General features: G+C 41.0%; 40 protein-coding genes and 5 pseudogenes (2 of these 45 only partly in view). 22 read left to right on the top strand and 23 right to left on the bottom strand.

The genetic code is table 11. The features are described 5' to 3' along the window. Positions 1 to 21 carry the 3' portion of a cytochrome-c peroxidase gene (locus CDC33_RS10565; protein ID WP_439956593.1) on the top strand. 2259 nt of this gene lie to the left of the window's left edge, so the window shows 21 of its 2280 coding nt (coding positions 2260-2280); the start codon falls outside the window, past its left edge; it ends in the stop codon at positions 19 to 21. A 68-nt stretch (positions 22 to 89) separates the two neighbouring features. Here the strand turns inward: CDC33_RS10565 and CDC33_RS10560 are convergent, their stop codons facing one another. The 3 genes from CDC33_RS10560 to CDC33_RS10545 form a co-directional block, all read right to left on the bottom strand. Then, positions 90 to 1412, bottom strand: a complete 1323-nt coding sequence (locus tag CDC33_RS10560) for a serine hydrolase (RefSeq protein WP_109008442.1) — start codon at positions 1410 to 1412, stop codon at positions 90 to 92. 663 nt (positions 1413 to 2075) lie between these two features. Further along, entirely contained in the window at positions 2076 to 2321 is a 246-nt protein-coding gene (locus CDC33_RS38560; protein WP_181373960.1) for a hypothetical protein, read from the bottom strand. Positions 2322 to 2905: 584 nt separating this feature from the next. Beyond that, the gene (locus tag CDC33_RS10545) at positions 2906 to 4084 is read right to left on the bottom strand and encodes a GNAT family N-acetyltransferase (protein ID WP_109008440.1); all 1179 of its coding nucleotides are present in this window, start codon (positions 4082 to 4084) and stop codon (positions 2906 to 2908) included. Positions 4085 to 4136: 52 nt separating this feature from the next. Between CDC33_RS10545 and CDC33_RS37750 the strand changes: the two genes are divergently transcribed. The 4 genes from CDC33_RS37750 (at position 4137) to CDC33_RS10525 (ending at position 8278) form a co-directional block, all read left to right on the top strand. Then, the gene (locus CDC33_RS37750) at positions 4137 to 4430 is read left to right on the top strand and encodes a hypothetical protein (protein WP_146195798.1); all 294 of its coding nucleotides are present in this window, start codon (positions 4137 to 4139) and stop codon (positions 4428 to 4430) included. 42 nt (positions 4431 to 4472) lie between these two features. Then, positions 4473 to 4874 (top strand): hypothetical protein, encoded by a 402-nt coding sequence (locus CDC33_RS10535; RefSeq protein ID WP_181373959.1) that lies wholly within the window; start codon positions 4473 to 4475, stop codon positions 4872 to 4874. Positions 4875 to 5104: 230 nt separating this feature from the next. Beyond that, positions 5105 to 7621: a phosphoenolpyruvate--protein phosphotransferase gene (ptsP, locus tag CDC33_RS10530; protein ID WP_181374214.1), complete on the top strand. Its 2517-nt coding sequence runs from the start codon at positions 5105 to 5107 to the stop codon at positions 7619 to 7621. Between the two features lie 285 nt (positions 7622 to 7906). After that, positions 7907 to 8278, top strand: coding sequence for a hypothetical protein (locus tag CDC33_RS10525; protein ID WP_109008437.1), 372 nt, complete (start codon positions 7907 to 7909; stop codon positions 8276 to 8278). 378 nt (positions 8279 to 8656) lie between these two features. On the opposite strand, the gene CDC33_RS10515 is transcribed toward CDC33_RS10525, so the two are convergent. The 3 genes from CDC33_RS10515 to CDC33_RS10505 form a co-directional block, all read right to left on the bottom strand. Then, positions 8657 to 9046, bottom strand: coding sequence for a hypothetical protein (locus CDC33_RS10515; protein WP_109012527.1), 390 nt, complete (start codon positions 9044 to 9046; stop codon positions 8657 to 8659). Positions 9047 to 9326: 280 nt separating this feature from the next. After that, positions 9327 to 9623 (bottom strand): hypothetical protein, encoded by a 297-nt coding sequence (locus CDC33_RS10510; RefSeq protein WP_109008436.1) that lies wholly within the window; start codon positions 9621 to 9623, stop codon positions 9327 to 9329. A 239-nt stretch (positions 9624 to 9862) separates the two neighbouring features. After that, positions 9863 to 11941 (bottom strand): TonB-dependent receptor plug domain-containing protein, encoded by a 2079-nt coding sequence (locus CDC33_RS10505; protein WP_109008435.1) that lies wholly within the window; start codon positions 11939 to 11941, stop codon positions 9863 to 9865. Positions 11942 to 12268: 327 nt separating this feature from the next. Between CDC33_RS10505 and CDC33_RS10500 the strand changes: the two are divergent. Together CDC33_RS10500 and CDC33_RS10495 are read left to right on the top strand one after the other, a co-directional pair. Next, positions 12269 to 12631, top strand: a pseudogene (locus tag CDC33_RS10500) (Uma2 family endonuclease); the annotation flags it as partial. Between the two features lie 270 nt (positions 12632 to 12901). Further along, positions 12902 to 13197 (top strand): annotated as a pseudogene (locus CDC33_RS10495) (Uma2 family endonuclease); the annotation flags it as partial. 12 nt (positions 13198 to 13209) lie between these two features. Here CDC33_RS10495 and CDC33_RS10490 read toward each other — a convergent pair. The 4 genes from CDC33_RS10490 to CDC33_RS10475 form a co-directional block, all read right to left on the bottom strand. Beyond that, positions 13210 to 14133, bottom strand: a complete 924-nt coding sequence (locus CDC33_RS10490) for a tetratricopeptide repeat protein (RefSeq protein ID WP_109008434.1) — start codon at positions 14131 to 14133, stop codon at positions 13210 to 13212. Positions 14134 to 14322: 189 nt separating this feature from the next. Continuing rightward, a complete protein-coding gene (gene petJ, locus CDC33_RS10485) occupies positions 14323 to 14658 on the bottom strand; it encodes a cytochrome c6 PetJ (protein ID WP_109008433.1) in 336 nt (111 codons plus the stop codon). A gap of 432 nt (positions 14659 to 15090) precedes the next feature. After that, positions 15091 to 15597 carry a GNAT family N-acetyltransferase gene (locus CDC33_RS10480; RefSeq protein ID WP_181373957.1) on the bottom strand — a complete coding sequence of 169 codons (507 nt, stop codon included), beginning with the start codon at positions 15595 to 15597 and terminating at the stop codon, positions 15091 to 15093. Positions 15598 to 16002: 405 nt separating this feature from the next. Next, a complete protein-coding gene (locus CDC33_RS10475) occupies positions 16003 to 17175 on the bottom strand; it encodes an RpoD/SigA family RNA polymerase sigma factor (RefSeq protein ID WP_109008431.1) in 1173 nt (390 codons plus the stop codon). A gap of 799 nt (positions 17176 to 17974) precedes the next feature. Between CDC33_RS10475 and priA the strand changes: the two genes are divergently transcribed. Next, positions 17975 to 20650, top strand: a complete 2676-nt coding sequence (gene priA / locus CDC33_RS10470; protein ID WP_109008430.1) for a primosomal protein N' — start codon at positions 17975 to 17977, stop codon at positions 20648 to 20650. A gap of 205 nt (positions 20651 to 20855) precedes the next feature. Here the strand turns inward: priA and CDC33_RS10465 are convergent, their stop codons facing one another. After that, a complete protein-coding gene (locus CDC33_RS10465; protein ID WP_109008429.1) occupies positions 20856 to 22355 on the bottom strand; it encodes a lipopolysaccharide biosynthesis protein in 1500 nt (499 codons plus the stop codon). Between the two features lie 536 nt (positions 22356 to 22891). Between CDC33_RS10465 and CDC33_RS10455 the strand changes: the two genes are divergently transcribed. Further along, positions 22892 to 24157, top strand: a complete 1266-nt coding sequence (locus CDC33_RS10455; protein WP_109008427.1) for a glycosyltransferase — start codon at positions 22892 to 22894, stop codon at positions 24155 to 24157. Between the two features lie 16 nt (positions 24158 to 24173). On the opposite strand, the gene CDC33_RS10450 is transcribed toward CDC33_RS10455, so the two are convergent. Both CDC33_RS10450 and CDC33_RS10445 read right to left on the bottom strand, forming a co-directional pair. After that, positions 24174 to 24848, bottom strand: a complete 675-nt coding sequence (locus tag CDC33_RS10450; RefSeq protein WP_109008426.1) for a response regulator transcription factor — start codon at positions 24846 to 24848, stop codon at positions 24174 to 24176. Positions 24849 to 24940: 92 nt separating this feature from the next. Continuing rightward, the gene (locus tag CDC33_RS10445) at positions 24941 to 26044 is read right to left on the bottom strand and encodes a sensor histidine kinase (RefSeq protein WP_109008425.1); all 1104 of its coding nucleotides are present in this window, start codon (positions 26042 to 26044) and stop codon (positions 24941 to 24943) included. A 697-nt stretch (positions 26045 to 26741) separates the two neighbouring features. Between CDC33_RS10445 and kdpA the strand changes: the two genes are divergently transcribed. The 4 genes from kdpA (at position 26742) to CDC33_RS10425 (ending at position 33541) form a co-directional block, all read left to right on the top strand. Continuing rightward, the gene (gene kdpA, locus CDC33_RS10440; protein WP_109008424.1) at positions 26742 to 28427 is read left to right on the top strand and encodes a potassium-transporting ATPase subunit KdpA; all 1686 of its coding nucleotides are present in this window, start codon (positions 26742 to 26744) and stop codon (positions 28425 to 28427) included. 1087 nt (positions 28428 to 29514) lie between these two features. After that, complete coding sequence (kdpB, locus tag CDC33_RS10435; protein ID WP_109008423.1) at positions 29515 to 31620, top strand: potassium-transporting ATPase subunit KdpB; 2106 nt, start codon at positions 29515 to 29517, stop codon at positions 31618 to 31620. Between the two features lie 43 nt (positions 31621 to 31663). After that, on the top strand, positions 31664 to 32254 hold the full coding sequence (gene kdpC / locus CDC33_RS10430; protein WP_109008422.1) for a K(+)-transporting ATPase subunit C: 591 nt from the start codon (positions 31664 to 31666) through the stop codon (positions 32252 to 32254). 102 nt (positions 32255 to 32356) lie between these two features. Beyond that, positions 32357 to 33541, top strand: a complete 1185-nt coding sequence (locus CDC33_RS10425) for a universal stress protein (protein WP_109008421.1) — start codon at positions 32357 to 32359, stop codon at positions 33539 to 33541. A gap of 4 nt (positions 33542 to 33545) precedes the next feature. Here the strand turns inward: CDC33_RS10425 and CDC33_RS10420 are convergent. The 3 genes and pseudogenes from CDC33_RS10420 to CDC33_RS10410 form a co-directional block, all read right to left on the bottom strand. Continuing rightward, positions 33546 to 34376: pseudogene (locus CDC33_RS10420) on the bottom strand (carotenoid oxygenase family protein); the annotation flags it as partial. An 89-nt stretch (positions 34377 to 34465) separates the two neighbouring features. Beyond that, complete coding sequence (locus CDC33_RS10415) at positions 34466 to 35881, bottom strand: folate/biopterin family MFS transporter (protein WP_109008420.1); 1416 nt, start codon at positions 35879 to 35881, stop codon at positions 34466 to 34468. A gap of 329 nt (positions 35882 to 36210) precedes the next feature. Further along, the gene (locus tag CDC33_RS10410; protein WP_109008419.1) at positions 36211 to 37011 is read right to left on the bottom strand and encodes an Npun_F0296 family exosortase-dependent surface protein; all 801 of its coding nucleotides are present in this window, start codon (positions 37009 to 37011) and stop codon (positions 36211 to 36213) included. 586 nt (positions 37012 to 37597) lie between these two features. Here CDC33_RS10410 and CDC33_RS10405 point away from each other — a divergent pair. From CDC33_RS10405 to CDC33_RS10390, 4 genes are all read left to right on the top strand, one after another. Beyond that, positions 37598 to 38839 (top strand): anhydro-N-acetylmuramic acid kinase, encoded by a 1242-nt coding sequence (locus CDC33_RS10405; protein WP_109008418.1) that lies wholly within the window; start codon positions 37598 to 37600, stop codon positions 38837 to 38839. A 149-nt stretch (positions 38840 to 38988) separates the two neighbouring features. After that, positions 38989 to 39435, top strand: a complete 447-nt coding sequence (locus CDC33_RS10400) for a hypothetical protein (protein ID WP_109008417.1) — start codon at positions 38989 to 38991, stop codon at positions 39433 to 39435. A 217-nt stretch (positions 39436 to 39652) separates the two neighbouring features. Continuing rightward, positions 39653 to 40666 carry a glycosyltransferase family 2 protein gene (locus CDC33_RS10395; protein WP_109008416.1) on the top strand — a complete coding sequence of 338 codons (1014 nt, stop codon included), beginning with the start codon at positions 39653 to 39655 and terminating at the stop codon, positions 40664 to 40666. A gap of 1037 nt (positions 40667 to 41703) precedes the next feature. Further along, positions 41704 to 43257 carry a serine/threonine-protein kinase gene (locus tag CDC33_RS10390; protein ID WP_109008415.1) on the top strand — a complete coding sequence of 518 codons (1554 nt, stop codon included), beginning with the start codon at positions 41704 to 41706 and terminating at the stop codon, positions 43255 to 43257. A gap of 641 nt (positions 43258 to 43898) precedes the next feature. On the opposite strand, the gene CDC33_RS10385 is transcribed toward CDC33_RS10390, so the two are convergent. From CDC33_RS10385 to CDC33_RS10370, 4 genes are all read right to left on the bottom strand, one after another. Then, positions 43899 to 44096, bottom strand: coding sequence for an NblA/ycf18 family protein (locus tag CDC33_RS10385; protein ID WP_041565841.1), 198 nt, complete (start codon positions 44094 to 44096; stop codon positions 43899 to 43901). Between the two features lie 662 nt (positions 44097 to 44758). Next, positions 44759 to 45484, bottom strand: coding sequence for a Stp1/IreP family PP2C-type Ser/Thr phosphatase (locus CDC33_RS10380; RefSeq protein WP_109008414.1), 726 nt, complete (start codon positions 45482 to 45484; stop codon positions 44759 to 44761). A 22-nt stretch (positions 45485 to 45506) separates the two neighbouring features. Further along, on the bottom strand, positions 45507 to 47192 hold the full coding sequence (locus CDC33_RS10375; protein WP_109008413.1) for an ABC1 kinase family protein: 1686 nt from the start codon (positions 47190 to 47192) through the stop codon (positions 45507 to 45509). 241 nt (positions 47193 to 47433) lie between these two features. Then, entirely contained in the window at positions 47434 to 47760 is a 327-nt protein-coding gene (locus CDC33_RS10370; protein WP_109008412.1) for a DUF6825 family protein, read from the bottom strand. A gap of 695 nt (positions 47761 to 48455) precedes the next feature. Here CDC33_RS10370 and CDC33_RS10365 point away from each other — a divergent pair. The 3 genes from CDC33_RS10365 (at position 48456) to CDC33_RS10355 (ending at position 51211) form a co-directional block, all read left to right on the top strand. Continuing rightward, a complete protein-coding gene (locus CDC33_RS10365; protein WP_109008411.1) occupies positions 48456 to 50294 on the top strand; it encodes a serine/threonine protein kinase in 1839 nt (612 codons plus the stop codon). Between the two features lie 219 nt (positions 50295 to 50513). Next, a complete protein-coding gene (locus CDC33_RS10360) occupies positions 50514 to 50852 on the top strand; it encodes a DUF433 domain-containing protein (protein WP_109008410.1) in 339 nt (112 codons plus the stop codon). Continuing rightward, a complete protein-coding gene (locus tag CDC33_RS10355; protein WP_109008409.1) occupies positions 50849 to 51211 on the top strand; it encodes a DUF5615 family PIN-like protein in 363 nt (120 codons plus the stop codon). The genes CDC33_RS10360 and CDC33_RS10355 overlap by 4 nt, the downstream gene beginning before the upstream one ends. 167 nt (positions 51212 to 51378) lie before the next feature. Here the strand turns inward: CDC33_RS10355 and ltrA are convergent, their stop codons facing one another. Next, entirely contained in the window at positions 51379 to 53178 is a 1800-nt protein-coding gene (ltrA, locus tag CDC33_RS10350; RefSeq protein WP_219930000.1) for a group II intron reverse transcriptase/maturase, read from the bottom strand. A 688-nt stretch (positions 53179 to 53866) separates the two neighbouring features. Between ltrA and CDC33_RS10345 the strand changes: the two are divergent. Beyond that, positions 53867 to 54061, top strand: a pseudogene (locus CDC33_RS10345) (Uma2 family endonuclease); the annotation flags it as partial. Between the two features lie 151 nt (positions 54062 to 54212). Continuing rightward, positions 54213 to 54836: pseudogene (locus CDC33_RS10340) on the top strand (Uma2 family endonuclease); the annotation flags it as partial. A 21-nt stretch (positions 54837 to 54857) separates the two neighbouring features. Here the strand turns inward: CDC33_RS10340 and CDC33_RS10335 are convergent. Both CDC33_RS10335 and CDC33_RS10330 read right to left on the bottom strand, forming a co-directional pair. Then, positions 54858 to 55442, bottom strand: coding sequence for a Uma2 family endonuclease (locus CDC33_RS10335; protein ID WP_109008407.1), 585 nt, complete (start codon positions 55440 to 55442; stop codon positions 54858 to 54860). Positions 55443 to 55467: 25 nt separating this feature from the next. Next, on the bottom strand, positions 55468 to 57671 hold the 3' portion of the coding sequence (locus CDC33_RS10330; RefSeq protein ID WP_109008406.1) for a CBS domain-containing protein. It continues 535 nt past the right edge of the window; only the last 2204 of its 2739 coding nucleotides appear in the window; its start codon lies beyond the right edge, outside the window — the gene reads right to left on this strand; the stop codon is at positions 55468 to 55470.

The following is a 57671-nucleotide window of genomic DNA, read 5'->3' as shown; positions in this document are numbered from 1 at the left end:
ATACGAAATTTCTTGAACTAACAATATTTCACGAAATAGCTGATACCGATAGATATGTAGGGGCATACAGATGTATGCCCCTACATTTATTAAGGAGTGCGTAGGCGTAGCCCGCCGGAGGCATCGCCAAGTATCGGTTGTATATTGCTAACTTTGGTATTGTCTAGGTAATTGTAGACTCTTCTCGAAACTTCCCGGACAAAATCTCCAGCTTTGGGATCGTAGTTTGGTCTTTGCACCAAAACACCTGCTAAATAGCTTTTGCCGTTGGGCATTTGAATTATACCCGCATCACCAATGATAAATCTCAATGTACCAGTTTTGTGTGCGATCGTCGCTCCTTGACCAATACCAGCTGGTAGTAAACTATTGGTTTTGACATGGCGCATAATACCTAAAACTTGATTGCGGCTGTTTGGAGATAGCAAACGATTGTTATAAACTAACGCCGCCAATCTGACCAAATCTTTAGAACTAGTTGTATTTGTGCCAGCGATGTCTGGAAGTAGATTCCGAAGTGCTGTATTTTGCAATCCCCAGCTACGAAAACGTTGGCTAACTTTTGCTGCACCACCCAAACGATCTAGAATCAGATTTGTGGCGGTATTATCGCTGATTGTCATCATTAAGGTAGCAGTTTCTAGGACGCTGAATTTAGTTCCTATGGGTTTGTATTGCATAGTTCCAGATTCGCCAACCTTTAAATCGCGCCGCATCACTAATTTATCGGTGAGTTTAATTCTACCAGCGTCTATTTCTTGGAAAAGAGCCACTAATAAGGGAAATTTGATTGTACTGGCAGCCGCAAATCTTTTTTCACCATTAATATCTATATAGTTTCCTGTAGCTAAATCTAAGAAAAATATCCCAGGATTTAATGTTTTATAACTTGCTAACAAAGTGCGAATTTGAGAAGTGATACCAACCATCTCTTGCCCAAGATTCACAACTCCAGCAAATGTGGAAGCATCTGTAGATTTGATAGCGATATCTTCTCGATTTTCCCCAACAATAGGATTGTTTTGGTGGTCAAATGAATTGAATTTGAAAATCCAATGAGAAAGAGAATCTCCTTTAATTGATATGTTTTGGGAATGAACATCATAACCAGGAGCTAACTCTACGACAAAACGAGTTGTTTGAGAGTCTGGTTTGCCAAGGCGAATTTCTTTCACTGCCTTGCCAAAACTTTGTTTGACAGTATCAGAATTAAAATTAGTTCCAGGTAAGTCAATTACCAATCGGCTAGGATTATCTAATAAAAAGGCTTTTGGTTCTATTCCCGAAGTGGTAGTTAAATCTAATTGGTTTTGGCTAGAATCATAGTACCAAGACTGTAATTGTGAGGCTTTAGCTTGTCCTGCAACTAGAACCAAACTGCTTAAAGCGATCGCTAGTAGATGTGATTTCATGTTGTGATTGTGGGTGTGCAAGTTAGGAGCGACTAATCAGCTTTACTTAGATTTTTTTCTGATGATTGTGCTGAACTTCCGGAGAAAAAGTTATAAATCCCGTTGAGTTATTTTTGGGGATAATATTTGGGATTAGATAAGCACGATAAATCATCATTACTTATTTAAAGTAAATCGCTGATAGTTTTATTTGTGGTGTGAGTTGACAACAACAGAAATTGTTAATCTAGCCGAAAGACGAGGGAAGGATTAATTATGTTTCCAATTTATATTTTGTATAGAGAGAGAAAGTAAAACCCTAATACATATATATATATTTCGCGTCGGGGCGGCACTGCCCATACGTGTCAACAAAAGCCTAGAAATAGCTTAACTGTTGGCTTGGCTGACTCACCCGCCTCGAACTAAAGTTCAAGGCTAATAGCTAAAGTCTACTCAAGTAGACTAAAGATTGTTGAGTATATTTTAGTCATCTTCAGATGACTTTCGCTATTAGCAAGGAACTTCAGTTCCTTGCGGGACATGATTCTTACGTTAAGTTGACACCAATGGGCAGTGTCGTACCCCTACGGGTGTACCTCACGTAAACGAGAACTATGAGCAAATAAGCTATTTGTTAAAACTGTCCCTCGACCTAAAGCGAAAGAAGAACAGACTTGAACTTTAGATGTAGGTTGGGTTGAGCAACGCGAAAGCCAACACTCCGATCAATGTTGGGTTTCGTTCCTCAACCCAACTTACAATTTTTTTTACAACTGGGTAAAACATTAGATGAATGTGCCAAAAAGTATCGCGGGTTTTGCCAAAGGTATAAACCGAAACTAAAAACAGCCAGCAAGTCTTACTGGGGTAGTAAGCTGCTGGCTGGTCATCATCATCAGGTTCACAAGAGCAAGCGCAAATGCTCACGAATGTCAACTAGCATTGCCAATTGGGCAGTGCCAGCTATCGGAAAGCCCCGAACTAGCAGAAGTGGTACAGAAATTTGTTCTAGCAAATCGAGGTTGTAGGTTTGATGTGCAGGTGTGAGCTATTATGTATGGGTGAACAACTATTTATTACTCCCCTCACGTAGTAAGCTTAAGCTCCCTCCCCCCGTACGAACTAGGAAAATAGGAAATCTAAACTTTCCGATGCTTCCGTAATAGAAATAATCCGAACGACCCCCTACTACGTTTATAGCTTCTCCGTCTGATAGTTCCTCCATTTCGACTGGAGCTTGCAGGTTTTTTTCTTTGTCAGTTGTTAGAGCTTTGATTTTGCTGATCATATAAACTCCGAAGCGAGCTTAGACTGCATTCAGTATGTATCAACTAAAACTGGATTATAGAGGGGTGATACGAAATTACACGTTACTTTACAAAGCGAATTAAATAGCGGGGTAAATACGGATGAGTTGTCAGCTATTTGTTAAAACTGTCCCTCGACCTAAGGGGAAAAAAGAACAGACTTAAACTTTAGTTCAACACAGGGAAAGGTTCGTCAAACTCACGTTAAAAGAAATCAGCCACCCAAGGAGAGCTACCTGCAAATATTTGCGTTGCTGTTGAAATAGCTGTTTCTGTCCCATGCAGTTTTCCGGCTATTTGCAAATGGTAGGGTGTGAACAAACTTGTATATAGTGGTGCTAGTTCTCGGACATCTAGCTGCAACTCACCTTTTCCACCTTTGGTAACTTCACCGCGTCCATTGGCAACAGAAAGAATGAATTTACCATTGTTTGCATCTAACAAATTATCTTGAATTTCTAAGTGCAGTTCAGCTTGAATTCCCGATGGATAACCGCGCATCTCCAGCGCTTTGACTACATCTACTACCCGCAGCATCCAACGCATTGTATTCTTAAGTTTGGCAGTTTGCTCTGGTAGCAGCAATGTCAAGGAATCAATTGCAGAACTCCTCCATCGCACTTGGTCAATTTGGGAGCGATGACTGGCAAGAAAAGACCAGAATGTTTGTGCAGCCGCAACTGTGAGAATTACCCAATCTTTTATTCGCAGGATTGCGCCATCTTCTGTTGAATGTTGGCTAAAAAGAATGTAGCCTTCGGGCTTCTCTTTTGTACCAATAAAATATGCGTAAAATGTTTCTTTATCATTTGGCTGGATTAAGCGCTCCCAGATTGCGGGATGTCGGTCTAAATATCCATGCGTTAATCTCGCCTGCTGCTGATATAGTTCGTGAAAGACTTGATGATTGATTGGCACTATTGGTTGCAAAGGTAGGGGTTGCTCTCGCACTTGGATACTTTTAGTCGGAACTTCCCAATTACACCAGCTACCCCCCTGCTCATACCCGACTTTTCGATACAAGCTTTGAACTGCTGGATAAAGAGCAGAGAGCGGTATACCTCTAGCATAAAGTTCTTTTAGGGTGTGCTGCATAAGAGCGATCGCACCTCCCGAACCGCGATACTCTGGAGCAATGCCCACTACCGCAATTCCTGTCATTGGTACACGCACACCACCCCACCACTGGCCCATATCCAGAGTTGCCAATCCACCAACTAATTGTTCTGACTCACGAATAATGCGGAAGTTTTTTATGCCAAGCAGATTAATGTAAGCTTCCTCGCCACCAAGTCCACTGATGAAACACTGCTCGAAAATACTCCCAAGCTGCTGAATATCCTGGGGATGAGCAAGAGTGCTGTATTCAAATTTAGGCGTCATCTCTTATACCATTAATAATACAAAAGCAAAACTATACTACAACTAAGGTTGCTTGAAATTTGACCTTCTAAGGTTCAACTTTGACCTTCTGAGGCTCAACTTTGACCTTCTGAGGCTCGACGTTGACCTTCTGAGGCTCAACTTTGACCTTCTGAGGCTCAACTTTGACCTTCTGAGGCTCAACTTTGACCTTCTGAGGCTCAACTTTGACCTTCTGAGGCTCGACGTTGACCTTCTGAGGCTCGACGTTGACCTTCTGAGGCTCGACGTTGACCTTCTGAGGCTCAACTTTGACCTTCTGAGGCTCAAACTTGGACTTCAAAACCTGAGTAATATCAAAATCTAGATTATAATTCCTGAGAAATATTTTTGCCTCAACAAAATACCAATGAATGTTGTCATCAATTTATTCAATTCCCATTCTGGAAATATTATTGTTCCACAACTATCTAATCTGCAAGAAAATCCTGCTTTCCAACACCTACCTCATTATCTGGGATTTCGGAAGAAAACCAAAAATCAGGTTGCACCAAAAATCTTGATCAATCAGCCAGTGAATAAAGTACTTGCAAAAAAAGATCAGCCTTATTTAATATTGTGGCGGGATAATCTTAACGGCGATGTCTCGATTAAGTTGTACGATGGAAACAAACTTATCCAAAACATTTCTTCCCGTACCGCTAGCGATGGAGTTTATGAGTGGACACCACGTATTTCTGTAAAAGAAGGCTATTTAATTCGGATTTCTAGCTGGAAAGACCGGAATATTTTCGGGCAGTTGGAATTGTAATATAGCGCTTTTCGTTTGTATGCAATACACTCTTACCTCTCTCCTAAGAGGAGAGAGGCTTTGAATTTTACTTCCCAACGCTAGTAGGGAAGGGGCTGGGGGTTAGGTCTGTATTGGAATCAACTAAGAAGGGCTATAAAGATAAGCGCTATTTTTAGCGGTACGGAATGGGAAAATGAAAGGGATAACTAGCTAAACGCAAACCTCTTAATAAGTTTGGCGGTGTGGCAGTGATCGGAATTGTCCTCGTTTCTCACAGTAAACAACTAGCTTTGGGTGTGCGGGAACTCGCCGCACAGATGGTTCAGGGCGAAGTCTCTATCGCTGTTGCAGCAGGTATTGAAGATCCGGAAAATCCACTGGGTACAGATACCATTCAGGTTTATGAAGCGATCGCTTCTGTTTTTTCTGATGATGGTGTCCTGGTATTAATGGATTTGGGTAGTGCTTTGCTGAGTGCAGAAATGGCAATAGAGTTTTTGCCAGAAGCACAGCAGCAAAAAGTGTATTTGTGTGAAGCGCCTTTAGTAGAAGGTGCGATCGCTGCTGTAGTCGCTGCGGCGGCTGGTAGAGATATTCACCAAGTCATGGCGGAAGCACGCGGCGCACTCTTAGCAAAAGCAACTCAATTGGGTGTAGTTAGTAGACCGTTATCACTTGTCCACAATACCCCAACAACAACTAATGTAGAATCATCAACGCGAGAAATCCGGCTGATTGTGAGCAATCGCTTAGGATTACACGCCCGTCCCGCAGCGCAGTTTGTGACAACCGCAGCCCGGTTTCAATCGCAAATTTTGGTGCGGAATTTAACGAGAAATACTGAGCTTGTTAGGGGTGACAGTATTAACCAAGTTACAACTTTAGGGGTGCGTCAAGGACACGAATTGCTGATTACTGCCATCGGTTCTGATGCAGATGAAGCACTGACAGCATTACAAGGATTATTCGCAAATAATTTTGGTGAAGATAATGTTGCTTTGAATTCTCCACCAGCATTGCACCATGAAGTTACACCAGCAATTCACGGCGAACTTTTGGGAATTGCAGCTTCTGCTGGAGTAGCGATCGCACCTGTTGTTCATTATCAACCCACACACTTTTCGATTACGGAATACCACGTAGACGATCCTGAGCCAGAGTGGCAACGAGTACAAGCAGCAATTCACACCGCCAAACAAGAAATTCAAGCAGTTTTCTCCCAAGCTTCTCTGCAAATTGGTGACGCTGAAGCCGCTATCTTCGATGCCCAACTACTATTTTTAGAAGATCCAGTATTGTTGGAAGCGGTAAAAGAGCGCATTTTTGAACACCATATAAATGCTGAAGCTGCTTGGCAAGCCGTAGTCGATGAAGTAGCGACTTCCTACCGCACACTTGAGGATTCTTATCTGCAAGAACGAGTTGACGATGTTGTGGATGTCGGGCAAAGGGTACTGCGATTATTAGCTGGAAATGCCCCTGCTAACCTGCATCTTGAGGAACCAGCAATTTTGGTGGCTACTGATTTAACTCCTTCAGATACCGCGAGACTAGACCCGACAAAGATATTGGGTATTTGTACAACTTCAGGTAGTGCCACATCTCACAGCGCAATTATTGCCCGGACATTGGGTATTCCCGCAGTTTTGGGAGTAGATGCCCAGGTGTTGCACTTGGCAGATGGTACACTAATGGCACTTGATGGTGAAAGTGGCAAAGCTTGGGTAGAACCAGAATCACATATCCTAGATTTACTGGCAGCAAAGCGAGAAGCTTGGCAAACTGCCCAACAAGAAGCACGAGCGACAGCACATCAGCCAGCAATTACTCGTGATGGTCGGCAAGTTAGCGTTTTCGCCAATATTGGTAGTATAAATGATGTGCAAGTTGCGGTGGCTAGCGGTGCAGAAGGTGTAGGACTACTCCGCACAGAGTTTCTTTATCTAGATAGGACAAGCGCCCCCACTGAAGAAGAACAACTTGAAGTGTATCAGGCGATCGCCCAAGTTTTAGATAATCGTCCGCTAATTATTCGTACCTTAGATGTAGGTGGTGATAAGCCACTTCCTTATCTGAGAGTTGGTTTACCAGAAGCTAACCCTTTCTTAGGTTGGCGGGGAATTCGTTTCTGTTTGGATCATTTGGATTTGTTCAAAACTCAGTTACGGGCAATTTTGAGAGCCAGTGTAGGACACCAAATTAAGATCATGTTGCCAATGATTGCTAGTGTAACTGAGGTACGCGCAGCTAAAGTAATTTTGGGTGAAGTGCAGGCTGAACTAAATCAAGCTGGTATTTCTTTTGATGCAGCGATAAAAGTAGGAATTATGGTAGAGGTTCCGGCAGCAGTTGCGATCGCAGATCAGTTAGCTGCTGAAGTAGACTTCTTTAGTATAGGGACTAACGACTTGAGTCAGTACGTTATGGCTAGCGATCGCACTAATCCCCGCGTGGCAAATTTAGTTGATGCGCTACATCCAGCAGTGTTGAGAATGGTACAGCAAACGATCCAAGCTGCTCATGCGGCGGGAATAACGGTTGGATTATGTGGAGAATTAGCAGCAGATACTTTAGCAACACCAATTTTATTAGGTTTAAGGCTGGATGAGTTGAGCGTGAATCCTCAAAGTATACCTGGAGTGAAACAGGCGATCGCTAGGTTTAGTATAGGGGAGAGTGAAGCGATCGTGGCATCAGCATTACAACAAGATTCCGCAGAGCATGTTAGAGAACTAATCTCAACTTCAGTTATTCCTCCGGCGTAAATACTTATATATTCTTTGTTGCCTGTATGTTTAATTTTTTAATCAAATCATAATATACTTCATCATTACTTTAAATATAAAAATAATTTTTATAAACGTTATATATATGTTTGTAACTGTTGTCACATATCAATTTTAATTCTTAAAGTTTTCTATACTAGTAGCTTTTTTCATAAAGTTTATGTAAATTCCCTAAATAGTTTTTTAAAGATTACATGTATATATTAATATGCATACTGTAACATAACCGAAAAGACAAAAAAATTGTCTTTAAAAGTAAAAACAATGGTATTGAGTTTCAAAAGTGTAAAAAAATTGTCAGTTGCTGTTATTGGATCAGCATTAGCAGCTGCTTTTATTGGGTTAGAAGCTAAGTCGGCAAATGCTGCACTGTTTATCGATCAAGAACAGTCTAGCAGTAATGTAAACATGGCATATTTTTCGCAGTCAGACTTAGCACAATCATTCAAACCAACGGCTAATAATGTTGCAGGTGCTGCTATCAAACTTACAAAGGGTATTGGAACAGTTGGTGACGTTAAAATATCCTTGTTGAATTGCTGGAGGAGAGGTTTTAGGAACTGGTATAGCACTCGAACAGTTTCCCGATGCGTGGACAGAAGTATTCTGGAACCCCGTAGCTGTTACACCCAATAAGACTTTATTCCTCGTATTTGAGTCGCCCAGTAATCTAGCGATCGCTGGTGATACTAACAATCCTTATCCAAATGGTCAAGTATATGCAAACAGAGGATTTAAATCATTCCCATATTATGATTACACATTCCGCACATACTATGATGATAGTTTTGGAATTCAATCCGTTCCTGAACCAACCTCTGTCTTAGGTCTAATGACTTTTATTGCTTTCATTGGTGTTTCAGCCACCAAGGGCAAAAAGCAACAGAGTGCTTTGTATAAAGGCTAAAATCGAATGGGACTAAGTAGGTGGGCAAGAATATTTCCAACTATGTCAATAAAATTAGACTTCATCATAGATGTAGATGGAATTTTTCTCGCTAACTTACTTAACTATTAAAATCTTATTCCCAGTTGCCCGTTAAACCCACGAATAGAATTGTAACCAGCACCAACAAAAACGTTATCAGTAGCGCCTACCTGAACCCCACCTGAAACTGCGACACCTTTATCTTCTGAATAAAGTCCAACTCCTACATAGGGTGAAATTACAGGCAAGCTGATAAATTTTAAAACATCTACTCCTGTAGCACCATCAGGGCCAGTTCCTAGTTCAACTCCAAAATTTAAAGCCCTAGCTCCTACAGCATAAGTTACATCACCATCTTTTCCACCGACTGAAACCCAAGGTTGCGGTATCAGTTGAGCTGATGCTTGACTTGGGGCAAATAAAGCTAGCAAACATATAGATGTAAGTAATGTTTTAGCAATAATCGCTATTTTCACGTTATCTTCTTCCACTAACTGGTGTATTTTAATTGTCTTCTTACAACTGCCCTTACTTCAACCAAAGTTTGGGTATGATGGCTAGTCGTGACGGATTGAACTTCATTTGAGTGCCCGATGAGTTCAAGCATTATTTTATTCATGTAATATTAGTTACAGCAGGAAAGGCGATCGCTCAACAAGCAAATGCGATCGCTTTATGAAATATCAAGCTCCCATCTGAAACACTTATTTGCATCGCGCATATTTTACATATTTTTTGATACTCGCGGCAGCAACCCTACTCAAAAGTGGATACATCTCGCAGCAAACTAGGAATTTCCCCTTGAGATAAAGGAAACTCCAGCAAGGTTTCTCTAAGACCCAAATATCCAGATTCAGCGAACGACAAAAGCATTCGTGAAAGCGCTAGCCAAACCTCCGGTTCGTATTCCCAATCCCGATAACGCGTAGCCTTACCAGCAATTGAACGTAGCGCCCAGAAATAAGAGTTTCTCACCACCGAACCACCCTTCTTAAACTCTGGTAAATCTTCGTGGTGGATAAGAAGTATTTTATTTTCAATTCTGGCTCTCATGTCAATTTTAGATTAAAAGTAAATCTTAAGTAGGGTACATTAAGGCTTTAGCCTAACGCACCATATTGTACGGCGGTGCGTCGTCTTTATCTTTTCTCTGTGTTCTCTGCGCCTCTGTGGTTCAATCAATAACTTTTAAACCGCAGAGTCACAGAGAAGCCAGTGCGTCCTTGCGGTTCCCCAACCTACGCAGTTTATGATTTCTAATAATCTAGAAATTACCTTGCAAAATCTCCTTGTTAAAAATTGGCACTTAAACCCACACGAAAAGTGAATCCAGGGCTATAGATGCGATTAACTCGCTCATATTGCTCACCGAGTAGATTTTCTAAATAGACTGTCAATCCTAAATTGGTAGTTAAAGGTATACGACCGGTCAAATCTAAATTCACGAAAGATGGTGCAAAATCTGTAGGCTTGTCAGTAGAGTTAGCGAAGATGGATCTACGAGCGCCGCTATTGTAAGTAACATATAAGTTAGCCTGCCATCCTGCATTGTCATAACCTACACCAGTTTGAAGTACAGAGTAGGGAATTAAACCTAACTGTAAACCTCTCTCTGTACCTGTTTTTATTTGAGCATCTGTATAAGTATAGTTGAGGAAAGTTGACCAGCCTGAAGCAATTCTTAATTGCAAAGCAGCTTCTAAACCATTGGTATCTACTAATCCAATGTTTTCCCATCTTCCGGCGATGACTCCTAAGCGATCGCCTATACTACTACCAAAGTAAGTAAACTGTCCAATTAGATTTTGAGAAAAATTTACATCTACTCCTGCACTCCAAGTAGAGCCAGTTTCCGGGCTTAAATCAGGATTAGGTCTCCAACCATGAACCGTATCATAAACATACAACTGATCTAACCCAGGATTGCGTTGTGCCCCTGCCCAACTTCCACGCACTGCTACTATTGGTGTGACAGCATAACGTAACCCAACACTAGGATTGAGGTAATTTCCAAATTGGCTATCAAAGGTTTGCCTTAGCCCTAAATCTATCAGAAAATTATCGCTAATATTCCAAGTATTGACAGCAAATAAAGCTGTATTGAACAAACTCCGATCTTCCTTTTCGTTTTCGGCAATCCTATTAGGATCTGTACTCAAAACATCACCGATTAAATCGGTATTTTTCAAATCTAATCCCCAACGCAACTTATTATTGGAAGTAATTTTCCACTCATGATCGACTCTGGCTGTGAGTTGTTGTGTATCTAAAGACCCTCTACGATAAAATGATGCTCCTGTAGGGCCATAAGTGCTAAAATAATCTTGGTTATAACCAATTGAAGTTGTAAGATTAGAGCTTTCCCCATTACCTAGTCGAGTTTTCCAAGATAAGCCGACATTTAAACCATCGTGGTCTAATCTATCTCTTTGGAGAGGGAACCCAAAATAAATTAAACCGCGACGACTGCTGAGTGCAGTAACATCTAAATTCAAAGAATTTTTCTTATCTAAATCTACTCCAATGCTACCAAAGTAGGTACTTGTAGCTGTGTCTGCATTGAATAAAAATCCTTGTTCATCACGATTAGCAGCACCTACAGGGACGCGGTAACGGTTATCTGTAAAAAATCTTTCAAAGCTAAAGTTATATTTGACATTATTAGATGAACCACCATAAGTTACTTGTTGATTATTTAAACTTAATGAGCCGAATTCTGCACTAGCGCTCAATTTAGGTTTGCCATAACCTTCCTTGGTGATAATATTCACAACTCCTCCAAAGGCTGAAGAACCATATAAAGCGGAGGCTGTGCCGCTATATAATTCCACTCGTTCAATAGCCTCTACAGGAATGCTATTTAAGTCAGTTCCACCATGATAAGTGTTGACATTATTGTTAATTGGTCTGCCATTAATCAAAAATACAGACTGATTAATTGAAGCTCCCCGGTAGTATGTACCTGTGTGAATATCTGCACCATGACCTACATCATTGATCGCAAAACCAGGCATTCTTTTTAAAATATCGGCTAAACTTGTAGCGCCCTGCTTTTGAATTTCTTCTTTATCAATTACGTAAGTTGGAGTAGATTGAGGTAGGTTATCTGGTTCTGCAATTACTTCTATAGAAATGTCTGCATCATCGCTCGGAATTTGCTCTGTTTCTGGATTAACTTCATTCGGTGCAGATTGTTGAGTTAATAATTCGGCATTAGTAACGGGTAGCTCAATTTCACTCAAACTTGGAATATTTAAAATAACTTCGGTATCAGTATTTCTCTGGTTAATTTCACTTTCAGCAGCAAAGCCAGGAGACGCTATCAGTAAACTCGGTAAAGCAACTGTTAGCAACAAAAAATCCTTTTTCACGTTCTCTTTCACACCAACTAAAAACAGCCACCACGTAGTATTGTTGCTGTAATAGTAAAATCATGTCAAAAGACACGCTGTCATATTTCCCCGCCTTATATTCCCGATTTCTCTGAGAGTTCGGATAATTTTGTTGTTCAAAAATGATTAAGTAGGGCTATAGCAATTTTTAATTGCGTGAATTATGTCTAATTTTTATGGATACAATTTTATAGTTTTAAAAACAATTTTTACTTGCAAGTCTAATGAGAAAACGCAGAGCTTCATTTACTGCTTCTGAATTGGGAAAACTGGAAGCTTTGCAAACACAATAGAAGACAATAAATTATGGTTCAAACTTTACGCAAACTAGTTACATTCGATGAATTCGTTGCTAAATATCCTGACAACACTGGAAAACGTTATGAATTACATGATGGAGTAATAGTCGAAATGTCCCAACCAACAGGCGACCATGAAGAGGTAGTTGGATTTTTAGCCTTTGAAGTTACTAGAGAGTGTATCCGTTTAAATCTTCCCTACTTCATACCTAAAACAGCATTAGTCAAACCGCCTGAAAATGAATCTGCTTACTCACCAGATGTGCTGATATTAAATCGCCCCAATTTAGTAAACGAACCTCTGTGGAAAAAAGAATCTACTGTAAGCCAAGCGGAATCAATACCTTTAGTAGTTGAGGTATTCAGTAGTGCTGAGTACTGAGTGCTGAGTGCTGAGTATAACCCCATAGTTAAAACTAGGGGATTGAAAACAAGGACGTATTTTTTCTTGCACTACGTGTCTCAAAAAAAATATTTTTATTTTTTTCATAAATAAATTGTAAGGATTCAGACCCTATATGCTGAGTGCAATTAATTTTACTTTTTACTCAGCACTCGTTACTCGGCACTCAGCACTGTTTTGGTGAGTCAGTGCGTTGCGCGGGTTCCCCGCGTTGAAGCAACTGACGAACCCGTAAGGGTGAGTAGTAATTGGCGTGATGATTATTTAAAAAAAGCTGCTGACTATGAAGCTGTAGCATTCCAGAATACTGGATTGTAGACTATGCTGCTTTAGGCGGTAGGCGATTTATTGGCAACCCCAAACAACCAACTGTTTCCCTCTACACCTTAATTGATGGAGAATACCAAGTCAGCCAGTTTCGAGGTAGCGATGCCTGCGGCAACCCCTCCGGGGAACGCATTATCTCACCTTTGTTCCCCGAATTAAATCTAACCCCCGAACAGATTTTTCAAGCTGGTGGATACCCTGTATAACTCTTATCACTATTAGAAAAGAGCGATTTCCGTTACAGACGAAATTTGTTGTCGCAAACTCTTCAGTAAATCTAGAGTTTTTTCGTAAGCAACTTTTTTCCCTTGGTTTTCAAAGTACTTAGATGCTTTTTGTAAATCAGACAATGCTCCTAAATGATATCCTAAGCGATAGTTAGCTACTCCTCGATTAACATAAGCTTGGGCATTACTGGGGTTAAGTCTGATGACTTGAGAAAAATCACGCACTGCACCAAAGTTATCTCCATTTCGTCCGCAAGCACAAGCCCGGTTAAAGTACGCTCTATAATCGTTAGCATTGAGATGAATTGCTAGATTAAAGTCGAGCATAGCTGCTTGGGTATCTTGCAAGGCAAAATGCGCTAAACCTCTGTCATTATAGATATCTGCAAGTATTAAGTTGCTGATTCGGGGAATTTGAGTTAAAGCCAAATTAAAGTCAAGAATTGCTTCCGAGTCTTTCCCATCCCCAGCACGGGCTAGCCCTCGGTTGTAGTAAGCTCGAAAATCGGATGGTTTAAGTGCAACGGCTCGATTAAGATCGACAATAGCACCTGGATAATCCCCTTGTCTGTAATGTGCTACTCCCCGGTTTAGATAAGCCTCAAAGTTATCGGGTGCAAAATTTATGGCTTGAGTACAATCTGTAACAGCTTGATGGTAATCTTGTAATTGGAGATAAGCCAGACAGCGATCGCTATAAGCTACAGCAAAATCTTTCTCAACGTCAATTGCCTGGTTAAAATTCTCTATTGCTTCCTGGTAATTACCCCGCCGCATCTTATCTACACCCAATTTTAATAAATCACCTGCTGTAATTGGGGTAATTAAAACAGGTGCTGAATGTGCAGGTAAAGTCAGAAAATTAAGCGGGAAAGCAATAACTACACTGAGAAATAATCGCCACAAATAACTCATAATACCAAATGAGGATAGGGAGTATTCTTTGATATTCTTGGAACAGTCTTTTTGTAAAAACCTTAATCCAAAATTCAAAATCTAAAATCCAAAATTGGTATATGCATCCTATTTAAGAATTTCGGCAATCTTAAAATTAGCGGGACAAAAAGCCCCGCAAATTCTTAATTATTGAAGTTAGCTTTTAGTCTACTTCCAGTCCTTATCTGCTTGTGAAAGCACATAAGCTGTTACATCTTCAATCTGGTTAGCTTTTAAACGACTACCGAAAGCAGGCATAGCATTTTTACCTTTTGTAACTTGGGCGATAATCGCTTCTGCTGAGTACATACCATACTTTTCTAAAGCTTCCTTCTTCAGGTTCTTCGGAGCTTGAACCAGATTTTTACCTCCCGCATGACAAGAGGCACAATTAGCACTAAATACTTTAGCTCCACTAACAGCATCTGCTGCCAAAGCTGGACTACTGAAGGCAAAGGTGAAGATTGCTATGCCTAACAGCATCACTGTAATAATTTTCTTCATTTCGTGTTCTCTCTCCAATGACAGCTTATTCGCTACGATATCCTCCATAATTGTCAGTTGATGCGCTGCTATAGTCAAATGACAAGCTGTCAAACTTCGCTATCAAGTTTTTTGATACTGCACTAAACCCTCTTAACTTTTTCTTTCTTTCTTTCTTTGTGTTCTTTGCGTCCTTTGTGGTTCGTTTTTCTTTCTTGTATTTAAGTATGGTTTAAACTATCCAAATAAATATAGACGCAAAGCGGCTTGCCGCAGGTTACTACAGAGACACAGAGAACACAGAGGAATAAGGAAAAGAGAGTTTTTCCGCTACTTTTTTGAGTATTTTTTATTTGGAAGTCCCTTCAAAATTAAGGACTAAAGTCCTTATTACAAACTGCTTACCGCTATTATTAGGAATTACGTTAGCAAGGTAAGAGCATCATTCTCATATCAATTGTGAATTATTTGAACAGCCCCTAACTGAGTAAGCGCGTCTCCTGTAACACGACAAATTCGCCAATCATCTAATATAGATGCTCCCATACTACGATAGAATTCTTGGGCTGATTCGTTCCAATCCAGCACACTCCACTCTAAGCGCCCACAATCACGTTCTACAGCTATCTGAGCTAATTTAGTTAAGAGAGCCTTACCAATACCTTGCCTACGATATTCTGGTAAAACAAATAAGTCTTCCAGATAAATTCCTGGCTTAGTCAGAAATGTTGAATAATTATGAAAAAATAGAGCAAAACCAACAGCTTGGCCCGCAGATTCTGCTAAAATCGCTTCTATATATTTGTGCGCTCCAAATAAATGCTCTTTAAGTTCCAGAGCATTGCCAGTGACAGCATGAGATAATTTTTCATACTCAGCCAGCCCCTGAATTAATTTAAACAGTACGCTGTAATCAGTTGGTTCAGCAAAACGCACAATTAAATTGCTATGCAAAGTCATTGGTCTATAGTCTATAGTTCATAGTCCATAGTCTATAGGCAACTGTGCAAGTTTTTTGGACTAATGATTAAAGAAAAGCCGAAAAAAGGTACAAAACACCCTAGCTCTCCTTCATTCATTAGGCATGTGGATTTAATAAAGAGCAACTTTTGTAAGGTGTGTTACAGGCATTTGTCTTAACGCACCTAAAATCTAGGATGGTGCGTTATGCTACGCGATAACAGAACGCCAGTTGCTACAACGGATAGCGTAGCGTTAGCGAGTCAGACGCTCCTGCGTCGCTAACGCTGCGCTATCGAGCGTCGGGAACCTCCGCAACGCACTGGCTCCCCTACTAGATTTAAAGTTTTGCACTTTATTTGATCCATGTTTGTTAATGAAGCTAATCTATCTTTGTAGATGTAATTAAATCAACCAACCTTTTAAACGTTTGGCTATGTGGGGACGGCGCAATTTTCGCATGGCTTTGCTTTGAATTTGTCGCACTCGCTCACGAGAAAGATTGAACATGTTGCCAACTTCTTCTAAAGTACAGGGTTCGCTGGTTGTCAAACCATATCGCAGAGAAATTACATCTTTTTCCCGTGGCGTTAACACATCACCCAAGACTTCCCAAATCTCCTGACGCATCATGTTTTCATTCATTTTTGCTTCTGGAGACAGGTTATCTTCATCTTCTAGCAAATCCATCAATTCCGTGTCTTCTTCTTTACCAACACGGTGGTTGAGCGAAAGTGCTTGACGGCGTAGCTGTTGTAGCTGGCGTAGTTGTTGCACACTAATTTCTAAAGTTTCTGCCATTTCTCCTTCAGTAGGATTGCGACAAAGCTTTTGCTTGAGTTCTCGTTGTGCTTTTTTCAGCTTGTTAAGCTTTTCAACAATATGAATAGGTAGCCGGATTGTCCGCGCATCGTTAGCTATAGCTCTAGTAATCGCTTGTCTAATCCACCAATAGGCGTAAGTAGAAAACTTATAGCCTTTATCTGGATCAAACTTTTCTGTAGCGCGATTTAAACCCATTGCTCCTTCTTGAATTAAATCCAGGAAAGGCACTCCCCGATTCAGGTATCGTTTAGCAATAGAAACTACCAATCTCAGATTCGAGCGAATCATTTTGCGTTTCGCTACTCTACCTTGATACAAGCGATTTTCTAATTGCTTTTCCGTCATTTCTAGCTCGGAAGCCACCTCTACCTTGCTAGGTTCCTGTCCCAGTTTTAATTCTAAGGCTGCTTGTAATTCTCTAACTTCTTCTAAAAACCTAACTCGCCGTGCTAACTCTACCTCTTCATCAGCTTTTAGAAGCGGATAACGCGCCATCTCTTTAAAAAACGCGCCGACGGCATCATCATGCTCGGTTTTATTGTATCCCGAAGGACGGGCGGCAGCCATATCATCCCCGTCGCGTTCGTCTGATTCCAGATTTTCTACTACAATTGAAGGCTCTTCATCTGCCACTGCTTCTAAAATATCGAGTAATGGTTCTTCAATATCAGCAGTATTCTCCAGTATTTCCATTTCTCCTAATTCAACAATATTCATAGTTTCCTTTAGGGATTGTTGCTTTGTTTGGTACATAATTTAGTTACAGCTACTCGTTTGAGGCTTGGTAGTTTTCCCTAAGGGACGAATGCACCCGTTTATATAGCGAAATTCAGGCTTATGCTAATTTTTCTTCAGGAATGAAAATCGGCATTTACCTAACACATATACGTTACAGTTAGATACAACCTATAACTAAACTGGCCTTCGCACCCAACAAAACTTTCTTCTCAGGCTCCTAACAGATTATATTCTTCATTTTTTTCTTAATTACCAAATATGTCAAACCCCCTCAAACTTTCTCAACCTTAACAAACATAGAATTCTCAGCTAACCATCCAAATATCTTAAACTTTCATATATTTTTATAAATATTTTTAATGTTTATCCTTTGGAAATCACTCGATAAATCAAGAACTTGGTGCTGTAGTTATGCATTCCTGATTTAAATTTACCCCGACGAGAGAAATTATAATAATGGCAGCTTAATTTCAAGATATTCTTATTTGTATAAAAGCATCTCATATACAGAAAGGGTTGAATATCTATCGATAGGCGGAAAAAGGCTACTCCCTATTTAGTAGATGGAGCAACTGTTGTAGGAAGGGCTGACATGCTTTTATTTGTATAGTGGGTACCAAATATTTATTGCATGTACAGTTGATACGAATTTGTCTAGTAGATTACATAAGAGGAAACTTATCAAGTATTATGAAGGATAACAGTATTGGGAAATACCATTTAAGTCTAACAAAATAAAAAATTAGACTTAATTAAGCTAGGTTATTTTTGACCAGCTATATGAGGGGAATATCTAATTATAAATTCAGAAACTATGTATATTAATGACGTAAAATTATCTCCTTTATTAGTATCTGAACCTAGTCAATCATACCAGTCAGGTATAACTGTTAATAGGTGGGTTGAAGTATTGGTAGACTGTCCAGGAAGTACAGGACTATTTACTTATCGATTGCCAGCCCAGTTAGAAATAAAACCAGGGGATATTTTGAGCGTGCCATTTGGGGCACAACAATTAGGAGCGATCGCTATTCGGTTACTGGCACAACCAAATGTCGATTTACCACCAGAAAAAATCCGGGAAGTAGAAGATATAGTCAGCGTTGGATTTTTCCCAAGTGCTTATTGGGAATTACTCAATCGAGTCGCTGCATATTACTATACGCCCCTAATTCAAGTAATCCGGGTTGCTCTACCGCCAGGGTTACTGGGGCGATCGCAGCGTCGTATCCGCCTTGTTGGAGGCAGGGGGGCAGGGGGCAGGGAGCAGGGAGCAGGGAGCAGGGAGCTGGGGGCAGGGGGAAGTAGTTATTTGCTGGCATCTTCTGATCCTTTAGCTTTTTTGACTCCTACTGCGCGGCAAGTTTGGGAACTTTTACAAACGCAACCGACGGGAGACTACAGTTTTGTTTACTTGCAACAAAAAGTTAAATCTGCCTATCGGGGAATTCGGGAATTGCTGCGATTTGGTTTAGTAGAAAGTTACTTAGAACCACCGCGACTAACTCGACCAAAGTTGCAAAAAGCAGTCACGCTTACAGGTACAATTGACCACGAATTAACTACTCGCCAAAGAGAGATTTTGGAAGTGCTGCGGCGGCATAATGGCGAGTTATGGCAAAATGAACTACTACAAATTTGTAATGCTAGTTCTTCTATCCTCAAGACGTTGACACAAAAGGGTTACATCGTCATCGAAGAACGGGAAGTATTGCGAAGGGAACAAGGCCCAGCATTAGCTCAAGATCAACCAAAGTCATTAAATACAGCCCAAGCTAGCGCCTTAGAAACAATCCAAACACTAGATGGGTTTGCTGAAGTTTTATTGCATGGGGTGACAGGTTCAGGAAAAACAGAAGTATATTTGCAAGCGATCGCTCCTTTACTCAACCAAGGCAAATCCGCCCTTGTTTTAGTCCCAGAAATTGGACTCACACCTCAGCTAACCGATCGTTTTCGCGCCCGTTTTGGTAATAAAGTCAGCGTTTATCACAGCGCCCTCTCCGATGGTGAACGTTACGACACTTGGCGACAAATGCTCACAGGAGAACCTCAAGTTGTCATTGGTACGCGCAGTGCAGTTTTCGCCCCTTTGCCCAACCTGGGTTTAATTATTTTAGATGAAGAACACGATAGCAGCTTTAAGCAAGACTCACCCATACCCACCTACCACGCCCGTACCGTCGCTCAGTGGCGAGCCGAATTAGAAAATTGCCCCTTGGTGTTGGGTTCCGCTACGCCCTCGTTGGAGAGTTGGGTAAGGGTGGGGAGGCAGGGGGCAGGGGTAGCAGGGGAGCAGGGGGAGCAGGGGGGCAGGGGGGCAGGGGGGCAGGGGGACAGGGGAGCAGAGGGAGAATTTATAACTCATAACTCCTCACTCCTAACTCCTAACTCTTCACTCAACACTCATTATTTAAGTTTGCCCGAACGGATCAACTCACGCCCTCTACCGCCGGTGGAAATAGTAGATATGCGGCAAGAGTTGCAGCAGGGAAATCGTTCTATATTTAGTAGATCGTTGCAAGAAGCTTTGCAAGAATTGCAAGAGAGAAAACAACAGGGAATTTTATTTATTCATCGGCGGGGACACAGTACTTTTGTATCTTGCCGTAGTTGTGGATATGTGTTGGAATGTCCCTACTGTGATGTGTCGTTAGCGTATCACCACACCGAAGAAAAAGCGCCGGAATTATTGCGCTGCCATTATTGTAACTATGCGCGATCGCACCCCAAATTTTGCCCTGATTGTAGTTCCCCTTATCTAAAATTTTTCGGTAGCGGTACTCAACGAGTAACGCAAGAACTAGCGCGACAGTTCCCAGAATTACGCTTGATTCGTTTTGATAGCGATACCACTCGTAACAAAGGCTCACACCGTACCCTACTCACCCAATTTGCCAACGGCGAAGCAGATTTATTAGTAGGTACGCAAATGCTCACCAAAGGATTGGATTTACCCCAAGTGACGCTTGTGGGCGTTGTCGCCGCCGATGGATTGTTAAATTTATCAGATTATCGCGCCAGTGAACGGGCATTTCAAACGTTAACTCAAGTAGCTGGACGTGCTGGTAGAGGCGATGATCCGGGGAGGGTAATTGTACAAACTTATACTACAGAACATCAGGTAATTGCAGCAGTGCGATCGCACGATTATCACTCTTTCTCGCAAGCTGAATTAGAACAACGCCAAGCGCTCAATTATCCTCCTTATGGGCGGTTAATTTTATTGCGCTTAAGTAGTCTCGATCCCATTCAAGTGCAAAATACCGCCCAAATAATTGCCACAACCTTGAGTACAGAAGAAGAAATTGAGGTATTAGGCCCAGCACCAGCAAGTATTTTGCGGGTAGCTAATCGTTATCGTTGGCAGATATTGATTAAATTTGCCCCCGATGCATTACCACAATTGCCAGATTGGGAAGAAGTGCGATCGCTTTGTCCTTCATCTGTGAGTTTAACTATTGATGTAGATCCATTAAATATTATGTGATTTTATCGGGGTAAAATATTGAGAAATCTTATTTATCTAAATAAACAGGATATGCTTAGACTATAACGTTTGCTAGTCACTTCACGAGTGCTGAGTGCAATTATTGCTTTTTTACTCAGCACTCACAACTAGGTACTCAGCACTGTTTCCATGAGGTACATCATAGTCCCCTCCTCACTTCTTCTTACTCAAGTCTCTTAAAATATTATTTTTTTAATTCCTTTAATAAGTTTAAATAATAATTTTTCATCTTAAATATATAAAACAATAACCAAAAATATACTACACTCATTACAACAGAATAGATAATTACTGTTGCCCATAATGGTAGACTATTTCCAATACTAATTTTTATGCCTAATACTACTAGACTTGCTACTACAGATGATGTGAATATTTCTTTGATTACTTGCAAGACATCAAGAATAGTGATTGATGTGCCTCGTGTTGCGAAATATATGCAAGGAACTGCCTGTAAAAGCATCGCTATGGCATAAGACAAAGCAACTCCAAATGCTTGATGTGGCAAACCGATAAAAAATGATATTACGAGCCAGGAAGAAGAGAATAAACCCCATTTGAACATATAATCACTTCTGCCTCTAGCTATATATAGCCAACCTGTAGTATTGCAAATAGGTTGAACTAATGCGGATATGCTTAACAATCGAAAGATTGTGCTAGCATCCCGCCATTGGGAACCAAGAAGAAATACAATGATCTCTTCTGAAGCCACTATCATAAAAGTAATAGTTGGCATGGTAAGAAAAGCAATCATTGAAATAGCTTTAAGGTAATAGTGGCGAAATTTTTGTGGTTCGTGTTGCAATCTACTCAGACCTGGAATCGCTACCGCAGTAATTGGTGCATTAATCTGATTAATTGGCAGAAGTAACAATTGATAGGCTTTAGCGTATAAACCTAATTGTTGAGCGCCCCAGAATTTTCCGATAAGAACATTATCAAGATTTCGCGCAAAGTAATTAATAGTTGAGAAACCAGTAAGATGTCCTCCAAAAGCCAGCATTGAGCCTATTCCTGATTGCCAAGCAGGTGCGCTAGGACGCCAAGTGCAGGCTATCCAGAGTCCGATAGTGTTGACTAATCCTGAAACAAGTGGTAAAATCACCAGTGACCAGTAGCCAAGTCCACATAAGGCTGCACTTATTGCAGCTATGACCCCAAATAACATAGCGATAACATCATTGAACATCAATGCCTTGTAGTGCATCTGACGATTGAGCAAGGCATTGTGCTGAACACCTAACCCGCTAAATATGAATCCAGATAGCAGCGCCAGAGTAATCCAAATCAAACGGGGTTCGTGATAAAACCAAGCAATTCCTGGTGCGAGTGCTAAAGCAACGAGTGAAGTAAATACACTAAGTGCTACGTTCAGCCAAAATAAGGTACTGACTTGCTCATGATTAATCTCTTCCTTTTGAACGGTTGCCATCGACAACCCCAAGTCTTTGAATAGACTGACAAACCCAATAACCGCAGTTACCATACCTATCAATCCGTAATCCTGTGGTGTCAGTAATCTAGCTAACACTACGTTAGATATTAAGTTCAAGCTAAACTTAAAAGCTTGGGCACCCATAGTCACTACACCACCACGAACAGAACGACCTTTAAGGTCTCCTTTGAGGTGCTCTGTATTAAAATAATTGTCCTGTTTTTTATTAGAAGAGAAATTTTTCATAAATCTGCTAAAGTAGTGCCTGGCTTCAACTTATTTTTATTTCAAAAACTATATTATTTAAAGTGTATTATTTAATCTGACTTTTTACGAAATATGGAAAAGGCGATTTTAACTTTTTGTTGACATGATGCATTTGCCCTGGTGTACTTTCATAAGTAAAGCTAATACAATAAGTAGTCGCTACTAGATTTTTCAATAAAATTTTTTGCTGTGGTTGTTTAAAACCGATAATCCATCTCGTCACATTTGCACCATAAATTTGTCATAGATATGTCACCTTTATCTGCAAGTATCAATATCAGTAAACCACAAAGTTTTGAAAACGAACGTAAAAATAGGGGTTTCAGTTAATCAAGCTAAAGTAAAACGAATATTAAAAAACCTGGAAATGACATGGAAAAGATTTAAAGCAGGATTAGCAGGAGAGCCATTTCTATTGGAATATCATACAAGCAAAATAGAAATAACTATAGAAATAACTAGATCATCTTATAAGCTACAAACAAATATTTTGGAAAATTTCAGGTAAGTCTATTATGAAAATAGCCTTCATAGTTAGCCAGTTTCCAGTTTTATCAGAAACTTTTATCTTGAATCAGATAATAGACCTATTGGAGCGTGGGTATGAAGTTGATATTTATGCTGAACGAATTGCTGATACTGTCAAAATACACTCAAATGTAGTAAAGTATAATATTTTGGAGCATACATTCTATTTAGGAGAACCTAAGAATTACCTTTGGAGAATTGTCAAGGCGTTTAGTTTATTAATTTCTCACTTAATCAAAAGGAATAATTGGCAAAACTTCCTGCTTCTATTAAGTACCCTTAATATTTTCCAGTATCGGAAAATGTCTACATCATTAACCTTATTCTATGCAACTATTCCCCTTTTAGAGAAACATCCAGTATATGACATTATTCATTGTCATTTTGCTCCTAATGGTATCAAAGCTCTAATATTGCGAGAACTAGGTGTAATTAAAGGAGGAGTAATTACAACTTTTCATGGTTATGATGTAAATAAAAATTATATGAGAAAATATGTGGAAAAGTATAAACATATTCTTGAACTTGGAGATATGTACATTGTTAATACAACTTTTACAGGTAACCAGGCTATAGAGTTAGGTTGCTCACCAAATAAGATTTTTAGGCTTCCTGTAGGTATTGAGATATCACAGTATAATTTCCAAAAAAAAGTACTTCGCTCTAAGGAAACTATAAAAATTATCACAGTTGCAAGATTAGTTGAGAAAAAAGGTATTGAATATTCAATTAGGGCAGTAGCCAAGGTGTTAAAAAAATATTCCAATATTGAATATAAAATAGTTGGTGAGGGTGAACTTCGTAAATCACTAGAAAAGCTAACCAGCCAACTTAAAATTACAAATGAAGTTAAATTTTTAGGATGGAAGACACAAGATGAAATCCGCCAAATTTATGCTGATTCTCACATTTTTATTCTGTCAAGTGTAATTGCCTCTGATGGAGATAAAGAGGGACAAGCGCTAGTTTTACAAGAGGCGCAAGCTATGGGATTACCAGTATTATCTACATTGCACAATGGGATTCCTGATGGTGTGCTGGATGGGAAATCAGGTTTTTTAGTTCCTGAAAAGGATGTGAACGCTTTAGCTGACAAATTGAGTTATTTAGTCGAGCATCCAGAAACTTGGTCAATTATGGGTTTAGCAGGTCGGTCATTTGTGGAAAAAAACTACGATATTAGTATGTTAAATGACAAATTAATTGAAATTTATAAAATGATATCCAATCAGAATCTTCTAAGATATAAGTAAGTCGGCGGGAAAATTTCTAATTAATCAACAATTCTGGTGCTACTAATCCTTTTTGGATCGCTAAAACTGCGGCTTGAGTGCGATCGCGTACTTCTAGTTTCTGTAAAATAGTATGGACATGAACCCGCACTGTACCAGGGGCAATGTAGAGAACTTCAGCAATTTCTTGATTGCTTTTGCCAGTTGCTACGAGTGCCAAAATTTCTTGCTCCCGCTTGGTTAGGGGATTTTCTAAGGATTCCTCAGTTTTTGCAGGCAGCACCACAGTAGAATTGCCCTCAAAAGCTGCTCTAATTTCTGTTGTTGCCGTTTGATCCCACCAAGAAGCCCCTGCTGCAACCGATCGCACTGCTAATATTAGAGACTCAGCCAGAATACCTTTGAGGCAGTAACCTTGGGCCCCGGCGGCAATTAACCGCGAAATCAGGGGTTTTTCAGAACGAGAGGTTAAAACAAGAATTGGTAAATTTGGGTGCTTCTGCTTGATTTGGCGACAAGCCTCTATTCCGCCAATCCCCGGTAAACCTATATCCAGCAAGACCAAATCCAGGGGATAGCGATTTGCTAATTCTACAGCTTGTTCCCCATCTTCTGCCTCTGCAACAATCTCCAAAGTGGTTTCTTGTTGCAACCGCATCCGCAGACCAAGGCGAAACAATTCATCATCTTCAACGAGTAAGATTTTTGTCATTTGTCATTGGTCATTTGTCATTTGTCATTTGTCATTGGTCAGGAGTTATTATTCTCCCCTGCTTCCCTTGCTCCCACTGCTCCCCCTGCCCCTCATCTCCCCGGTGGTGGACAAGCAGGGAGGCGGAAACCAAAAAGTGCGCCTCGTGGTGAGCGATTCTCTGCCCAAATTGTACCCCCATGAGCGGTAATAATTTGCCTGGTTAAATAAAGCCCTAGTCCAGATCCACAGACGTGGCGATCGCTATGTCCTTGATAAAATCTTTCAAACAAGTAGGGTAACTCTTCTTCGGTAATGCCGGAACCAGTATCAAGTATTTTGACTACTTGATCGCTAGAATAACTTTCAAGTACTACTTCTACTTTACCGCCACGAGGGGTATGGTTTATACCATTACTCAGGAGATTGGTAAAGACTCGCCCCAGTTGCAAAGGATCGCCGTTTACCCAAAGAAAGCTGCGAAAATCTGATTCGCCATAGTGGAGAGAAATATAAACCTGGCGTGTTTTGGCTAGTTCAGTCAGGGTGGCGATTACCTCCTGTGCCACAGTTGCCAAATTAACAGGTGATAACTGTAGTTTCAGCCCTTCGGCATCATTGCGGTATACATCTAAAAGCGTTTGGACTAATTGCAGTGTACTCCGATGACTACGAGCCATTGTTTGTAAGACTTTTGCTTGCATTGGCGTGATTTCACCAAATTGCTCATTTTGCAAATATTTCAGCGTTTCAATTGCTCCTAATAGGGGTGTTTTCAAATCATGGGTTAGGGTGGAAACAAAATCTTCACGCATGGTAGCTAGTTGTTCTTGGGAGCGTAATTGTGCTTGCGTATAAGCGATCGCTTCTTCATTGCGGTGGTTGCGGTCGCTTAACCAACCCGTTACCACCAACGCCAAAACTGCAATCAGCCTATTTGCCAACGTTGGAGAATTAATCATTTCTCCTCCGGGAACAAACAAATTCAATAATGTTAATCCTGTAGCTGCAAAAGTGATTCCCAACACAGCACCCCGATTCAATCGTGAATCTGCTAACAAAATAGTTCCTGTGTAGAGATAGCCAAATACGTACTCAGGTGGTGTTAAATATTCCAAGCTGATCACGATCGCAAAGGCGATCGCTATTAGCCCATAAGTCTCCCTACGCTCGTTTATAGCTTCTTTCGTAGCCACTAATCGATTTAATATCTTCATTTCTCATTTACTAAAAAATCGTTATCCTACAATCTTTACAATTATTTAATTCAGCGATTATGATTTATCTGCAATCTATATCTGCAAATGTTAACTTGACCATTAACCCAAAAATTCTGATTGTCCAGATGTAAAAACCGCGACTGCGGACTAATAGGGCTATTTCGTTCTAGACATAAACCGCCCAGAACTAAACCTCTCTTATAGCTAAAGTCCGTTCAAACGGGCTATAACCTTTTTTCAGTCGTCTAAAGACGACTTTCGCTATTAGACTCAGAATTCATTCTGAGTTGGGCTAGGTGAGAATGAAATAGCTTTGGGTAACTGAAGATTGGGGGCTAAGTAGTTAACCAAAAACGATGGAGTATTTATCACAACCTCCCCAAACCGTAATCCCTTTACTAAAATTCTCTGGAATATTTATATTCTTTGAAAGTAGCAAACTTCGATAATGTATTGTATAAACAAATAATCCTAACTAGCAAGATAGATGAATTAATCATAAAAAATTAAATATTCTTAACAAGAAAATTAATAAATATCTGGATAGTAATAACTGAAAATACTAAATCTAGATTTAAAAATGACGGTGACATGAGATATCACCAAATCTCTCGAAATCAAATACCTCAACAGTTAATCTGTTATTTCTAAAAATTGGCTTGCTAGCACTTAAATTTAATTGAGCGCGAAATATATGGGACAAGGTTTTTTGCAAATTGGCTTAACGCTGTGTATTGTCATAGCAATCACTCCGTTACTGGGTAAATACATAGCGCGTGTCTTCTTGGGAGAAAGAACACTGCTTGATTTTTTAATGAACCCGATAGAGCGAAGTATGTTCGTACTAGCAGGTGTCCGCAGGAAAGATGATATGACGGGTTTGCAGTATATCCGGGCAGTAATTTTTAGTAATTTGCTCATGGGTATTTCAGTGTATTTCCTGATATATTTTCAGAGACTCTTGCCCTGGAATCCTAACGGCTTCGGTGCTATCAAATGGGATGTATTATTACACACAACCATTTCCTTTGTGACCAATACCGACCAGCAACACTATGTCGGTGAGACAACTTTAAGCTATTTTAGCCAGGTAGCGGCTTTAGGCTTTTTGATGTTCACCTCCGCAGCCACCGGGTTAGCCGTGGGAATTGCTTTTATTCGCGGGTTGACGGGTAGAAAGTTGGGAAACTTTTACGTCGATCTTGTGCGTGGAATTACGCGAATTTTGCTGCCGATTTCGATTATTGGAGCGATCGCCTTACTTGTAACAGGTGTACCACAAACATTAAAAGAGACTTTAGTTCTGAGAACCTTAGAAGGTGGAACGCAATATATTGCCAGAGGCCCGGTAGCATCCTTTGAAATGATCAAACTTTTGGGCGACAACGGCGGAGGCTTTTTTGGCGTAAACTCAGCCCATCCTTTTGAAAATCCTAATGGTGCTTCTAACTTGATAGAAATGATCGCCATGATTTCTATACCAGCAGCCTTGATTTACACTTACGGTATATTTGCTAACAACATCAAGCAAGCTTGGCTACTTTTCTGGATGGTGTTTGTGATTTTTGTAGTTCTGGTGGGAGTAGCAGCCGTAGGAGAACTGCAAGGTAATCCCCTTGTTAATAACGCCTTTGGATTAGAACAGCCCAATTTAGAGGGGAAAGAAGTTCGATTTGGCTGGGCACAAACGGCATTTTGGGCAGTTATGACTACCGCTACTATGTCTGGTGCTGTGAATGGAATGCACGATTCTTTAATGCCGCAAGGAATATTCTCGACACTCTTCAACTTATTTATTCAAGTTATCTGGGGTGGCCAGGGAACTGGAACAGCTTATCTATTTATTTACTTAATTCTCACAGTATTCTTAACCGGACTAATGGCAGGGCGCACCCCAGAATTTTTAGGACGCAAAATTGAAAAGCGAGAAATCGTCCTGGCTGGCGTCGTGCTGTTGATTCACCCAATTCTAATTTTGATTCCCAGTGCGATCGCCTTGGCTTATCCCATCTCTCTATCTGGAATTAGCAACAGTGGCTATCACGGTATTTCTCAAGTAGTTTATGAATATGCCTCAGCAGCAGCAAATAATGGCTCCGGCTTAGAAGGGTTGAAGGATAACAGCATCTGGTGGAACTTGAGTACAATAGTTAGCTTAATTGGAGGACGCTACATTCCGATAATTGCCATCCTCTTGTTAGCTGACGGCATGTCTGGCAAACAACCAGTTCCTGAAACCCCTGGTACTTTAAGAACGGATTCTCTAGTATTTACTGGTATCACTGCTGGAGTGACATTGGTTTTGGGAGTATTGACTTTCTTTCCCGTTCTGGCTTTAGGCCCCATAGCCGAGGGTATGAAATTAGCATCTGGCAGTTAGAAAATTTATGAGTTATGAGTTATAAGTTTGGAATATAACGAGAATACTAAAAAATAAATTATGCCGTTTCGTAGGGCGTGTTAGCGATGTCTACGACGGGCTACGCCTACGCGTAACGCATTCTACAGATTGGATCTGTTTTTTATTGGAAGTTCTTAATAACTCCCAATACTTCTCAGTTAAGAAGATTTCTAGGTTAGGTTTCTTTCAACCCAACAAAGCCCTAAAAATCTTGGTTTACCCTGCGGGATCTTGCTACGTTCCTCAACCCAACTCAATACTTTTCGGATAAGCCTAACAATCTCTCTTTTGGTCTGGGAAAAGGTTACTGAGTTTGGGGGAAAGGTGAATTCAAACTTTTCCCTTTCCCTTTTCCCCCTTAACCGAAAAGTATTGCAACCCAACCTACCGTGCTTTTTTAAACTTAACCGAGCAGTATTGTAATAATTCCTAACTCTAGCCCTGTCAAGGTGATATGTAGCTTAAATTTCATATTCATTCAAACAAAATCTTCACTTGTTCTTTTAGAATTTTGAAAATTCCGAGTTCAGAGGCTCAACTTCCGAGTTCAAAGGCTCAAGTGCCGAGTTCAGAAGCTAGTTATGAAAACAAAACTCACCTTGAGGCGTTGCTGATTCCATGTATGAAAATGATTTTGCATAATACCAAAATCCTTGTAGAGACGAAGAAAAGCTACGTCTCTACATCCAGATTCATACTTCAATTCAGCAACGCCCACCTTGATAGCGCTACTCCTATAGGATTACTATTTGATTTTTGAACGAAATTAGGTGTTGTAGAGTGTGTTAGAACGGAGTTCGTAACGCACTATTATCAAGGGTTTGATGCCGTACTCTCTGTGCTAACACATCCTACGGATATTTTCATAAATCAAACCGGATTCCTATACTCCTAACTCCTAACTCTTGTACAGACGCGATTAATCGCGTCTCTACTCCTAACTCTTGTACAGACGCAATTAATCGCGTCTCTACTCCTAACTCTTGTACAGACGCAATTAATCGCGTCTCTATTTCTAACTCTTGTACAAACGCGATTAATCGCGTCTCTATTTCTAACTTTATTCATAAATCAAGTGGCAACTAACTTCAAAGCTAGACGGCCAAATCCTCGTTCTGGCGATCGCCGCCAAGGACGTAAAAAGGCCAAAACAAGTAATAAGTGGCTGTACTTAAGGGCAATGAAAGATGCTTTTGTCAAGCTCAACCCTAAGTATGCAATCAAAAATCCAGTGATGTTTGTGGTTTGGGTAGGGACAATCATCATCCTATTGCTAACAATTGATCCCAACCTATTTGGCCCAGCCCTCCAAAAGAACCCGCAAGTTTTCAACGGCTTGTTATCGGGGATTTTATTCTTTACAGTTTGGTTTGCCAATTTTGCCGAAGCAATTGCCCAAGGGCGGGGTAAAGCCCAAGCCAATGCCTTGCGATTAACAAGATCAAAGACGATCGCTAAAAAAATTGCTGCCGACGGCACAATTAATGAAGTTTCATCCACCAGCCTTAAACAGGGCGATAACATCTACGTCATTGCTGGCGATATCATTCCCGCCGATGGCGAGGTAATCATGGGTGTCGCCTCAGTGGATGAATCGGCAATTACTGGAGAATCCGCACCAGTATTAAAAGAATCAGGTTCCGACGTTGCCAGTTCCGTCACTGGTGGAACGCGGATTATCTCAGATGAGCTAATTATTCGCATCACTAATGACCCAGGTAAAGGCTTTATTGACCGGATGATTGCCTTAGTAGAAGGGGCAGAACGCAGCAAAACACCTAATGAAATTGCCTTGACAGTATTGCTTGCAGTTCTTAGCTTAATGTTTTTGTTAGTCGTGGTAACTCTGCCTGCACTTGCTTACTATGTCAACAGTCCAGTCAGCGTGCCAATTTTGATTGCCCTATTAGTAGCATTAATTCCTACAACCATTGGCGGCTTACTAAGTACCATCGGCATTGCTGGGATGGATCGAGTTGCCCAATTTAACGTTATTGCCACTTCAGGACGAGCAGTCGAAGCTTGTGGAGATGTCAACACTTTAGTTCTCGATAAAACAGGTACAATTACCCTCGGCAACCGTTTGGCGGAAGAGTTTATTCCCATCAACGGTCATTCAATGTCAGAAATTGCTAATGTTGCCTGGGCGGCTAGTGTCTTTGACAATACGCCAGAAGGTAAATCTATTGTGCGACTGGCAGAAAAGTTAGGCGCAAGGTTTGATTTCGACTTCAACCAGGCAGAAGCAGTTGATTTTTCTGCCAAAACACGGATGAGTGGTACAAACTTGCCTGGTGGGTATGAGGCGAGAAAGGGAGCAGTAGAAGCCATCAAAGGATTTGTTCGTTCCCGCAACGGACGCGATACACCAGAATTGGATGCTACCTACGAACGAGTTTCTCGCTTGGGAGGTACACCTCTAGCAGTTAGCCTAGATAACGAAATCTATGGGGTTATTTATCTCAAAGATATAGTTAAACCTGGTATCCGCGATCGCTTTCTTGCACTGCGACGGATGGGAGTGGATACCATTATGGTAACTGGAGACAACCAGATTACAGCTTCTGTCATTGCCAAAGAAGCTGGAGTTGATGACTTCATCGCCGAAGCCACACCAGAAGACAAAATCAGTGTCATTAAGAAAGAACAAACAGCAGGTAAATTAGTTGCCATGACAGGAGATGGAACTAATGATGCCCTAGCATTAGCCCAAGCGAACGTCGGCATTGCAATGAATACAGGTACGCAAGCTGCCAAAGAAGCCGCCAACATGGTAGATTTGGACTCCGATCCCACAAAACTGATCGATATAATTAGCATTGGCAAACAACTATTGATTACTCGCGGGGCATTGACGATATTTTCTATCGCTAATGATATTGCTAAATACTTTGCGATTATCCCAGTGATATTTGTCACGGCTAATTTGCAAAGCTTGAATATTATGAATTTAACTAGCCCTAATTCTGCTGTTTTATCAGCACTGATTTATAATGCTTTGATTATTCCCGCTTTGATTCCGTTGGCATTGAAAGGTGTACGGTTTAGGCCGTTGACAGCGAATCAGCTACTACAACGCAATATCTTAATTTATGGTTTAGGTGGGCTGATTGCGCCGTTTATCGCCATTAAATTAATAGATTTACTGATTACAATTGTGGGCTTGGCTTAAAGACAGTAAAAAATAAAATATTAGCAGCAATTGGAAAAATTTTATGGCTATTATTCGAGAAACTATCAGAGCAATTTTCATAACTCTAATGCTTTGGTTGTTGACTGCAATCATCTATCCTCTGATAATCCTTGTAGTCGGGCAAGTTTTTTTACCCGGCCAAGCTAATGGCAGCATCCAGCTGAATCAAAATTATGAACCAATTGGTTCGACTTTGATTGGTCAGTTGTTCACGTCTGATCAATATTTCCATTCTCGTCCCAGTACTGTTAGATATAGCCAAGGCAAAAAAGCCAAGCCAACTGGCATCTCTGGAGCCAGCAATCTTGCTGCTAGCAATCCAGAACTACTCAACCGGATTTTAGAACAGGCAAATCAATTGCGAGACGAAAATATTCAACCGATTGCTGATATGATTTATACCTCTGGTTCTGGTTTAGATCCGCATATTTCCTTGAAAGCAGCACGGGAGCAATTGCCGCGAGTTGCTAGTGCGCGAGGAGTAAAAGAAGATGAGATCCTACCTTTAATTAATAGGCATACTGATGGCAGATTTTTATGGATTTTTGGCGAACCGGGAGTTAATGTTCTCCGATTGAATTATGCTCTTGACTTGCAAGATTTTAGTCGTTAATAAAATCAGTAAATTTGTCATTTGTCATTTATCATTGGGCATCGATTATTTTCCTTGTCCCTTCATCTCCCCCAATCCCTATTCCCTATTTCCTATTTTCAAATGTCAGATAAAAGTAATACTGGTTCAACTGGCACTGTACCTTTGAATTCTGCAAGTTATTCGCTTTATCCAGGACGGCGGCGGGGTAAGCATAAAATATTTATTGGCATGGCTCCTGGAGTCGGCAAAACCTACCGGATGCTGGAAGAAGGACAAGCGCTTAAACAGGAAGGAATAGATGTCGTTGTTGGACTTTTAGAAACCCACGGACGCAAGGACACAGCTGAGAAGGCAGAGGGACTGGAAATTATACCTCGTAAGGAATATCCTCACGGTGAGTTGACGCTAACGGATATGGATACAGATGCGATTTTAAAGCGATGTCTGGCGACAAGCCGCTTTGCGTCTACGCCCCAATTAGTCCTAATCGATGAACTTGCTCATACCAACGTCCCTGGTTCTCCACGCGAAAAACGTTACGAAGATGTAGAAGTAGTTTTGGCAGCAGGTATTGATGTCTACTCCACAATGAATGTCCAACATTTGGAAAGTCTCAATGACTTAGTAGCTAGAATTACAGGCGTGGTAGTCCGTGAGCGTGTTCCTGACAGGATTCTGGATGAAGCAGATGAAATAGTGGTAATAGATGTCACGCCGGAAACATTGCAAGAACGGTTATTAGAAGGCAAGATTTACGCACCAGAAAAAATCCAACAATCCCTCGATAATTTTTTCCAACGCCGTAACCTGATTGCTTTGCGGGAATTGGCTTTGCGGGAAGTAGCAGACAACGTAGAAGAAAATGCAATCGCTACTACCCCCAATGGGCAATTTTGTAATATTCACGAGCGGGTTTTGGTGTGTATATCTACATATCCCAACTCAGTGCAGCTGTTACGCCGGGGTGCGAGGCTGGCTAACTACATGAATGCGCCGCTTTATACCTTGTTCGTTGCCGATCCAGAACGCTTCCTTACTAAGGAAGAAAGCTTACACATTCACACTTGTGAGAAACTCTGTAATGAATTTGAAGGTACTTTTATTCGTGTTACCAGCAGTAATGTAGCGAATGCGATCGCTCAAGTCGCCGAAAAATATCGGATCACCCAAATTGTAATCGGAGAGAGTCAGCGATCGCGTTGGCAAATGCTCCTCAAAGGATCTTTGACGCAAAAATTAGTGCGCTTGCTCAAAAATATAGATTTGCATATCATTGCTAGCGAAAAAATGGTTTCACCCAAATAGGCGATCAAATTTCCCCAAAAACCTCAGAAGTAAAGCTTCCATGCAAACCATAGGGGATATGATGCTTGAGATGTAGGCGAGCAATTACTCCTTTAGAGAAATCACTAGCATCCAAAATTACCAAATCTGAACGGTGATGGGCAACATCATAAACCAAAGCTAATACCCAACCATCATCTTCCTTAAGAGAACCTGGGCGCGGGACAAAAATCGGTTCACCGACAAAACCACGGGGTGCAGCACTCCAAATTTGTCTTTCAAGAGACTCTAAATCAATTTTCAACAATGCTTGTAAGGGAGCATTACCAGTTTCTGCATGAGCCGCACCTATATATAAATATCGATAAGGGCGTCCCACATTCGCCGGATGTATAGTGGGAAATTCACAACATCGGCTCTCAATCAATTCCCGCCCGACTGTCCCATCCTTTAGATTCAGATTAAATCGCCAAAGTTGCCCAGGTGAAGAAGCTTCAAAATCAACTTGTCGAAAATCGCTTTTGGGTTCCACTTCGGGTAAATCTTGGTAGCAAATGGAGTCAATCAAAACTTCGTCTCCTACCTCAAAAGCATTAACATGGTGGAAGACAAAACCAGACTGAGTTTCCAAAAATTTTATCTCTTCTTGCCCTTCTTTGGGGAAGCGGGGAATAATTATGATTTGAGTTGGCTGATGTGGTTGAAATTTGATACATTCTCCCGCCGCACGTATTCCCAAAGCGAAAGGTATGGGATTAAAAGTGACAGGATTTTGAAAGAAGATGCAGTAATTGGGAGTAATCACAAAATCGTGAATGAAACAGAAACCTGGAACACTATGAGCGTGCTGCCTGATACGCTAATAGTTTTTTCGCAGCTTTACTACGCCAGTTGCTACCACGGCAAGGCAGCGCAATGGCTTGAATTTGCGTTAAATTTATTCCACTATTCGATTATTTTCGACTCTGGTTCTCTCAGTACCAACTCAGACATCAAATCTGGCAAAAACGCTTGTTCCCCATCTTTGGATGTCTCAGTTTCTTCCTCAGCAGCCGGTAGCCAGTTGATAAATGGTAGGGGTAACAGCGTGCTGAGATTAGTAATTAGCACCAATAGCCAAAGTGATTCAAAGTTTGTTGCAGTGATGCCCAGCCAATAGGTGATTAATGCCCCGAATGCATGGGAAACCGTTCCTGCTGAATTAAACACCGACATTAACAAGGCAAATAATGTTGCTTCCACACCAGGGGGACAAAGCCTTGCTGTTAGCACCATCACTTGCATAAAGGCAATTTTCCCCATCACAGTGAGAATCAGGCTATCACCCAAACTAAACCAGTGATCATCTATACCTAATCGCCTGTTTGTGTGAGTCACTAACAACAGCATCGTCATCCCCAAAATTGACGAAAGGACGGTACTCCAAGCAAAAATCACCCGAAAAGGGATGCTTTTGAGGAAACGTTGAAAAATCCAAACGCCTGCTAAAGAAGCGAAACTTGTCACCAAATGCACCCGCCCCAGAAATTCTGGTTCAAAGTGGAGTTCGTTGGTAGCGAAGTAGAAAAAGGCTGAGTCAGCATTTGGGGTAGCTTGCCAGATGAAGATAAACGCAGTTGGTAGCCAAATACTTTTTTGGCTAATGGCTTGGCGTAGCTGGCTCAGTTGATGTTTGATTGGTAAAGGGTTGGTCTGATTGATATCTTCAGCATCTTTACTAACAGGGGACTCAGCAATTAACCAAGCTACCCCTGAGACGATGAGAGGGAATAAGGCGGTTATTCCAAAGACAGTACGGGTAGTAAAGTATTGAAGCAGCAGACCACTAAAGTATGCTGTTATCAAACCTCCGATCGCAGAAGCACCCCAGCACAAAGATTGTAATGAACCGGCTTTTGCTTGGGATTCGCCTCTAGCTCGTTCCACAACCAGCGAGTCAACTATGACATCACTCATGGCGACACTAAGAGAACCAAGAGCGATCGCTAATGTAGCTGCCCAGCTAGTATGAACTATTGTGGCCAGACTCGCCCAAGATGCAGTTCCCAGTATTCCCGATAAAATCAAATAAGGACGCCGCCGATAGCCAAATATAGGCAAGCCATCAGAGATGAAACCAAACACCGGCTTGATCATCCAAGGTAGGAAGACAATTCCCAACAGCGCCGACACCTCGACGGGACTCAGCAGCAGTTCATCTTTGAGGAAAAAGCTCACGGCTAGACGCGATAATCCTAAAATTCCTTGGACAAAATAAACGGTGAGAATTGCAATTAACTCTGCATTAGGTTCATTACCCAAGAAGATTTTTTGTGTTAATGAGTCTTTGACCTTGGCCAAGCCAGATGATTGAAGCACCATTCGATAAATATTTTTTAAGTTTTATCTACTTTTCTATCATATCGATTCTTTAGAAGTGGGCTTTGTTTATGTGTCCGTAAATTCCGCAAATTCCATTTTTCATTGCTCAATTTGACACCGATAAGCATTGTACCCTTACCAAGGTATTTGTATAACAATCCGAAATCAAAGGATTAGGGCGAACCTACCGGAAGTAAGTTCGCCCTAACTTGTATTTAATATTCAATTGTGTCGGAAGTTTTGAAATCCTGCTGTAAGCAGGCTATGCGAAGGTGGGGCCTAGTTTTGTAGCCAAGTCAGAAGGGAGGCTTCCTGGCTTGGGCATCTACTTATAACAATTGCAAAGCTGACTTTTTCTTGACTTGACGAGTCAGAACTGAAGTAGCACCCACAAAACCAATCACAAAAACTCCTAATACAGAAGAAGACTCAGGAACGGCTTTAACAACTACATTACCGGTAATACTCTTGTAGTCAGTAGCGACTGTGTGATTATCTGATTCAAAACCTGTGCCGCCGACATTGGTGAATTGAACCTGATCAAAAGTTCCGTCAACATCATAGAAGTTGATAAACGCATAGGGTTCTCCAGAATTTTGACCTTTGTATGGCGAATTAGGATTACTGTAATAGCTGGCTTTATTTGGTAGCTTGGCGATATAACTAACCACATCAGCAGTGGTCATAGTTTGTACAACTTTACCTTGTGAAAGAAATGTCATTACGTTATTAGCGTCTCCCGCAGACCACCAAAGTCCAAAGTACTTTTGTGCGGTTGTCAAATTAAGGGTGGAAACTGTTTCCTTACTACCTCTACCCGTGTTTACATCAAAATATTTGCCTGTTCCATTAGCGCCACCATATTGGTCTACATTCTCGATCAGAGTATTCTTATAGCTACCAATAGTTGTTCCTGAATCAGTCCATGTAAAGCCTGTTGCAGTGTAACCTTGTGTTAGTGCATCAAAATCTTGTACACGAGCATTAACAAGATTTGAGGAATTTGCAGTTTGTAAGGTTGGGTCTTCTATTGATATCGTAAAAGACGTAGCCATTACAGGACGGGTAACAGTAGCCAAAGACAAAACGACACTAGAAGCGATCGCGGACTTAATTAAAAGACTTTTCATTTTACAAATCCCTCTTGTTTTTAAAATCTTTCGTGTTCATGCCTCATTGTGCGATGTGGTTCTAAATTCCAACATCAGAGGGATTACTACTTTTTTTATTTGATTTTACTTAGATGACAATGTAAATTATTGGACTGAATTTAAATAAAAATACTGATACTAGATTCTGTAATATTTATCGCTTTATGTAGAAAGCACGAAGTTATCAGTGGTAAATTATAAACAAACTTTATTTATAAAAAGTGCCATTTTGTGATTCGCAGGCAGTTCATATTTTTAGGGTTCTAGGTAAAGAAGGCATGAGGCATTATGTTATGCCAATTTCTTGAAAACCTGTGCATATCCCTTGGCTGAATAGTTTTTCAACCTTACGCTCAAGATTATCTTGGTTTTTATTTAAAGTAATAAATTTAATTCTTCTTTCTGGTTCAAAGAAATACCACTTTCTTTGACGGGTAGCTGTCGGTTGCCTCTCAACCCTTCGCTAACAATTTGTCTTTCTCCAGTCAACTATGCCACCTAAGCTTTTTTGACATAGGTAGTAACATGAATTAAACTACCTCTTGCAACAAAAGAGTCTTGATCAATGCATCCAACTGAAGAAGCTGCTGTCTCTACTCGCGTTATCGGTTTAATTAGTGGCACATCTGTAGATGGTATAGACGCTGCGTTGGTAGAGATTTCCGGTACAGAATTGGATCTCAAAATTGAGTTGTTAGCCGGAGCAACATATCCTTATCCAATCGAACTCAGAGAAAGAATCTTGGCAGTTGGTGCAGGCGTTGCCATCTCAATGGCAGAATTGGCAGAAATAGATGATGCGATCGCTCAAGTCTTTGCCCAAGCCGCCCAAAATATTCAAATTGGTCATCAGCCAGCCACTCTCATTGGCTCCCACGGTCAAACAGTTTATCACCGACCACCTGCGGATAGGAGAATAGGAAACACAACCACTCCCAACTCCCCACTCCTTAGTACAGACGCGATTAATCGCGTCTCTGCTCACTCCCTACTAGGTTACAGTCTCCAACTAGGGCGAGGTGAATTAATTACCTATATTACGGGCATTACAACGGTGAGCAACTTTCGGGTTGCTGATATTGCTATTGGTGGTCATGGTGCGCCTCTCGTGCCTAGAGTAGATGCCTATTTACTCAGTCATCCTGAAGAAGGGCGGTGTATTCAAAACATTGGTGGTATTGGTAATGTTGCTTATATTCCGCCTCGGCATGGTGACTGGCTCTCAAAAATTCGCGCTTGGGATACTGGCCCAGGAAATAGTCTGTTGGATCTGGCGGTGGAGCATTTAAGCGCTGGTGATAAAACTTACGATGAAAATGGCAATTGGGCAGCGAGTGGTACTCCTTGCGATCCATTGGTAGAAGAATGGCTCAACCAAGACTATTTTCATCTGCCGCCGCCTAAATCCACTGGTCGAGAGTTATTTGGTGTAGCTTACCTGCATGAGTGTTTAAAAGATGCCCAAGCATACCAACTCAGTGCTGCCGAGTTACTGGCAACTCTCACCGAATTTACAGCTGCTTCAATTGTTCATAGTTACCGAACTTTTTTGCCGGAAATGCCACAAAGAGTACTATTATGTGGCGGTGGTAGTCGCAATCTTTATTTGAAACGTCGATTAGAGTTGTTGTTACCATCAATACCAGTCTTGACTACAGATGAAGTTGGTTTAAGTGCAGATTTTAAAGAAGCGATCGCCTTTGCAGTTTTAGCTTACTGGCGACATTTGGGTATTCCTGGCAACCTACCTACTGCGACTGGGGCACCTCAAGAAGTGCTTTTGGGAGAAATTCACCAAAGTCAGTAATCAGTACTGAGACAGGAACGATAAACAAGATCAAAAATTTCTTCATTCTCCACTGGCTCAACACCCCGCTATCGCTAAGGCAACTTAGCACTGCTATAACTGTAGTCTTGGCGGCACTCGATCAAGACAGGGAATAGGGAATATAGAAGGTGGCTCATACTTTTTTATTGGAACCAGGACGCTGGACAATGCAAGGAAATTGGTTGGAACGTAATGGTATGCCAATCAGTGTCAAGGGTATGACCTTGGTAGCTTGGAATCGAGATAACTGGTTTACTATGGCTACAAAACTGATATTTCCTGGTAGCGATCGCTCAGAAATCTCTCTACAATACAAGGGGCGGCTGCATGAGGGAGAGCGTCAGTATACTTTTTTACTCCAGCATAATACTTTGGGGCAGATTGAAGGTGAAGGGTGGATTGGTTTAGATACAATTGTGCAGCGTTACTGGGTAATAGGCGATCGTCAGCGTCGTAGTGGCTTTGAAACCCTGCACCGAATTTCGGAAGATAAATATTACCTCAGTAGTGGCATTATGGCTGGCCATTTTTTAACTAACACAATGGAAGTTAGCCTAGAGCGTCAGTCAACCTAAAGGTAGCGCTGCTGTCCGTCTAGGCTGGAAGCTTGGCGCTCAAACAATCCCAATCTACTGCTTCTGCTTCTTCAAAGTCCGATATCTCATCCCTGACCTCAAGGAATTATCGTTTATTCTCACTGACCTACTGAGTTGTATACTAAATAAGAAATTATCAAATTATCTTTAGACTTTTAGTATTTTTACCGAACCGTGTAGTCTGGAGTCCAGTTTCATGAATCCTAAAGTCTCTGTAATTATCCCTGCTTACAATACTGAAGCTTATCTTGCCAAGGCAATAGAGTCAGTCTTAGAGCAAACGCTCACAGATATTGAAGTTATCATAGTCGATGATGCTTCAACTGATAAAACTGTAGAAGTCGCTAAAAGTTTTACTGACCCACGTATCAAAGTAATAGTTAATCAACAAAACCTTGGGGCTGCTGCTGCGCGTAATCGTGCCCTTAAAGCAGCCCAAGGAGAATGGATTGCTGTACTTGATTCAGATGATTGGTATGCTCCTGAAAGATTGGAAAAACTTGTATCATTGGCAAACGAAAGAAATGCAGACATGATTGCTGACGATCTTTATTTAATCAACGATGGCGAAACATCTCCTTGGAGTACATTGATTCAAGAAAGTGAAGAAAGTATAGATAAAATTTTCCAAATTGATATCGTTTATTTTGTAGAAACTGATGTCTATGGACAACCAGGATTGCATCTTGGTATAAGTAAGCCTTTATTCAAACGAGAATTTCTGGTTAAGCACGGCATCGAGTACGATGATGCCATCAGGATGGGTCAAGATTTTTGGATTGATATGAAATGCTTAATCAAAGGAGCACGGTTTTTCCTTGAGCCAAAACCCTATTATTACTACCGCTCACGCCCCGGCTCTCTTGTACATAAAAGCCAATTATCACGTCTAAATCAATATTTGAATGCTAGTAATTCTTTCATGCAACAAGAAGCTGTGAAAAAAAATCCCGCTTTAATGCGTGCTATGTCTTATAATAATTCGGTCTATAAAAAACATCTAGCTTACCTTCAAGTTGTAGAGCCTCTCAAGGAAGGAAAATGGTTAAAAGCATTGACAGAAATGGCTAAAAATCCGTACTTCTTTTATGATTTTATTTCCCGATTGAACAATATTATAGAACGTCGAATTCAATACTATGTAATGGGTAATAAATCAGTTTTTGACATTTCTTATAACATACAGAGAGAACGAAAAACTAGCAATTAGTAGTCTCATATTTGTCTCAGTAAATAATTCCTTCTTACGTAGTCTGAATCAGCCTGAAGGTCAAAAACTTGCTAAGGTAATAAGTATTTTTAATTATCCCTACTTACAAAATAAACGCAGAGGACAGCCTTGCTGGAGGTAGGAGGAAAGTACTAAATTAAGCAAAACTTTAGTTGTAGGCCATTGCTTACTGAAATAACCTGAGTCTGACGAACCTTTCCCTACCTTGAATTTTAGTTTAAGTCGTCCCTATCTCGGTGGGATAGGGACGGTTTTGGGTAGTAAAACTTCTTAGAGGTCTTTTGAGCTAGCCTAATTAGGCAGACACTATATGAGCCGTCGAATTCACGTACAAAACAACAGTCATAAATCCTAATAAGCTAGAGCATTATTTACAAGGTATAAGGGTTTGGAGCTTATAAAATCTGCCCAGCACGGCTTCATGTCGTCTCTGAAGACTTTATTGATATTCAAAACTCCAGACTCATTACTGAGTTATTAGAACTTTGTGGTGAGTGTGGTACTACCTAATTAAATTTTTTGGTAGATCCTAGAGTTATCTATTTAGTCAAAATTGGGCAAACTAAAATTACACCACAATGAAAGTGTAAAATGGTACAAAACGTCATTACAAATCTACCCTTTCTACTTGTTTGATCTTACATGTTGCACCAGTTGTAATAACCGCATCGGTTGCAAACAGCTAGATCATGCTTTCAATCTTCTAAAAGAGGACTGAAAAAAGCTAGTACAGCAAGCGCGGGAATAAATATATCATTCCAAATGGCGCAAGAGCTTAAAATACAATTTTTTTGACTTTAATGAGAGCCAATTGCTACCCTACGGGAATGCTAAAAGCATAGATTGCTTCCCCGTAGGGGTATAAGTTGGCACCGCAAGAGCGCAATGGCTCCTTTTGACTTCCGCCTTGCAGTATCAGCCTGGAAAGTCATTTATAGGCGCAATAATCAAATATTCAGTTTGAATGCACTTTTTTTTCTAAACACTTACAACCTGCTTTTGGATTCAGATTCTCTATGTCAGACCCCAACATTGGTCGCTTACTCAGCAAACGCTACCAACTCCAGGAGTTAATCGGTACTGGAGCAATGGGTCGGGTTTATCGTGCTAAAGATACTTTGTTGGGAGGTGTACCGGTTGCGGTTAAGTTTCTGGCGCTATCAATCCAAAATGAAAAGATGCGATTGCAAGACCGCTTTGAGCGAGAAGCAAAAACCTGTGCTTTACTAGGGCAAAAAAGCATTCACATTGTCCGAGTCATGGACTATGGCGTAGATGACAATAACACCCCTTTCTACGTCATGGAATATCTACAAGGACAAAGCCTAAACAATATTATTCGCAAACAAGGGCTGCCTTTACCAAGATTTTTGAGTATGGCGCGTCAACTCAGCCTGGGGTTACAGTGCGCTCATGATGGCATCCCAGTTGAGGGCCATATTTGCCCAATTATTCACCGCGATATTAAGCCAAGCAATATGCTGGTGATTCAAGATCCCAGTTTTGGAGAATTGGTCAAGGTTCTAGATTTTGGTATTGCTAAATTATTACAGTCAGATGGCGACCATACAAAATTCTATTTGGGAACATTGGCTTATTCTTCTCCCGAACAGATGGAGGGTAAGGAATTAGACAATCGTTCTGATATTTATAGTTTGGGCGTCATGATGTTTGAGATGCTCACAGGTAAAATGCCACTGACGCCACCAACTCACTCTTTTGGAGCATGGTATAAAACACATCACTATCAAAAACCACGTTCTTTTGCTGAGGTTGCGCCCGGATTAGAATTACCAAAAGAAATCGAAAATTTGGTAATGAGTTGTCTAGCTAAAGTACCACGCGATCGCCCCCAAAATATCACTGAAATCCTTAAGGTTTTAGCATCTCTAGAAAAGCCTGAGCATACACGCAAAATTAAGCAAGACATCCAGGCGCTAGTTCCTGCGACTAGAGTCAGCAATGAGCTTGAACAAAAGGCGAAAGGCGATTCGCGGGTATCCTCGGCAAACGATGAAATCGCTCGTGTCATTTCCTGGCCCCAAAATAAACCACTAGCCGATATTGTGTTTCCCCAGCCCATTAATAACAATGGGGAGCTTTTACCTGCTCTGTGGGTGATGCTACCGCAAGAGGAAATTCAAAAGCGCTTACTCTGTACCCGCTATAACCAATTTCTTTTTATCTCTATTCCTCATCCCATGCTGCTATGGATTACTGTCATCTACAACCGCAAACATGGTGCTAAATGGTTACCTTACTACCTTGATCTCAAAACCAGTCTTGGTCAAGAAATTGCCCGGTTACTACAGCAGACAGGTTATTATCGTCTCTTGTTCTTTGCACGAGAAACACCCAATCGCTGTACCCATATTCTACATTCCAGCATCGCTTCTGCCCAACGCCAACGACTGCAAGAGTGGCTCGCAATGAGCAACACATTGATCTCTTCTGCCGACTCGCAAATTAGTAAAAGCTTACTCAAAAGTGAGTATGAAAAGATTAAGCCTCAAATTCTCCTAAAACTGCAAAGTATTGATACAGATTCTCCATACGATCTTTCCAACTAGGAACAATTTCTCGAACAGAATTCAGGAGTCAGAAGTCAGAATTAAGAATAAATTTTGATAGAAATTGCGGATAGCGACGCGGAAAGCGAGTCCGCGATAGCAAAGCGGTAGCGAGTATTCGAGCGTCGCGTCTTGATTCTGACCGGAGCTAACGGAAATGTCTCCGGCTTTGCTCCTGAATTCCTCAATTATATTACATGTATTCTATGTAACCAAGAAGTGGTTTCTGGAAGAATGTAAACTTTTATAAACAAAATATGTATAAAGATGTAAGTTCTAGTTATATGTATAAAGAGTGAAAAAACTAGCTGCTAAATCACGGCTATTTAAATTCTCTCTCAATCTTTCTGTGTATATATTCCGGGAGATTGTAAATTTACGCAGGTTAATTCTCACACTAGACGAACCAAAAGGAAGTCTGTCTAAAGCCAAAAGTAGATTTGTACTACAAAATTAAAGTAAGTTTAGACTCTAGCAGATGTATCGTCGAAAAGTTTACTCCTTGTTAGTTTTTGGAATTTAATTTTTGTCCAACATTTAGAGAATTGTTTATCGAAGTTGACGCCCCGACATCCCCAGCTCTTTTCCTCCTTGGAACCAAGCAAGAGAAGGAGGTCGCCCACTGCGACAGTAGAACGACTCTATGCCATAGTGGAACCTGAATCTAAGCCCCACTGGTGCTTAAGAAGCTCTTGATAAGTTGCCTCGCGCACGACCATTTGCTCATAGAGCTTTACTAAAAAGTCTTTAGCTTGATCGTGGCTCATATTTTGTACCTGAGTTGCAAATGAGCAGATGCTAAATTGCTGTTCCAAGGAGAGTTTCATTGGTTGGTTCATAATTAACTCCGAAAAAACAAAGAATAAAGGTGATATCGGTTACAGAAGTCCAAATTGGATGATATTTGGACTGATATCTGTCCAACATTTGTTCCTCCGTATTACGAAAGATAACAAGTGTTTGACACATTGCCCACATCCAAAGTGTGGAACTTTTCTGCTTTGATATCTTGCACCTAATCCTAGTGATATACTACCCAAGTCAGCCAAGCCATATTCCGGAAAATATTCTCTGTTGGTCTTGGATAAATATAACTACCTCTTGACTCCTTTTTGCTTTGCATAAATCTCCTTTGAGGAGATGAGCAAATTTTGTCCTAAATCCTACATAGTTATCCTTGTTTGAGAAAAACTAAGATGCTGTCTCCTCCCAATATGGAAGAAGCTTCAGAGGGTTGGGACTTTCAGGAGGTTGGAGAGTGGATGGTAATAAGCGTGAATTATAGTTGCTTTACCTTATTACGTGCAAGATGTAAATCTACCAATTTATGCAAATTTAGCCTCTTTTAAGTCACTTTAGAGGCTAAAAATATTTGTATCAAATTGTAAAAAGTAAAAATGCTCATGCTGAACAAATTGCTGAGTATATCTACCAAATTTGTCATTTGTCCTTTGTCCAATAGCTAGTAACTCTTGACTAATGACCAATGACCAATAACTATTTAGTCGAGTGAGACGATGACAACTGTGATGTTATCGTGCCCTCCGTGGTCTTTGGCAGCCTCAACTAGAGAGATGGCAGCTTTATCAAGCCAAGGGCTGTCTTGGAGGCAGCTAGCAATCTTCTGTTCGACAAGTTCTTCTGTGAGACCATCACTACATAACAGCAAGCGATCGCCAGCTTTGACATCTAGTGGTTGTACATCAATTTGATGCAAGTCTTCACGCCCTAAACAACGCGATAATACATGACGAAAAGGATGCGATCGTGCTTCATCTGAGGTGATGTCACCGATTTTGATTGCTCGTGCTACCCAAGTGTGGTCTTCTGTGACTTGTTCTAAGTGCGATTCTCGCAAGCGATACAGCCGCGAATCACCAACATGAGCGCACCAGGGCATCTCTGGGGCGCGAAAAATTACCGCTACAACCGTTGTACCCATGTCGGCGCGTTCGGGATGATTTTGCTGATCGTGCAAAATCGCTTCATTGGCACCCCACAAAGCTTGCTCTAGTAATTCTTGAGAAGATTTAGAAGATTCCCAATTTGCCAGTAAATACGCCTGAATTTCTCCAGTGGCAATGCGACTTGCTTCCTCACCTCCTGCGTGACCACCCATTCCATCGGCGACAACGAAAAATCGCCCCTCTGGGTCGATATAATAAGCATCCTGATTATTAGAACGAATAAGTCCCGGATCGCTAAAACCCGTGAAATTAAGTTTCATAAATTATTTTTGCAACCAACAATTAATACATACGATCGTAACGGTCAAGGCGTAAAAGTAGTCTGATCAGGATCACTGAAAGCCCTGCTGCAACTAAACCAGGCGCTAGTGCCCACCATGCATAATTGGTAACCACTAAGATCGTAGCTGAAAGGGTGAAAGCACTGATTAACAGAGCATAGCTTATTGAGAGCTGAATACTGCTCTGTCGGCGCAATAGGCGTTCAGTTTCGATAGACCGAACGCGCAGGCGCATGTCTCCCCGTTCTAGCTTCTCTAAGGTATCCTCTAATCTACGTGGTAGACCAAACGCGGTACTACTTACTTGAGCTGCTTGACGACTTAATTCGTTAATAAAACTATTCCCCTCAGAACCATTCATATCGGTCATAAGCTGCATTGCATACGGTTTGGCAACTTCCATAAAGTTAAACTCTGGATCTAAACCTTTGCCTACCCCTTCTAAGGTAGAAAAGGCTCGCATCACAAAAGTGAAGGTTGCTGGAAATCTAAATGGCTGATTATAAGCTATTTCATAAAGGTCGTCACTAATTGCTGCCACTGATTGGTTTTCAAATGGCTTATCCATGAAATGATCCAGCATGTACTGGACGGAACGTCGGACTGGGCCCATGTCATCGGTTGGGGCGATCGCGCCTAAATCGATTAGAGATTGAACAACGCGATCGCCATCTTTTTGGGCTATGCCAAACAGTGTTTGCATTAGTCCTTCGCGGACATTTGACTTAATCCGCCCCATCATGCCGAAATCGTAGAATATCAAAGCACCAGTTGCACTAATGGCAATATTGCCTGGGTGAGGATCGGCGTGGAAAAAGCCACTGTTGAGAAGTTGTAGTAAATAGGCTTGAGCGCCTTGACGAGCGATCGCCTTTCGATCTAAACCTGCTGCTTCTAAAGCTTCGTATTGGCTAATTTTAATTCCAGGGAGATATTCTAAAGTCAACACTCTGGATGAGGCGTAACGCCAGTATACTTTTGGGACGTTCACCCAATCATATCCGCGAAAGTTCCGGCGAAAAGTATCAGCGTTACGACCTTCGTTGAGATAATCAATTTCTTCCCAAAGAATGCGACAACATTCTTCATAAATACCTAACCAATCTCGTCCCCGTCCCCATTTGGGATGGTTTTGAAAATAGCGGGTAATTCCTTTAAGAATTTGTAAATCTATTTCAAATAACTTCTTTAGTCCAGGACGTTGTACCTTGACAACAACCGATTCTCCACTATGCAGCACAGCTTTATGTACTTGCCCTAAGCTAGCAGCAGCCAAAGGAATCGGTTCAAAATTATGGAAGAGTTCAGGAATTTTTTTGCCTAGTTCTTTCTCAATGGTTGCTTCTACTTGCTCATAGCTAAATGCCGGTACTTTGTCTTGTAACTTGGCTAGTTCTTCTACATATTCAACTGGAAATATATCAGCACGGGTAGAAAACAATTGCCCTACTTTGATGAAGGTTGGGCCTAAATCTAGCAGGGTATTGCGAATCCACACCGCTTGGGTTTTGCGTCTTGTGGCTTGCTTTGCCTCAGTCACACCACCCGGATAACTCCAAGATTTGTTGTATCGCCAAAGTTTGAACAATAAGGTCAAAACAAAAGACCAAATGTCCACAAAACGCCGTCTGCTAGAGTATTTTTCCCGATTCCAACGGTATGCTTTATCTGAATAACCTTGTTCCATATACTTTGTTTACCGTTGGTTTGCAACCGAATTCCTTGAAAGAAAAGACACCTGATTCCTAAACTGTTTTTTAAATGTCCTTTGTCCTTTGTCATTTGTCATTTGCACATAATAATTTTTGACCAATACAACTCTTGGAGAGGCTGCGTCCTATGCGTAGCTGTGCCGCAGGCTTTACGGCAAAGCTTAGTACAAGTGACGAATGACCAATGACTAATGACTAATAACCAATAACTAAAATTTATGCAGAAGTTCTACGATAATGTTGCAATTCTGTTCGTAACAGGGCAATTTCTGCTCGTAATTCATCAATATCTGCTTGTAAGTCACCGGAATCAGAACTGCCTTGTCCAGTACCTGTGCTACTTTGGCCACCATTAGCAGCTTCTGCTGCCCGATTTGCACGCTCTAGAACTTCGTCTGTAAACTGGCGCAGCTGCTCTCTAGCTTCTGCATCAAATTTGCCCAGATCGCTCAAAGCATCGGTCAAGGCGACCTCTAAACGCTCATTAACTACTTCAGCTACTGCTCTGCCTACGAAAAAGGCTTGCACAAGGGGGTTACTCATAAATTTTTGTTACGTTGATCCGCAAGAGAATTATAACTTGCCTGTATGCTTTACGGCTTCTGCTGCGGAGTTATAGATTTGGGTGACGTGATGTGCTACTTCAGCCCTGGCGAATAGAAGATACTGTTGGTCGATTTACTTTCTTGTTAAATCCCCCATCCCTAAAATCCTGGTTTTGCGTTGCTTTCCCGCCCTGCAATAAATTACTTGCTCATAGCTAAAGTGCGTTGAAACGCACTGAAATTAAGATGGATTGGGGCTGATGGGCTGATGGGTTAGACCCCCTATCAATTCGCCAACAGTCTCATAGAATTGATTCATAAAATTGCCTTTACTAGACTCGATTTACCAGAACCGTTTGCGCCGATATAGCGGTATGCGATCGCTAGATGATACGTTAAGATTTTTAACCGCAGAGGCACAGAGAATGCAGAGGAAGACTTTTAGGGGCAATTTTGATATAAATTTCCTCCACCTATAACTCAATACCGTTCAGTTAAGCCGAAAAACCTTGCTAGAGACGCGAAATTTCGCGTCTCTACAGGTCTAAAATCAGTACCAAAAATCCTTAACTGAACTGTATTGACCTATAACTAATGTTAAAAAGGTTGATTAATTGAATCACCCCTGCTAATTTAAGTGTATTTGCGTAATACACAGCAAATTTGGCATATTTTACTTGTTGCCCTTGAACTATGAGCTATCCAGATTTCAGCGAACACGGCTATCAAGTTTTGCGAGAATTGGGACGTAATCGGGAAGGAGGAAGGATTACTTGGCTAGCATCAAAAGTTGATACAGGGGAACAAGTAGTAATAAAGCAGTTTTGCTTTGCTCAAGCTGGTTCTAGTTGGTCGGGGTTTAGAGCTTGCGAAAAAGAAATTCAATTTTTACAGAAACTTAATCATCCTGGTATTCCCCAGTATCTCAGTTCTTTTGAGCGACCTGATGGCTTTTGTCTAGTTCAAGAATATATCAATGCCCCATCTTTAGCAGAAACCCGCAGCTTTGCACCAGAGGAAATTAAACAAATTGCAGTTAAAGCTTTAGAAATTCTTGTATATCTGCAAAATCGGATTGCGCCGATAATTCATCGAGATATTAAACCGGAAAATATTTTGGTAGATGAGCAACTCAATGTCTATATAATTGACTTTGGTTTTGCTCGTGTTGGTAGCCAGGAAGTTGCAGCCAGTAGTGTATTTAGAGGTACTCCTGGCTTTATTCCACCTGAGCAAATGTTTAAACCAACAGACGCTACAGACTTGTATGCTTTGGGTGCAACCTTGATTTGCTTACTGACAGGAATCCAATCAACAAGAATAGACCAATTGCAAGATCAAGATGATCCATATTTAATCAAGTTTTACCATCTTTTACCTCGGTTGAGTCTACGGTTTCTGGGTTGGTTGGAAAAGATGGTACAACCGATACAGAAAAACCGTTTCGCTAATGCAAAATCAGCTTTAGAAGCACTCAAGCCACTTGATGTTATTCGTGTAGCGGGAAATGCACAATCAGCTTTAGAAGCACTCAAGTCACTTGATGTTATCCGTGTAGCGGGAGTTGATTTCAGTGAAACAGTGCTGAACTTCAAAGCGAACCGATTAGGAGAAAAGCTAACGCCAAGCATTACTATTGAGAACCCCATATCAGATACTTTACTGGAAGGTAGATGGGAAGTTGCACCTCATCCTCAAGACCCACCCCATACGCCAGATGATCATGCTTGGATTTCGGTGACACCTGCTCAGTTTAGCGGGAATCATACTCGGTTTCAAGTTCATGTGGATACGAGTAAATTGATGGCAGATAAGCAGTATAAACGTCAACTGATACTGCACAGTAATGCTTATCCAGCAAATCATACTTTAACGGTAAAGGTGCAGACGGCTGCTTTACCAATTGAAAAGCGAGAAGTACCCTATGTTTGGCTTACTGGAGTGTTATTAATTAGTGCGATCGCACCTATATCTATGGCTTGGTTGATAGCTGTCGCTGGTTTATCTTTAACTATGACTTGGTTGATAGCTGTCGCTGGTTTATCTTTAACTATGACTTGGTTGATAGCTGTCGCTGGTTTATGGAGAGTGATTATGGCGGTAGTGGAGGCAGTAATTGGACTAGGAATTGGACTAATGATTGGAAGTTTCGGGGGGACACTAATTGCGTACTTGACTGATTTTATTGCAATGGTATTTGGTGCTAATCATAATATTTACGCGAACATAGAAATAATTGGGGTAGTAATTGGGGGTGTTGTGGGGTTTGCGTTTGGGGCTTTTGCGGGTTGGAAAAGGCATAATGACTATAGAGAATGGGACTGGTCTAAAGTTATATTGTATTTACTCACAGCAGGATTAGGAACCAGCTTCGGAATTTTTTGTATAGTCAGATTTGTCAATCCTTACATCCTATTTGCACTAACAGGAACCGGATTACCCTTGGTAAGCATATTGCTGTATTCACTCCCAAAAAGACGTAGGTTAATTACTAAATATCGCCAGTCTGAGGAATCTTTAATCAAATCCTAATAAAATAGATCCCCGACTTCTTTGAAAAGTTAGGTATCTCGTCTTGTTTGTGAGGAAAATAAGATTGCCCTCTATTTTCTTCTGCATAACTTAAGAATGCGAAGCTTTTTTTGGCAAAGCGTTAATGTAGTGTGGTAAGCGATCGCTATGCCGTCAAGCTTATCGCTTGAACAAAAAGATTACTATATATAATAACTAACTATGAATATAGGTTAATCTATGTCTACCAAACATATTGTAGAGTATTTCAACTTTCTCTCTTCTGAAGACATTAGACTGAAAGATTCAAGAATTGGGATTGAAACAATTCTTTATGAATACATTGATTGTGGACGTTCTCCAGAAGAAATTGCCCAAATTTATCAAACAATATCTTTAGAACAAGTATATGCAACAATTCTTTATTATCTGCAAAACAAAGAAACTGTCAGTGCTTACATCAAAAACTGGATAGAACACGGTCATAGAATGCGAGAACAACAGAGGCTTAATCCCCCGCCAGTGTCAGAAAAACTGCGCCAACTCCGAATTGAAAGACAAGCTAAACAGCAAGCATGACACTGCAATATCTGATTGATGAAAATGTCAATCCTATATATCCAAATCAAATTAGGCTAAGAGAACCTAATATTGCGATTAAAGTGGTAGGAGAATCAGGAACTCCACCAAAAAGTACACTCGATCCAGAAATTCTGTGTTGGTGTGAGGATAATAATTTTATATTAGTGACAAATAATCGAACTTCTATGCCAGTACATTTAGCTGACCATATTGCTGTTAATCGTCACGTACCAGGAATTTTTATCCTCAATCCAAATTTAAGTATTGGTGAAAATATAGAAGAACTCATAATAGTTGCTTTGGCATCAGAAGACGATGAATATCAAGACAGAATAGTTTATTTACCCTTACCCTAAAAATAGGATACTTTTACAGTCAGCGACGCATAGCCATTTACAACACTTTTAAAATCAACCCAGAATTGACACTAGTAAACTCAACGAGGTTGTCACCAACCCCGTTGGTCTTCAAAACCGGACGTGAGACTTTCACCTCATCCGGCTCCTCAATGAATCGGCGCTTATCATGCGTACTTCACAACTGAACCATCTACAGTTGTCTTTTCATCGTGGCAGTGTCTGTGTAATATCTGGAGATTTTTATAATCGTCTTTACCTCCCAAACTTTTGGGGATTTTGTGGTCAATCTCCAGTACATCTTCCTCTCGAAAGTACATTCGGCAGTGGGTACACTTCCCTTTTTGTTTCTTTAAGAGTGTTGCTACTCTCGTAGTCGTTTCTGGGTGTTCTCCCATTCTTGAACTCCAGTAAATTAGGTTGCCATCATAAGGACTAGCTTCGCCTTTAACTTTCACATGCCGAATAATTTTTGTTTCCGCGTGTGACCGTAACCGCAACGGGTTTTTACCCTCTTGCCTGGTTGCGAATACCCAATTATCACCACCTATGGTTTGCCAATATTTCTTTGTTACCCATCCCCTGGATTTCTTGGGGTGGCGGTGTTGCGCCCAAGCCTTTAGCTTTGGATACATGAGATTATCTAGGTCAGCAAAGATAACCTTGCTTACTGATGTTGAATAGTAGTTAGACCATCCTGTTATTACCGGATTTAGTCGGCTGATTAACGCCATTTGTGGCGCTGCTTTATGGTCATCGATGATACTTGCTATTCGGTCGTAATGTATCTTTTGCTTTTCCTTGCTTGGGGTGATGATTGTCTTGAAGCCTTGTTTTGAGTGGTATTTACCCACTTTCCACTGTCTTATGTTAAAACCAAGGAAGTTAAAACCTGGTTTTTCTGACCCATACTTATTTAAAGTGTGGGTTAGACGTGTTTTAGAAAGCTTCAATTCCAGACCCATGTCTATTAACCATTCAGAGATTATCTCCCTGCATCTTTGGACAACGGTTATGTCTTTGTGGAGAATCACAAAGTCATCGGCATATCGGATAACTTGAGGGCTTCTGAACTTTGTACCTTTTTTGTGATACCAAGTTTCCCTCATGGTTTGAGACATTTCTGGGAATGCCTTATTTATCCGTTCTTCCATCCCGTGAAGGGCGATGTTAGCTAGTAGCGGAGAGATTACCCCACCCTGTGGCGTACCCTCAGATGTTGGAAACAACTGCTTACCATCCATTACCCCCGCTTTTAACCATGCTCGAATTTGTCGGCGGATGGTGGGAGATGTATTTAATTTTCTTAGCAGTGCTTCATGGTCGATGCGGTCGAAGCATTTTGCAATGTCGGCATCAAGCACAAATTTACTTTTCTGCACAATTGCTTGGAATATTGCCTCTCTTGCATCATGACATGAGCGCCCAGGTCTGAACCCGTATGAGTTAGGCTCAAATCGTGCTTCCCATTCCGGCTCTAATGCCAGTTTGAACAGCGCTTGCAAGGCTCGGTCGTTCATTACGGGAATACCCAAAGGTCGTTTCTCATCCGTTCCTGGTTTGGGAATCCAAACCCGTCGTGTCGGTTTCACCTTTGACTTAGGTTTTATTTTTGTAACCAGTATCAAACGAGCTTCTGGGGATAGTGATTTAACACCGTCCACCCCTGCTGTCTTTTTGCCCTGGTTATCTTGTGTAACCCGACGAACCGATAGACACTTTGCTGCCCAGGAATTCATCAACGTCCTCTGGAGTCTGCGAAATGCTTTGACATCACCACGACGAGATGCTTTGTAAATTCGTTTTTGCAACTTAAAAACACGTCTTTCCAACTTACGCCAGTTGATGTGTTTCCATTCCACCATCGATTCATTACTCAAAACCGTTCTAATTGGGTTAGTCTTCAGGGGAAGAAAACCGTTTTTGTTAGGTTTAGGAGCAATTTGTCGTGTATTAGACTTTTGCATTGCTACTCATAACTTTACACTCCAAATCACCGTAAGTCCGTCAGCATATCTCTGTCATTACAACAGAGCGTTCGCTTCTGACTAAATCTTTACTCTCGTTGCATACGGTTAGCACCTACTCGGTTATCGACCTTACTGAGAGCAAACGAAAAATTACTTCGTTCCGAATAACCATTGTTAGAACCTTTAGAATGATGCTATCCACCGGGTTTATTAGGAGTGCAACTGGTCAGGCGAGGAACTGCCAGCCCTTTATCCCTTACCTTTTGGCTCCAACGCATTAAGCCTTATTTCGCTGGTTCTTTATTACGATGGTTCGGCGCATCTTTGCTTTTGCTATTCATGGGTTCATGCTCGAAAGGGAACCAGCTTAGGCTGCCAGTTGTTCCTCCTTTTCATCCCGCTTTACGGATTGATGGCTAGTCGCTACCGTAGGGATGATGCTGTTACCGTTGCACCTACGGAGAGGGACTTCTCCTTAATTTCTTTTGGAGTCACCCTCATGGTTATTCAGTTATCATCTGAGAGAGATTAAAGTGCGAACTCAACCCAATGGGGTTATCTCTCAAATGTCACTCATCCCTGAATATTTCTATTCATTTCGAGTGAACGAATCGCACCCCTGCTCTAAAGAGACAGGGCTTTCAAACTTCCCAGTTTTTCTTGTAATTAATGCCGGATTGATTCTATGACCATCAGCCAAGAATCAGAATCTACTGAAGACATTTCGCAAGATGTGATATTTCCACCAGGTGATTTATATAGTGACGAACCTCCCTGGGAAACAGAACTGCACATGCGACAAATAATCTTACTTTTGGAATGCCTGAAATGGCTGTGGCGAGACAGAAATGATTTTTATGCGACGGGAAACCTAACTATCTATAGGATTACTATTTGATTTTTGAACGAAATTAAGTATTGTAGAGTGTGTTAGAACGGAGTTCGTAACGCACTATGAACACGAGTTTGATGCCGTACTCTCCGTGCTAACACATCCTACGTATATTTTCAGAAATCAAACCGGATTCCTATATTACTGTACGCAACAATTAAAATCAAGACACCTTAGTAGCCCAGACTTTTTTGTAGTATTAGAAACAAAACGTAAAATGTGGAAAAGTTGGGTAGTCTGGGAAGAAGATGGCAAATATCCCCATGTAGTCGTAGAAATTATGTCGGAATCAACAGCCCAAACAGACAAAGGTATAAAGAAAAAAATTTATCAAGATACTTTTCGCGCACCGGATTATTTTTGGTTTGACCCATATACATTAGAATTTGCGGGATTTCATTTAGTAGATGGAAAATATCAACCTTTACAAGCGAATGCACAAGGGCATTTGTGGAGTAAACAATTAGGATTATACTTGGGAATTCATCAGGGATTATTACGTTGGTTTACACCAGATGAACAATTAGTACCGACGCTAGAAGAAACTATCGTACAGGCACAAGAAACCGCCGCACAAGCACAAGAAATCGCCGCACAAGCGCAAGAAAAAGCAGCACAAGCGCAAGAAAAAATAGCACAAATACAAAAAAATGCCGGACAACTAGTACTAACACTTGAAGAAATAACACAACAGGCACAACAAAAATCAGAACGCTTGGCAGCAAAACTGCGAGAGTTAAATATTAATCCAGATACAATTTAGATTACTGCGATCGCATTATAATTATTCTTCTATTTCAAAATTAACTCCTTGATAAATATCGTTGAAGGAAATTTGAAAACCTATTGATTTTAGTGATAATACAGCATCTACTGATTCGTATTCAGTTAATACCCATTGCCCTTCAGCATTTTTATTAAACTGCTCAACAAGATATTCATATTGATTAATCATAATATATTCTTTGAGTGTCGCAATAGAACGATAAAATCTAAATTTATTAGTTCGATCGTGATTCTCTGTCGATTTAGATAATACTTCCACAATCATTATGGGATTGGTGACTGTAGTAGTGCCAGTTCCCTCATATATTGGTTCTCCCTGAATAACCATGACATCAGGATAAGTGTAGATACGATAACGTTGTATCCACAATTTGACATCGCCCATGTAAATTTTGTAATTTTTACCCCGCATTGTAAATTTAAAATTGCCGTAAAAATTACCTGCAATTTCATTGTGATTAGTTGTACCACCAGCCATAGGAATTATTTCCCCGTCTCTATATTCATTTTTGCATTCTGATGTCTCCTCTAGTTGTAAATATTCCTCTGGACTATAGGATTTTTTCGGTGTTTGTGTTTGCATAAAAACTAGATGTGTGAAATATAAATTAATGAGGATAATGCTTGGCTAAAAACTCCCTAGCTTCAGTCTTATCTTTAATTACTCTATCCAAGGTAGCAGCAAGCATATCATCTAATATTTGCCGATACTGTGGCCCTGGTTTGTAACCAAGTTCCTTTAAATCATTGCCATTCAATAGTGGCTGCACATTAGCCAAAACAGTTAAATATTCCCAAATTTGATGTCTAAGCGATCGCGGACTTGGCAAAGCAATTAAAATCAGCATAGGTAAATCGTACTGTCGCAGCAACTGCACTACTTGACTGGGACTTTCACACTTAGGCAAAGATTCCATTACCTCAGTTTGGGCAGAAGCCAAATTTTGCAAGCGTTTAATGCTATCCTCTTGCAGTTGCAGATTCTTTGCGACTTTCGCGCGATATTCTGGTGCTAGATGGGCGATTAACGCTTCTAAGCGCATTTCCCAATGGATGAGAGTTTGTTCAGCATCAAATCGCCGCAAGCAGCGTTCTAGCAAACGTAATTGTCGCAGGAGTTTTGCATCTAAGTTGAGGGTAGGATGGATACATTGCAATGCTCCTAAATTATCGAGTAAGTGCAAAGCTGATTTCCAGTAAGGGGCTTGTAGGATGTGTTTTAATTCTGTTTTTAGTCTAGTTTGCAGGGCTGGAGTTTTGCTATTCTCTTGAGCAGTGCGATCGTAAACACCACTGTTGATGGCATAACGGATAAACTCTTCAGTTTGCGGTTCAATTTGAAATCCGAAGCGCACAGCAAAGCGCACGCCACGATAAATTCGGGTAGGATCTTCAATAAAGCTGTTGGGGTGTAAAACCCGAATTTTCTTGGCTTTTAAATCTAGTAATCCGCCAAAAAAATCGAGTAATTCACCAGCACGGGGAGTAGTGAGGCGCAAAGCAAGGGCATTGATGCTAAAATCTCGACGATACAAGTCTTGACGAATAGAACTAGCCTCAACTTCTGGATTTGCTGCTGGATAAGGATAGAATTCTGTTCTAGCGGTAGCAATATCTACCCATAGAGAATCTAATTCTGGGTCTTTGTGCCATAACAAAGCAGCAGTTTGAAAAGCCCCGTGGATTTCTAAGCGAGCCGCAGGATAAAGTTGTTGGAGTGCTTTTGCTAGTTCCACACCAGCACCAACATCTGCTGATTTGTGAAAGCCATCAACCACAAGATCAATATCTTTAATCATCAAAGTGCCCGATGCTGCTTCAGCTAGCAGTAAATCCCGCACCGCGCCTCCGACAAGATAAAGATGCCAACCACATTTTTCTGCCTCTTGTGATGCTGTTGTGAGTAATTTCCATAGTTGCGGAGCAAGGCGATTTTGCAACTCAGTGCTGAGAGGAATTTTGAATTTTGTTAGCGCAGCGTTAGCGAGTCCGTGAGCGTCATTTTGAATTTTGAATTTTTGCTCGTCTTCGTCTTCATCCCTTTCTTGATGTAATTCCCGCAAGACATCAGTACGAGTAACCAGACCAACTAACTGCTCATTCTCCAATACTGGTAAGCGTCCGATATCATAAGTCACCATCAGCGACTCAATTTGTGGCAGTGTTGTATCTGGTGCGATCGTTTTAAGATTTGTGGTCATATAGCCTTTGACTGGCGCATGACTAAATCCGTGGTGCAGGGCAACATCAAGATCCCGGCGTGAAATAATACCTACTAGTTGCCCTTGGGCATCGACTACAGATAAACCAGAGTGTCCATAACGTAATAAAATGCGCTGGGCTTCGGCAATTGTGGTTTCAGGCAGAATTGTGCGAACAGGAGATGACATCAAGTCCCTAGCGGTGAGGGGATGGGGAATTTGTGCTTTTACCCCATCCAGGAGTTGTTTTAATATTGCCTCTGAATCAACTCCTCTTAGATTTAGTGATGCGGCTTGTGAATGACCGCCGCCACCTAGAAGTTGGAATAATACGTTAAGATTCGTTTTGGGAATTTGCGATCGCCCAATCACAGTTAACCGTGAATCACTTTCATCCAAAGCATATTCATTAGCCAACAGTAGGGCATCAATTTCGGTTAATTCCACAAGTTCCGATGCCAAACTCGATAACCCAGGCACAAAATTTTTAGTTCTTAGAGTTACCCAAGCAACCGTATATCCATGTAGACAAAGATATTCTAAATTTTCCAGCGATTCGGTTAATAACTGCTGCAATTGCACAGACAAACCAGGGTCACGGTAGGTGGAAA

Origin of the sequence: Nostoc commune NIES-4072 (assembly GCF_003113895.1) — a bacterium.
Classification (GTDB): Bacteria; Cyanobacteriota; Cyanobacteriia; order Cyanobacteriales; family Nostocaceae; genus Nostoc; species Nostoc commune.
The sequence above is the reverse complement of the archived record's forward strand: the minus strand, read 5'-3'. Positions and strand labels throughout refer to the sequence as shown.

Coding starts and splice junctions, on each gene's coding strand:
- CDC33_RS10560 (WP_109008442.1), bottom strand. CDS start 1,412: ATGAAATCACATCTACTAGCGATCGCTTTAAGCAGTTTGGTTCTAGTT.
- CDC33_RS10545 (WP_109008440.1), bottom strand. CDS start 4,084: ATGACGCCTAAATTTGAATACAGCACTCTTGCTCATCCCCAGGATATT.
- CDC33_RS10535 (WP_181373959.1), top strand. CDS start 4,473: ATGAATGTTGTCATCAATTTATTCAATTCCCATTCTGGAAATATTATT.
- CDC33_RS10525 (WP_109008437.1), top strand. CDS start 7,907: ATGGTATTGAGTTTCAAAAGTGTAAAAAAATTGTCAGTTGCTGTTATT.
- CDC33_RS10510 (WP_109008436.1), bottom strand. CDS start 9,623: ATGAGAGCCAGAATTGAAAATAAAATACTTCTTATCCACCACGAAGAT.
- CDC33_RS10490 (WP_109008434.1), bottom strand. CDS start 14,133: ATGAGTTATTTGTGGCGATTATTTCTCAGTGTAGTTATTGCTTTCCCG.
- petJ (WP_109008433.1), bottom strand. CDS start 14,658: ATGAAGAAAATTATTACAGTGATGCTGTTAGGCATAGCAATCTTCACC.
- CDC33_RS10480 (WP_181373957.1), bottom strand. CDS start 15,597: ATGACTTTGCATAGCAATTTAATTGTGCGTTTTGCTGAACCAACTGAT.
- CDC33_RS10475 (WP_109008431.1), bottom strand. CDS start 17,175: ATGTACCAAACAAAGCAACAATCCCTAAAGGAAACTATGAATATTGTT.
- priA (WP_109008430.1), top strand. CDS start 17,975: ATGTATATTAATGACGTAAAATTATCTCCTTTATTAGTATCTGAACCT.
- CDC33_RS10465 (WP_109008429.1), bottom strand. CDS start 22,355: ATGAAAAATTTCTCTTCTAATAAAAAACAGGACAATTATTTTAATACA.
- CDC33_RS10455 (WP_109008427.1), top strand. CDS start 22,892: ATGAAAATAGCCTTCATAGTTAGCCAGTTTCCAGTTTTATCAGAAACT.
- CDC33_RS10450 (WP_109008426.1), bottom strand. CDS start 24,848: ATGACAAAAATCTTACTCGTTGAAGATGATGAATTGTTTCGCCTTGGT.
- CDC33_RS10445 (WP_109008425.1), bottom strand. CDS start 26,044: ATGAAGATATTAAATCGATTAGTGGCTACGAAAGAAGCTATAAACGAG.
- kdpA (WP_109008424.1), top strand. CDS start 26,742: ATGGGACAAGGTTTTTTGCAAATTGGCTTAACGCTGTGTATTGTCATA.
- kdpC (WP_109008422.1), top strand. CDS start 31,664: ATGGCTATTATTCGAGAAACTATCAGAGCAATTTTCATAACTCTAATG.
- CDC33_RS10425 (WP_109008421.1), top strand. CDS start 32,357: ATGTCAGATAAAAGTAATACTGGTTCAACTGGCACTGTACCTTTGAAT.
- CDC33_RS10415 (WP_109008420.1), bottom strand. CDS start 35,881: ATGGTGCTTCAATCATCTGGCTTGGCCAAGGTCAAAGACTCATTAACA.
- CDC33_RS10410 (WP_109008419.1), bottom strand. CDS start 37,011: ATGAAAAGTCTTTTAATTAAGTCCGCGATCGCTTCTAGTGTCGTTTTG.
- CDC33_RS10405 (WP_109008418.1), top strand. CDS start 37,598: ATGCATCCAACTGAAGAAGCTGCTGTCTCTACTCGCGTTATCGGTTTA.
- CDC33_RS10395 (WP_109008416.1), top strand. CDS start 39,653: ATGAATCCTAAAGTCTCTGTAATTATCCCTGCTTACAATACTGAAGCT.
- CDC33_RS10390 (WP_109008415.1), top strand. CDS start 41,704: ATGTCAGACCCCAACATTGGTCGCTTACTCAGCAAACGCTACCAACTC.
- CDC33_RS10385 (WP_041565841.1), bottom strand. CDS start 44,096: ATGAACCAACCAATGAAACTCTCCTTGGAACAGCAATTTAGCATCTGC.
- CDC33_RS10380 (WP_109008414.1), bottom strand. CDS start 45,484: ATGAAACTTAATTTCACGGGTTTTAGCGATCCGGGACTTATTCGTTCT.
- CDC33_RS10375 (WP_109008413.1), bottom strand. CDS start 47,192: ATGGAACAAGGTTATTCAGATAAAGCATACCGTTGGAATCGGGAAAAA.
- CDC33_RS10370 (WP_109008412.1), bottom strand. CDS start 47,760: ATGAGTAACCCCCTTGTGCAAGCCTTTTTCGTAGGCAGAGCAGTAGCT.
- CDC33_RS10365 (WP_109008411.1), top strand. CDS start 48,456: ATGAGCTATCCAGATTTCAGCGAACACGGCTATCAAGTTTTGCGAGAA.
- CDC33_RS10360 (WP_109008410.1), top strand. CDS start 50,514: ATGTCTACCAAACATATTGTAGAGTATTTCAACTTTCTCTCTTCTGAA.
- CDC33_RS10355 (WP_109008409.1), top strand. CDS start 50,849: ATGACACTGCAATATCTGATTGATGAAAATGTCAATCCTATATATCCA.
- ltrA (WP_219930000.1), bottom strand. CDS start 53,178: ATGCAAAAGTCTAATACACGACAAATTGCTCCTAAACCTAACAAAAAC.
- CDC33_RS10335 (WP_109008407.1), bottom strand. CDS start 55,442: ATGCAAACACAAACACCGAAAAAATCCTATAGTCCAGAGGAATATTTA.